The organism is Roseomonas aeriglobus (assembly GCA_016937575.1).
GTDB classification, from domain to species: domain Bacteria; phylum Pseudomonadota; class Alphaproteobacteria; order Sphingomonadales; family Sphingomonadaceae; genus Sphingomonas; species Sphingomonas aerigloba.
In genome coordinates, this window is the sequence record JAFHKN010000002.1 from 1,700,439 (window position 1) to 1,757,266 (window position 56,828).

Genomic DNA, 56,828 nt, shown 5'->3' on the forward strand with positions numbered 1-56,828 from the left:
ACAGCGGCGAGATCAGCGAGAAGACCGCCGGCGCCAGCTTCAAGGACGAGGAAGAGCCCGAAGAGGCGTCCGCGGACGAAGACGACGACATGACCGAGCGCCGCGCGCCGCGCCCCAGCGACGACGAGGACGAGGACAATACGCTCAGCCTCGCGCAGATGGAGGAGACGCTCAAGCCGCAGGCGCTGGAGAAGTTCGCCAACATCACCGCGATCTACAAGAAGTTCGCGAAGGTCCAGGAACAGCGCCTGGAAGCGATGGGCGCGGGCGGCGAACTGTCGTCGGCGGACGAGCGCAAGTATCACAAGCTGCGCGAAGACCTGACCGCGGAGGTCGAGAGCGTCCAGTTCCACCAGGCGAAGATCGAATATCTCGTCGACCAGCTCTACAGCTTCAATCGCCGGCTGACGGCGCTGGGCGGCCAGATGCTGCGGCTCGCCGAGCGCCACAAGGTGCCGCGCAAGGCGTTCCTCGACGCCTATGTCGACCATGAACTCGACGAGAATTTCCTGGCGGCAAACGCCAAGAACGACAAGAAATGGGCGGCGTTCGCGGCCAACGAAGCCGGCGCGGTCGATCGCATTCGCACCGAAATCGCGGAAATCGCACAGCAGACCGGCATGGCGCTGAGCGAATTCCGCCGCATCGTGAACATGGTGCAGAAGGGCGAGCGCGAGGCGCGGATCGCGAAGAAGGAGATGGTCGAGGCCAACCTGCGCCTCGTGATCTCGATCGCCAAGAAGTACACCAATCGCGGGCTGCAGTTCCTGGACCTGATCCAGGAAGGCAACATCGGCCTGATGAAGGCGGTGGACAAGTTCGAGTACCGCCGCGGCTACAAGTTCTCGACCTATGCGACGTGGTGGATCCGCCAGGCGATCACCCGCTCGATCGCCGACCAGGCGCGCACGATCCGCATCCCGGTCCATATGATCGAGACGATCAACAAACTGGTCCGTACCAGCCGCCAGTTCCTCCACGAGCAGGGTCGCGAGCCGACGCCCGAGGAGATGGCCGAGCGCCTGAGCATGCCGCTCGAGAAGGTGCGCAAGGTGATGAAGATCGCCAAGGAGCCGATCAGCCTCGAAACGCCGATCGGCGACGAGGAAGACAGCCACCTGGGCGACTTCATCGAAGACAAGAATGCGGTCATTCCGGTCGATGCGGCGATCCAGGCGAATCTGAAGGAAACGGTGACCCGGGTGCTTGCCAGCCTGACGCCGCGCGAAGAGCGCGTGCTGCGCATGCGCTTCGGCATCGGCATGAACACCGACCACACGCTGGAGGAGGTCGGCCAGCAGTTCAGCGTGACGCGCGAACGTATCCGTCAGATCGAGGCGAAGGCGCTGCGCAAGCTGAAACACCCCAGCCGAAGCCGCAAGATGCGGTCTTTCCTCGACCAATAAGACAAGGCCCGGGCAACCCCCGGGCCTTTTTTATCGAGAACGGACCCGTAAAGACGCGGCCGGCCGAAATCACGCTCGCTGACGCAATCAGTCAACGTCGATCGTTCCCGCGATCGATTTTAACATTAGTTAATCAAAGATTGGTCGCTAAATGGATCATTCTTTTGGGGAAATCCTTTGCGATTAAAGTAACGTGGCCCTCATCGGATCGTCCCACAGGCAGGCGTCGGAGATTATGGAAGCTGTCACTGCGTCCGACCTCGTCCGCCACTTCGGCGCCTGGCGCGATCGGGCAATGAACCAGCCCGTCTATATCCATCACCATGGTCGCCCGAAGCTGGTGCTGACCTCTGTCGATTTCCTCGAACGCCTCGTTTCGTCACGCGATCAGGACAAACCGGATCGTGACGGCCTGGCGACCCTGCTCGACATGATGGATTCGATCGTTCTGGTCACCGATCCTGACCTGTGCCTGATCGGCGTCAGTCCGCCGGCGCGCCACCTGCTGGGTCGGGTCGACTGGCGCGGCAAGACGCTGAACGATATCCTGCCCGACGAAGTGCGCCCGTTCCTGCTCAGCGCAGTCGAAGCGGCACGGGCCGGCGGCGTCCCCGAACGCCTGCAACTCCGCCTGGGACGCGATGGCAGCCGTCGGGTCGATGTTTCGATCGAACCGTACGACGGCGGTGTCTGCATCGTCGGTCACGACCGCACGGCCCAGGAAATTCAGTCGTTGGCACGGGCGCGGATGCAGGCGATCGACGATATGGTCGGTCTGCTCGGTAATGTCGCGTGGCTGCAGATCAATCTGCGTGGATACATCGTCGACGCGTCCACGTCGTTCGAGCGCATGTCGGGGCTGGTCGCGGCCGCTTACCGCAGCGTACGATTGCCGACCTTGTTCGACCTGCCGACCCGCGTCGGCGTCGGCGATACGCTGGAACGCGCGATCGACACCATGTCGGCCCATGCGGTTCGCGCGCGTCTCGTCGCGCAAGGGGGCACCATGATTCCGGTACGGATCGCCTTTTCAGGGGAGCTCCTGCGCGTGTCGGGCGATGCCGTTCTTGCCACGCTATCGATCGATCCCGTGTCGACGCACGCGGAATAATCGTCGATTACCGTAGTTAAGTCGTCATCAACCGCATCTTTACGCGGTTCGGTATAGGCTTTGCCCGAAGACAGAACCGACCGGCGCCGGCCGGGAATTTCTGACGGAGTGGTAACGGTCGATGGTTTTCGCGACGACGCAAGGCGACAGGTCGAGTGACGCATGGAATGCGCTTGCGGGCTTGGTCGAAAACGACGGCAGCGCCCGCGAAGGCTTTGCCGCGTCGCTGCGGCGCCCCGATGCCCCCGCGCGCGATCTCGCCGATGCGGTCCATTGCCTGTGCTTGCTCCATGGCCGCCAGCCCGGCGTGATCGATTCGACGGCCGCGCGCCCCGTTTCCGATGCCGCGGTTGAATGGCTCGACGGGGCGACGGCCGCCTTTGCCGAAGAGCGGGCAAGCCTGGTCCGCCTCGTCGCAGCGGTTGGCCCGCTGCCAAGCACACCCGGCCAAGCCGAAACCGAAGCCGCCATCACCGCGCAGCGCCACGCCCTCGACATGCTGGCTACGTCCGACCGCAAGGGCTGCCCGATCGGCGCGTCTTTGGCGCTGGTGCTCGATTGGGCGGCGATCCGCGGCGTGCTCGACACCACAGCGGCACGGGTCGGCATCGACATCGCGCCGTCTGCCCTGCCCTCGCGGACTGAAACGGCCGCGCTGATCGGCGCGATCGCCGGCACTGCCCCCTTCGACCGTGCGCTGCTGTTCGGGGCGCAGCAACTGCTCGCCCAGCATCATGCGCTATGGCAATTGCTCGAGGCGCGCGCGGAGGCTCGCAACGCAGGCTAGGGTCGGTATTCGATCAGGACGGGGATCGTGAACGCCCGCAGGTAGACGCTGGCAAGGAGTGCAGCGCAGCAGGTAGCAGTGCCACCTGCAAGAAAGCGACGCCGTCCAGCACCCTCCTGCAGGCGACCGCGAAGCGGCGGGCCGATCTTGACCCAGGGACGGCGTCGCGAGCCACAATCCCCTGGGGTCACGATGCATCAGCATCGCTCCCCTCCTCGCGTCTTGCCCTGAACCAAAATCGGCTCCGTCACGACCCCGTCCTGATCGAGTACAGACCCTAAGCACTGGCCCTTGGCGCGTCGCGGACGACCCGCTACGCATGCGCCATGCGTTTCGAAGGCACTCAAAATTATGTGGCGACCGACGACCTGAAGGTCGCGGTCAATGCCGCCGTCACCCTCCGCCGTCCGCTTCTGGTCAAGGGCGAGCCCGGCACCGGCAAAACGGTGCTGGCGCAGGAGATCGCAAAGGCCGTCGGCGCTCCGCTGATCGAATGGAACGTCAAATCGACGACCAAGGCGCAACAGGGCCTGTACGAATATGACGCGGTCGCCCGCCTTCGCGACGGCCAACTGGGTGACCCACGGGTCCATGACATCGGCAATTACATCCGTCGCGGCAAATTGTGGGAAGCCTTCACCAGCCCCACCCTGCCCGTCCTGCTGATCGACGAGATTGACAAGGCCGACATCGAATTTCCGAACGATCTGCTCCAGGAACTCGATCGGATGGAGTTCCACGTCTACGAGACCAAGGAAACGGTGCGCGCCGTCGACCGCCCGATCGTCGTGATCACGTCGAACAATGAAAAGGAGTTGCCCGACGCTTTCCTGCGGCGGTGCTTCTTCCACTATATCAAATTCCCCGATCGCGAGACGATGCAGGCGATCGTCGATGTCCATTTTCCCGGCATCCAGAAGCTGCTCGTGACCCGCGCGATGGACGTCTTCTACGAACTGCGCGAGGTGCCCGGTCTGAAGAAAAAGCCCAGCACGTCCGAACTGCTTGATTGGCTGAAGTTGCTGCTGCACGAGGACATGCCCCTGGAGGTGCTGCAGAACCGCGATCCGACGAAGGCGATCCCGCCGCTGCATGGCGCGCTGTTGAAGAACGAGCAGGACGTAATGCTGTTCGAACGGTTGGCCTTCATGGCCCGGCGTCAGGGGCGATGACCTTTCGACACGATACGGTAAGCCACGGTAACTGAATGGAAACCGCGACGCGGACATATCATCCGCGATGTTCGACGGTGCGTTCAAGCGAATCGGGATCGGTCTGGCGCTGCTGACAGCGCCGGTTCCCGCGACAGCCTCCATCCTCGATTATGTCGGCCAGTGCGTGCCCTTCGCCCGTGCCGCGTCGGGTATCCAGATCTTCGGTGATGCCTGGACGTGGTGGGATCAGGCCAAGGGCCGCTATCCCCGCGGACACGAGCCGCGTGTCGGGGCTGTCGTGGCTTTTGCCCGCTCCGACAAGCTGCGCCTCGGCCATGTCGCGGTCGTCAGCCGTGTGGTCGAGCCACGCGTGCTGATGTTGACCCACGCCAACTGGTCTCGTCAGGACGGGCGGCGCGGCTTCGTCGAACAGGATGTGACGTTGTTCGACGTCTCGCCGGGTAACGACTGGTCGCAGGTGCGCGTCTGGTACAAGGGCGTGACCGGCCTCGGCGGCTCCACCTACGCAGTCCACGGCTTCATCTACGGCCCGAAGGGGGCAACCACGCCGGAGTTGAGCGGCAGTCGCCCGGACTATGTCGGATCGCTGATCGACGCCTACGGCGGCTGATGCGCGGATTGACGCGGCGTTAACCACGCAGGCCATAGCGTCGACCACGATGGAGACAGTGCCCGCCCCCAGTCTTACGCGCCGGGAATGGACGATCGTCCTGGCCCTGGCCGCCGGCGCACTCGTGCTGCGGATCGCGATGGGACAAGGGGCCCTATGGCTGGACGAGGCCTGGTCGGCGATGCACGCACAGGCGGCGCACACCCCGCTCGGCGTGTTCCTCGGCATCAATCACGACAATAATCATCATCTGAACAGCCTGTGGATGCAATGGGTCGGGATCGACGCCCCGCCCGTGCTCCAGCGTGCGCTTGCTATCGTCACGAGCACGGCGACGGTCGTTGTCGCCGCGATGCTCGCGCGTCGGGACAGTTGGCCGGCGGCGCTGGTCGCCGCGACGATCTTCGCGGTGTCGCCGTTCTTTGCACATTATGGGTCGGAGGCGCGCGGCTATGCCCCGATGATGCTCGCGCTGCTGATGGTCCTCCTGCGAACCCAGCATTGGTTGGACGGCGGGATGCGGCCAACGGCGGCGCTCGTCCTCTGGAGCGTGATCGGCGTCTTGTCGCAGCTGACGATGGTCGTCGGTCTGGTCGCAGTCACGGGGTGGGCGCTTATGACGCTGGCGCGGCGCATGCCGTTCCGGACAGCAGTTGCCGAGACCGCGCGGACATTTGCCCCCGCGGCGATCGCCGGCGCGCTCGTGCTGGGCGGCATCCTGCTGGCAGCCAAGCTGAATTCCGGCGGGATGCGCTTCGGCGCCTATCTCGCCTATACCGGCCATGACCAGTTGCGCGCGCTGTTCTCGATCACCGGATACACGATCGCTAATCCCGTGATTGCTGCCTGGCCCGCCCTCGCCCTGCTCGTGGTCCTCATGCTTGCGACCCGCCAACGCAGTCCGCGCGTTGCCTTTTACTGGCTGGCGCTGGTCGCGTTTCCCGCGGCCGTGGCGGTGCTCCAGCCGGGCAATCCGGGTCATGCCCGCTATTATGCGCTGATGGCGGTCGCGATCGCGCTGATGCTGAGTGATGTCGCGGGCACCTGGATTCGCACGGGCGGTCGGCGGCGCGTGGCAGCGCTTACCGCCGTGGCGCTGCTGGTCGGGGCTAGTCTGATCGAGGACGCGCGGCTGATCCGCAACCAGCGCGGCGATCCCGGACGGGCCATTGTCGCGATGCGACAGGTCGCGCCGCGCGGAACCGGCATTCTCGTCGATCGGCAAAGCGCCGTGCCGGTCGTCACCGCCGCCGCTCTGGTCCACCAATATCCTCTGCGAATTACCCGGCAGGACTGTTCGGGCGCGCCTTTCCTCTTCATCGATCGCTACGACGACGAGGCGTTTCCCGAGATCGAGCGGCGCTGCGGGCGCGTCTATGTCCCCTTCGCCACCCTGCGGGCAGTCGGCATGACCAATTTTCACTGGCGGCTGTTCCGCCTGCGCTAGACCGTCGCGCAGGCTTGCGTCGGCGGCGACCCACGGCCACAACGCCCACCATGTTCCTCGCCTTTCTGGACGAACTGCGTGCCGCCGGTATTCCGGCGAGCCTGAAGGAGCATCTGCTGCTGCTCGAAGCGCTCGACCGTGACGTGATCGAGCAGACACCAGAGGCGTTCTACTATCTCGCCCGCGCGACCTTCGTGAAGGACGAAGGCCTTCTCGACCGGTTCGACCAGGTCTTCGCCAAGGTATTCCGCGGTATCGCCACCAGCTCCGGCGTGCAGGGTGCCGACATTCCCGAAGACTGGCTGAAGGCCGTCGCCGAGAAATTCCTGAGCCCCGAGGAGATGGCGAAGATCGAATCGCTCGGCTCGTGGGACGAGATCATGGAGACTCTGAAGAAGCGGCTCGAGGAACAACAGGGGCGCCACCAGGGCGGCAACAAGTGGATCGGCACGGGCGGGACGTCGCCCTACGGCAACTCGGGCTACAACCCGGAGGGCGTCCGCATCGGCGGGGAGAGCCGGCACAAGCGCGCGATCAAGGTCTGGGACCAGCGCGAGTTCCGGAATCTCGACAGCACGCGCGAGCTGGGAACGCGCAACATCAAGGTGGCGCTACGCCGCCTGCGCCGCTTCGCGCGCGAAGGCGCGGCCGATGAGCTGGATATCGACGGCACGATCGAGGGGACCGCGAAACAGGGTTGGCTCGACGTCCGCATGCGGCCGGAACGCCACAATGCGGTGAAGCTGTTGCTGTTTCTCGACGTCGGCGGATCGATGGATCCATTCATCAAGCTCTGCGAAGAGCTATTCTCCGCCGCGACGTCGGAGTTCAAGAACCTCGAATTCTTCTACTTCCACAATTGCCTGTACGAAGGCGTGTGGAAGGATAATCGTCGCCGCTTCACCGAACGCACGCCGACCTGGGACGTGCTCCACAAATTCGGGCATGACTACAAGGTCGTGCTGGTCGGTGACGCGGCAATGAGCCCGTATGAGATCACCCACCCCGGGGGGTCGGTGGAACATATGAACGAGGAAGCCGGCGCCGTCTGGCTGAAGCGGCTGACGAACACCTATCCCGCGACGATCTGGCTAAATCCGTCGCCGGAGGATCATTGGGGCTATTCGCAATCGACCCGAATCATCCGGGAGCTGCTGAACGACCGCATGTACCCCCTGACGCTTGCGGGGCTCGACGCGGCGATGCGCGAGCTGGTCCGCAAGAACTAAAGGCGCTCGACGGCCCGGCGCAGCTTGCGCAGCGTTTCGGCGTCGCCCGCCGGCGCGTTCGCGGCGTCGCCGGCCAATGCCATCAGCCGCACGGCGCCGAAGCTGGCGGCCAGCCCCTTCAGGCGCAGGGCTTGATCGATCCACTGCGCGCTGCCGTCGGCGCGCGTCATCGCGGTCACGCCCGCCTTTGCGCTGTCGAGAAAGACTTCGCGCAGCTCCGCGATCAGCGCGGGGTCGTCGCCGACTGCGGCGGCCAGCGTCGCGTCGATTGCTCCGGGGTCATATGCCATGGCCGGAAAGCTACGGGCGGCATGTTTAAGGCGAGGTTGCCGCAGCCCCCTGTCACGCGGCGCATTTCGTGATAGGTGTCCCATTTATGAACGGGGGTTCGCGCATCATCGGTCTGCGTCCGGCGACGGACGAGGAACTGGCTCAGGATTTTCCGGCCTTGGCGACACAGGAGACGGGGCTGGACGAGGATCCCTATATCGCGCTGTACGAACCCGACACGCCGCGCTTCACCTGGGCGCTGCCGGTGCTGGGCGGACTGGTATCGGTCGGCTGGGTCGGCGCAATGCTGTGGTTCGCGCGTGACGCCTTTCCGCTACCGCCGGTCGCGTTCGTCCAGTTCGCCGCAGCTCTGTGCGTCGTGCCGACACTGGTCGCCGTGCTGTGCCTGCTCGCGTTGCGGACGAGCCGCGCAGAGGCGCATCGCTTCGGCGCCACGGCACGCGCGATGCGGGCGGAAGCCGCCAACCTCGAGCGTACCGTAGCCAGTCTTGGGGATCGCATAGCCGCAAACCGCGAATCGCTCGTCGAACAGGCGACGATCCTGTCGCAGATCGGCGATGTCGCGTCCGATCGGCTCCGCTCGCTGGGCGGTCAGATCACCGCCGAGGCGCAGCTCCTCGAAAATCTGTGCGGCACCATCACCCAGGCGTCGTCCAACGCCGAACGCGCCCTGGCCAATGTCTTCGACGCGCTGCCCAAGGCGCATGCCGAATGGACCGGCATGGCGCAGTCGATCGAGGCGGTCGGGCTGAACGCCTCCACCCACGCTGCCGCGCTCGACACGCAATTGTCGGCCCTCGCCGAGCGCGGTCGCAGCGCGGAAGAGATCGCGTCCGGCGCAGCCGCCCGACTGGCGGCGCATGTGCAACGCACCGAAAGCGCGACCGAGGCGGCGGCCCAGCGGCTCGATACCGCAGCCGCACAGATGGGCGATTCGGTCGACGCCGTGCTCGAACGGGCGGCCGAAGCGATCGACGAAGCCCGCAAGGGCATCGCGGCGCAGGGCGAGGCAATGCTGGCGATGATCGCCGCCAGCCAGGCCGCGCTGGAAAAGACGGGTCGCGACGGGGCCGACGCGCTGCAATCGCGGCTGCAGGACGTCGAGGGAGTCGTCGTCCGCATCTCCGAGAAGCTGGGTGCCGAGCGTCACGAGAGCGACGCCCTGTTCGAAACGCTGGTACTGAACGTCGACGGCGCGACCGAGCAGCTCGATCGGATGCATAGCGAGGGGATGGCCAAGAGCCAGGCTCTGGCCGCGTCGATCAGCGCGCTGACCGTGTCGACCGAGGCAATGCGCGAGACGATGCGCGTCGGCGATGCGACCGCGCGGACGCTGATCGGCACGACCGAAGAGCTGCTGACCGCACTCGATGCTTCGTCGCGCGAGCTCGACGAAACCCTGCCCGACGCGATCGCGCGGCTCGACCAGCGCATTGTCGAGACGCGGCGCCTGGTCGGCGCGGCAAAGCCCGAACTGCTGGCGCTGGTGACCGCGGCCGAGAGCACGCATGTCGCGGTGGAGGCCGTCAATGCGCTGGTCACGACCGAACGCGAGAAGCTGGCGGAGATCACCGCGACGCTGACCGAAGCTCTCGACATCGGGCAGGACAAGGCGCTGACGATGGACAGCGTCGTCGGCGACGCCATCGCCAAGACCCGCCGCTTTGCCGAAGACGCCGCGCCGCAACTGGTCGAAGCGCTCGGCCGGATTCGCGAAACCGCCGATCGCGCCGCCGACAGCGCGCGTGCGGTATTGACCGGGGTCATTCCGGAAGCCGCGACCGCGATCGAACGCGCCAGCGCCGATGCGGTCCGCCAGGCCTTTGCACGCGCCCTGCCCCAACCGCTTGCCGAACTGCGCGACGCGTCGGAAGGCGCGGTCGAGGCGGCAACCCGCGCGTCGGAACGCCTGTCGCAGCAGTTGATGACGATCGCCGAATCGACCGCGACGATCGAGGCGCGGATCGATGCCGAGCGAGCCGAGCGCGAGGCGAGCAATCAGGACAATTTCGCGCGCCGGGTGTCGTTGCTGATCGAGGCACTCAATTCCTCGTCGATCGACATCACGAAGACCTTCTCTCACGAAGTCTCCGACAGCGCCTGGTCGGCCTATCTGAAGGGTGACCGCGGCGTCTTCACCCGCCGCGCGGTGCGCCTTCTCGATGCCGGCGAGGCCCGGGAGATTGCGCGACTGCATCAGGAAGACCCCGAGTTTCGCGAGCACGTCAATCGCTACATCCACGATTTCGAGGCGATGTTGCGCCAGATTCTGACCCAGCGCGACGGATCGCCGCTGGGCGTGACGTTGCTGTCGTCCGACATGGGCAAATTGTACGTCGCGCTGGCCCAGGCGATCGAGCGGTTGCGGGCTTAAGGGTTCCCGCCAGCGCCCCATAGCTGGTTATCGCGAGGGAAGTCGCGGGATGTGGCATCGCCGGCCAGTCCCGCATCCACATGCGGAAAGAGCCGGACTGAGGTAGAAGCGCAGTCGAGCGCAGACCGCGAAACGATAATCGACGCCGGTCTGCGAGACGCGTTTACAGCGCCGCCAGCGCCTTTTCGATACCGTCCATCGTGAACGGCTTGGCCAACACCGGCCTGCCCTTATGCGCGTCCGCGATCGCGCCGTCGCCGCCGCCGGTCGCCAGCACGAACGGAACACCCGCTTCGGCCAGGGCATCGGCCACCGGCCAGCTCTGCTCACCGCCGCGCAGGTTCACGTCGAGGATCGCGGCATCGATGCCGCCGGCCTGTACCAGCTCCAATGCCGCCGGCACGCTTTCGGCGGTGCCGGCAACGTCCTTGTCCAGGGCATCGAGGAAATCCTCGAGCATCATGGCAATCAGGGGCTCGTCTTCGACGATCAGGATACGCGAACGGTCTGACATTCCTCGCCCATATGCGAAGCTTTCGCTTTCGGCCAAGCGCTATTTGCTAGCCAGGGCGTCACGGACCGCTTCACCAAGCTGCTGCACCGAGAACGGCTTGGGGAGGAAGGCGACATTGTCGAGGTCGATCGACTTGCGCAGTTGCTCCTCCGCATAACCCGACATGAACAGGATCGGCACGTCAGGGAAGCGTGCCCGCACCCGCCGCGCCATCGTCGGGCCGTCCATCGACGGCATGACGACGTCGGACACGAGAAGGTCGGGGGCGGGCCCGTCGCCCAGCACGTCCAACGCGACTTCGCCGTTTTCGGCCGTCCGCACGGTATAGCCCTGGCGGGTCAGCGCGCGTTCGGCAACCGCGCGGACCATGTCCTCGTCCTCGACCAGCAGGATGGAACCCGACCCCCAGGTCTCGCCTGTCTTGGGCTTGCTCGCGACTTTCTGCGGGACCACACCGTTCGCTGCCGAATGGACCGGCAGGTAGATGATGAACGAGGCTCCGCCCTTCGGAACATTCTCGGCAAAAATATATCCGCCCGACTGTTTGACGATGCCGTAGACGGTCGAAAGACCGAGCCCGGTGCCTTTGCCCACTTCCTTCGTGGTGAAGAACGGCTCGAAAATCTTGGGCAGCACGTCCGCGGGAATGCCGGTGCCGGTGTCGGTAATGCGAAGCGCGGTATAGTCGCCGACCGGCAGCACGTCATGGTTGAGCCGGCGCGTCTCCGCTGCACTCACCGATAGCGTCTCGATCGTCAGCACGCCGCCGCCATTGGGATGGCTCGCCAGCATCGCATCGCGCGCGTTGACCGCAAGGTTTACGACGACCTGTTCGAGTTGCCCCGGATCGGCGCGCACCGGGCCCAGGTTGCGACCGTGCTGCACGACCAGCTCCAGCGTCTCGCCGAGGAGCCGCTTGAGCAGGTTCGACACTTCCGAAATCACGTCGGGCAGCTGCAATACCTGCGGCCGCAACGTCTGTTGCCGCGAAAAGGCGAGCAATTGGCGGGTCAGGCCGGCGGCGCGGTTCGAATTGGTCTTGATCTGCTGGATATCGTCATAGTCGCTGTCGCCGGGGGTATGGCGCATCAGCATAAGGTCACAGTGGCCGATGATCGCGGTCAGGATGTTGTTGAAATCATGCGCGACACCGCCCGCCAGCTGGCCGACCGCCTGCATCTTCGTCGCCTGCGCAACCTGATGCTTCAGCCGGCCTTCCTCGCTATTGTCCTTGATCGCCATCAGCACTGCGGCGTCGCCCAAGCCCCGCGCACCGGTCAGTGAAATCTGGACCGGTTCGTCGGGTCGCTCGGCAAAGCGGACCGGCAATTGGGTCGCATAGCCCCCGCCCCCGCCGAACCGGCGGATCGCATCGGCCAGCGCCCCCTTGTCTTCACGTACGACCAGGTCGCCGGGATAGAGCGGCGGCGCGGCGGCATCGACCGCCGCGGCGCGCTGGAACGCGTCGTTCATGTGCACGAACCGCCCGTCGCGGTCGACCAGCGCGAGCGGCACCGGCAGCAGCGCGACCAGGCTGCGGACGTGGCTTGCCGCACTCGAACCGATCGCCGGCACCGGGATTGGCGCCTCCTCGTCGAGCAACGCCACGAGCATCGGCGCATCGTCGGTGTCGAGCAGCGGCAGCTGAAGCACGCGCAGCGGGTTGCCCGACAGCCCTTCCCGCTCGAACCGCACGAGGCCGGCGGCGTCGGTGATCAGGAAACGCGCGAAATCCCGGCCCTCGATCGCCCCCTCGTCATGCCCCATCGCACGCGTGCGCAGCACACGATTGGCGATGCGGACACGGCCGTCCGGGGACAGCAATGCCGCCATGATTCCTGCCTCGCCGAGCCGATCGCCCTCCGGCCCCGCCAGCAGCGCGCTGGTCGTGGCGAGGACGTCGGCGCTGTCGCGCGCGGCAAAGCGCCAAAGCAGCATCGTGTCGCCGATCCGGCGGATCGTCACGTCGACCCGGATACCGTTGACCAGAAGCGTGGTAACGGCGTCACCATCGCGCCAGGCGGCGCGTCCGGCACTGCCCAGCCGCTCGGTCTCGGCAGCATCCACCGGCAGATTCGGCGGCGTGGGATAGCCGCGAAACAGCTGATCGTAGCGATCGTTAGCGCACGCCAGGCGCCCGGCGCGGTCGGTCAGCGCGACCGCATCGGCGGCGATAGATGCGATGGCATTGGCGACGGTCCAATCGGGCTCTGCCGCCTGTGCCGGCTTCGGCGGGAACAGCAGCCGGATCGCGATCGCGCCGGCGCCGATCACCAGCGCCGCTGCGCCGAAGCCTGCCGCGACGACGGGCAGGCCGACCAGCCAGAGGATCAGCAGCGCAGCCGCAAGGCCGCACGTCGCCGCAATGGCGATGATCCGCCAATGGGACGGGACGGCGGGGACGGAAACATCGGCGATGGAGGCCATCCCTCTCCCATGTCCGTCCCCTGCCCCGAGCGTCAAGGGCCGCGCACGCCGCACGGCCCTCAACGCGTTCGAATCACCAGATTCGCACGCGCTGCTCGGGCGTCAGATACAGTTTCTGGCCCGGCTTCGGATCGAACGCCGCATACCAGGGATCGAGATTGCGCACGACCCAGGTGCGCTGTTCCGACGGCGAATGCGGATCGGTCAGCAGCTGGTTGCGCAGCGCCGCCTCACGGTAATTGCGCCGCCAGACCTGCGCCCAGCCGAGATAGAAGCGCTGGTCGCCGGTGAAGCCATCGATGACCGGCGCCGGCTTTCCGCCAAGCGACATCTTGTAGGCGTCATAGGCGGCACTCAGCCCCGCCAGGTCGGCGGTGTTCTCGCCCAGCGTCAGCCCGCCCTTTACGTGGAAGCCCGGCAGCGGCTCGTACGCGTCATACTGTGCAACCAGCGCGTCGGTGCGCTGCTTGAACGCGGCGACGTCGGCGGGGGTCCACCACTGGGTCAGCTTGCCGGTGATGTCGAACTTCGACCCCTGATCGTCGAAGTGATGGCTGATCTCGTGGCCGATGACGGCACCGATGCCGCCATAGTTGACCGCCGGATCCGCCTTAGGATCGAAGAACGGCGGCTGCAGGATCGCAGCCGGGAAGGTGATTGCGACCAGGGTCGGGTTCGCCTGCGCGTTCACCGTCATCGGGGTCATCCCCCATTCCCAACGGTAGACCGGCTTGCCGAGCTTGCCGATGTTGTAGTCGTGCGACCACTGCGCGGCGCGCAGCGAGTTGCCGAAGGCGTCGCCCGGGACGATCCGCAGGCTCGCATAATCGCGCCACTTGTCGGGATAGCCGATGCGCGGGGTAAAGGCGTCGAGCTTCGCCACCGCCTTCGTCCGCGTCTCGGGCGTCATCCAGTCGAGCTTGGCGACGCGCGCCTTCATCGCGGTGATGACGTTCCTGACCAGCGCGTCGGCCGCGGCCTTCGTTTCCGGCGGGAAGTACCGTGCCACATACAGCTTTGCGATGTCGTCGGTCAGCGCCCCCTGCGTAAAGGCAACCGCGCGTTTCCACCGCTCCTGCTGCTGCGGCACGCCCGTCAGCGTCGTGCCGAAGAACGCGAACCGCTCCTGGTCGAACGCCGCCGGCAGCACCGAGGCATAGCCATCGAGCGAGCGGATCAGCAGTTGGTCCTTCAAGACCGCAATCGGCGCCGCGCCGATGATCGCCGCCATGCCGGTGAAGGCGCTCGGTTGACGAACGATGACCGTCTGCGTCTTCAGCCCCGCGGCGTTCAGATAGGTCGCGAAGTCGAAGCCGGGGGCGAGAGCGGTCAACTCGGCGACCGTCATCTTGTTATAGCCCTTGTCGGCGTCGCGGCTCTGGATGCGGGTCCAGTGCTTGTCGGCGATCTGCGTTTCGAAATCGACGATCGCCTTCGCTCGCGCGTCGGCATTCGGCTCGCCGGCCAGCGTGAACATCTTGGCGATGTGTGCCTGATACGCCGTCTTCACTGCCGCCAGTTTCGGATCCGCGCTCAGATAATAGTCGCGGTCCGGCATGCCGAGCCCGCCCTGGCTCATGCTGACGGTGTAGGTGTTCGGGTCCTTGGCGTCGGCGCCGACGCCCGCGTTGAAGGGCACCGACACCCCATTGCGGTCAGCCTCGGCCAGCAGGCGAACGTAGCCTGCCTTGTCCGACACACCCTTGATCCGGTCGAGCCACGGCTTGACCGGGGTCAGGCCCTTCTTCTCGATCGTCGCGGTGTCGAGGTAAGCGTTATACGCTGCGCCAATCTTGGAATTCGGTGCCTTGGCCTGTTCCTCGATCAGTCCGCGGGTACGCAGTTCGGACTGGTCGGACAGCACGTTGAACATGCCATAGCTCGACTTGTCCGCCGGGATCGCGCTGCGCTTCAGCCACTCGCCGTTGGCAAAGGCGTTGAAGTCGTCGCCGGGCTGGACCGACCGATCCATGCCGGCCTCGTCGAAACCGAAGGTGCCATAGGTCGGACCCTCGGCCTTCGCCGCGGACGCCGGCGATGGCGACGACGACTCTTGCTGGGCGTGGAGCGCCGTCGCGCCGAGCACGGCCGCGGACGCGAGGATGAGAATGCGGGTGCGCATGGTTATGCCTCTCCTGCTGTGTCGATTACCAGATGCGGACGCGATCGGCAGGGCTGAGGAACAGCGCATCGCCATCCTTCACGCCAAAGGCCGCGTACCAGGGATCGAGATTGCGAACCATCGCGACCCGCTGCGCGCCCGGCGAATGCGGGTCGGTCAGCAGCGCCTGCCGCAGCGCCTGCTCGCGCTCCTTGCTGCGCCAGACCTGTGCCCAGCCAAGGTAGAAGCGCTGATCGCCGGTCATCCCGTCGATCACCGGCGCCGGCTTGCCGTTCAGCGACTTCTTATACGCTTCATAGGCGACCGTCAGGCCGGCGAGGTCGGCGATGTTCTCGCCCAGGGTCAGCGATCCGTTGACCTTCTGCCCCGGCAGCGGCTCGTACAGATTATACTGCGCGACAAGCTTGTCGGTGAAGGTCTTGAACCGCGCGACATCCTCCGGCGTCCACCACTCGGCCAGCTTTCCGCTCGGGTCGTATTTGCGGCCCTGATCGTCGAAATGGTGGCTCAGTTCGTGACCGATGACCGCGCCGATGCCACCATAGTTGATCGCCGGATCAGCCTTTGCATCGAAGAACGGCGCCTGCAGGATCGCCGCGGGGAACACGATCTCGTTCATCGGCGGGTTGGCATAGGCGTTGATCGTCATCGGCGTCATGAACCATTCGGTCCGATCGATCGGCTTACCCAGCTTGGCGAGGCCGCGACGGAATTCGAACTCGCTCGCGCGCGCCGCATTGCCGACCAGATCGTCGCGCTTCACCGCCAGCGTCGAATAGTCGCGCCACTTGGTCGGATAGCCGATCTTGGGGGTGAAGGCGGCGAGCTTGGCGAGTGCCTTCTGCTTGGTTTCCGGTGCCATCCAGGTCAGCCCAGCCAGGCGGTCATGCATCGCTGCACGGACGTTGACGACCAGCTTGTCCATTTCCGCCTTCGATGCCGGCGGGAAGTAGCGGGCGACGTAGATCTTGCCGACTTCCTCGCCCAACGCACCGCTGGTTGCCGACACCGCGCGCTTCCAGCGCGGCTGTTGCTGCGGCACGCCCGACAGGACCGTCCCTGTGAACGCGAAATCAGCCTGTTCGAACGGCTTCGGCAGGATGCTGGCATAGCTCTTCAGCACACGCAGCATGTAATAGTCCTTCAGCACCGGCAGCGACGCGTCGGCGAACGCCTTGGCCTCGCCGGTCAGCGCGCTCGGCTGGCGGACGATGTAGGCTGACTGGCGGGGTACGCCCATCGCCGCCTGCCACTGCGCCCAGGGGTAGCCCGGCGCCTTCGCCTCGAAATCGGCAAAGGTCCACTTGTTGTAGGTCTTGTCGGCATCGCGGTTCTCGACGCGGGTCCAATGCGCCGTGGCCAGCGCCTTTTCGAACTCGAACACGGCCGCGGCACGGGTCTGTGCGTTCGGCTCGCCGGCCAGCGTCAACAACTGCGTGAGATACGCCTGATAGGCCGTGCGGACAGCCGCCAGCTTGGCGTCGTCCTTCAGATAATAGTCGCGGTCGGGCAGCGAGGTACCCGCCTGCCCCGCACTGACGATGTAGGTGTCGGGCGCTTTGCTGTCCTGTGTCACGCCCATGCCGAACAAACCGCCGACGCCCTTCGTCTGAAGCTTGCCCGCCTCGACGACCAGTGCGGTCTTGTCCTTGGCGTTCGCGATCGCGGTCAGCCACGGCTTGACCGGGGCAATGCCCTTCTTCGCAATCGTCGCCTCATCCATATAGGCGGCATAGAAGTCGCCGATCTTGGTGCCGGGCCGCTTGGCCGAGTCCTGCAGGATCGCGTGGGTTTGCGTCAGCGACTGGTCCTGCAGGACGTGAAACATGCCCCACGAGGCGCGATCGGCCGGGATTTCGGTCGTCTTTTCCCAATTGCCGCTGGCAAAGCCATCGAAGTCGTCGCCGGGCTTGACCGAGGTGTCCATGCCCTTGGTATCGAAGCCGTAGGTGCCGATCCGCGGCCCGTCCTGCGCAGCGAGGGCAGTGACCGCGATGGTGGTTGCAAGGAAAGTGGAAACGAGACGCGAGACCCGCATGGGCGTCCTTTCAGCCGGAGGGGAGAGCGTGACAATCGACACGCAATGGCCTCTCGTAACCGACTGATGACAATCGTCAATTCCGCGTAAGCGTCACTCGTTTCGATTGTGACGTTTCCGCCACTTTGCGGCAATCCACCAACGACAGCCGAGCGCCGTCACGGCATAACCCAGGACGGCGAAGACGATCGTCAACGCCAGCAGGCCAACGATGATGGCCGGACCCGCTTCCGCATAGATCCACTGCAGCCAATCCATGTTTTCGCGGACCTTCTCCGCGATCGGCGAGCCAGGAACCGTTGCATCGAGCCGCAGGACTTTACGCCCGACCCAGTAGGCCGCACCCCATAGGACAGGGGTCGTGAACGGGTTGGTGAAGAAAGTCGTCAGTGCGGCCGCGGGAATATTCGCGCGCAACGGAAGGGCAAGGACCGCAGACGCCGGAATCTGACCCATCGGGATCAGAATGCCCGTGACCATCCCCAAGGCAACGCCGCGCGGTACGCTGCGCCGCGTGAAGCGCCACAGCGCCGGTGCCAGCACACGGTGCGCTATCGGACGCAGGATGCGGCTCTGCTCCATGCTTTCGCGCGTCGGCAGATTGCGGTGCGCCCAGGCGATGAAGCGACCCCAGACACGCATATCAGCCCCGGTCGCGGAGGATGCGGCCCTGTTCGCGCTTCCAGTCACGTTCGCGGATCGTGTCGCGCTTGTCATGCGCCTTCTTGCCCTTCGCGAGCGCCAGCTCGACCTTCGCGCGTCCCCGCGAGTTGAAATACACGGTCAGGGGAACGAGGGTCATACCCTCGCGCGCCACCGCGCCGTGCAGCTTGTTTATCTCGCGTTCGTGAAGGAGCAATTTACGGGGCCGCTTCGGTTCGTGATTGAAGCGGTTGCCATGGCTGAATTCCGGAATGTTCGCGTTCACCAGCCATGCCTGCTCGTCGCGAACCTCCGCATAGGCTTCCGCGATCGACCCCTCGCCGAAGCGGAGCGACTTCACTTCGGTCCCGGTCAGCGCGATCCCGGCCTCGAACACCGTCTCGATGAAATACTCGAAACGCGCGCGCCGATTCTCGGCGACGATGTTGGTCTTTTCGAACTGCGGGGGTTTGGGACGGGACATTGTTTGCGCGATGTAGGCGCGGCTCACGCGGAAGGAAAGCGCGGCGACCAAATCATCCGTCGCGACCGACGATCCGCTAAACGCAAACCGCCGGCGGTCGATGGAGCGACCGCCGGCGGCGTATTCTTTCGCTGTGCAGGTCGAAGCTTAGTTGCTGTCCGAACCCGACGTCGCAACGGCAACGACGCCCACTGCAGCAGCGACGATGAGCAGGATCAGGCCCGCGCCGATCGCCTTCTGCTTGCCCGCCGGCGCGCTGACACGCGCACCAGCCGGAACCGAATTCTTGAGCGACAGCTTCTGTGCCGCTTCCGCCGGACGCGCTGCAACAGCCGCAACCGGCTGAGCAACGACCATGGCAACCGCCAGGGTCGCAAGTGCCTTTGAAATCCGCATGGTCATTCTCCCTTTGTCGCCACAGTCATCGCGACGTTGCTGCAATTGCACAAAGTGCATCATTTCGCAACTGCGAGATGGGCGGGATTGAGACGAATGGGTTCAAATCGGCGTCAAATGAGTCCGGCGTGTTCGAGGGCTGCATCGACCGCGCGCCGGCTCGCCTCGGACGCCGGAGTCATCGGCAGGCGAAGTTCTGTGGAAATCTCGGGCCGTACGCGGTTCAGTGCATATTTTACCGGTCCCGGCGACGCATCGCTGAACAGGGCGGCGTGCAGCGGATACAATTGGTCATTGATGGCCAGCGCTCGCCCGTAGTCGCCCGCCAGCGTGGCCGCCTGAAAGGCTGCGCATAGCTTCGGAGCGACGTTCGCAGTCACGGAAATACAGCCCCTGCCGCCCATCGCGTTGAAAGCGAGCGCCATGTCGTCGTTCCCGGAGAGCTGAACAAACGTGGCTCCCGCCCCATCCCGATGCGCCGACACGCGCGGCAGGTCGCCGCTCGCGTCCTTGATCGCCACGATCTGGTCGAAGGCGGTCGCCAGGCGCACGACCGTTTCGGGTCTGATGTCGGTCACCGTCCGCCCCGGGACGTTGTACAGAACGATCGGCAGGTCGCACGCGGCCACGATCGCCTCGAAATGCGCGAAGATCCCGTCCTGATTCGGTCGGTTGTAATAGGGCGGCACCATCAGTGCGGCATCGGCACCGGCGTCCTTCGCCGCTCGAATATTCTGGATCGCGACCTGCGTGTCGTTCGATCCGGCGCCAGCGATGACCGGCACGCGCCCCTTCACCTGGTCGACGCAGGTGCGGACGACACGGAAATGCTCCTCGAAGGTCAGCGTCGCGGACTCCCCGGTCGTACCGCAGGGGACGAGCGCTGCGGAGCCGTCGGTCAGCTGCCATTCAACGAAGGCGCGGTAAGCATCCTCATCAAAGCTGCCGTTGCGGAATGGCGTGACGAGCGCCGGAATGGAACCGGAGAACATATTGCGACGAACAGCCTTATCTGAGCGATTTTCGGTGATGGCCGATACGGCCGGACCCGGTATCATGTCCAGCATGCAGGGGTTGTTGCGTAAATCGGGCCTGTTGGCCGCGTTGGTGGGTGTGTCGGGTGTCGCAATGGCGGCAACGATCGGACAGGCGCCGATCGCCTGGGTCGGGGCGCGGGTGCAGCAGGCGTGGCCGCCGCGCCTGCCGAGCACTGCCATCGTTCAGCCGTTGCCCGAAACGTCGCAGACGGTGCAGTCGGTCGCGGTCGATCCGTTCAGCTATACGATCGATCAGTGGCGGCGCCTGCAGCAGTCGGACAACCTGCCTTTTGCCACCTATGCCGATTTCCTTCTCGCCCATCCCGGTTGGCCGGGTGAGACCAGCCGGCGCGCCGCGGCCGAGACGGTTGCCGATGCCTCCGTATCGCCGGCGCAGGCACTGCGGTTCTTCGACAAGTTTCCGCCGATCACCGCCGCCGGCCGTGTCCGCTATGCCGAAGCGCTGGCGATGAGCGGCCAGCCCGACCGCGCCGCCGATCAGGCGCGCCGGGCGTGGCGAATGGGCGTGCTGCGCCCGACTGACGAAAGTAAGGTCTTGGCCTTGTTCCCCGCGGCGTTGGCGCCGGCCGATCACGACGCCCGGATCGATATGCTGCTGTGGCAGGGAAACACGAGCGCCGCGCAGCGCTGGCTGTCGTTTGCCAGCGTTGAGCGGCGGCCGATCTTCGACGCGCGGATCGCGTACCGGACGAAAGCTGCCGACGCCGCCACCCGCGGCGCGACGGTGGAGGCGATCGGGCAGAACGACGCCGGCTTCCTGGCCGACCGAGCGAATTGGTACCGCGACAACGGCGCGAGTCCGACCGCGCGGGCGCAGCTCGCCCGCACGCACGCGATTGCGACGCCGCCGGGCTCCGCGGAAAAATGGTTCGAGGTATTGCTGACCGCCGCGCGTGGCGCCGCCGCCGATGGTCAGCACGCGACGGCCTATGACATCGCGCGTCAGGTCGACGACGCCTATCTGCCCGGCACGGACGTCTCGACGCGGCCGTTGGGCGAGCGCGACGACTATACCAGTCTCGTCTGGCTGGCCGGCACGACGGCGATGAAGCAACTCGGCCGCCCCCGCGACGCGGTCGGCATGTTCGACCGTTATTCGCGTGGATCGAAGACTCCGACGACTCAGTCGAAGGGGCTCTACTGGGCGGGCCGCGCAGCAGAGGCAGCGGGCGACCGGGCGGCGGCGCAAAACTATTTTGCGCGCGCGGCCGGCTTCGGGGATCTCTTTTACGGCCAGCTCGCCAGCGAACGGCTGGGCCAACCGCTCCGCCGCCCCACGCCGGTGAACACCGCCACCGTCGATCCGGCTGCGCGCGCCGCCTTTGCCAATCGCGACGTCGTCCGCGCCGCGCGCCTGCTTGGGGCGCAGCGGAATGCGCGCGAGCAGAGCATGTTCATCCGCCAGATCGCGGCGGACGCGACGACCGATGTCGATCATGCGCTGGCGAGCGAGCTTGCCGCCCAGATCAATCGCCCCGACCTGGGCGTCCTCGTCGGCAAGAGCGCGCTGCAGAACGGGCTGAGCGATTTCACGGCCGCCGGCTATCCCAGCGTGCGCGTGCCGGCTGCGGCGAACGACAGCTGGACGATGGTCCACGCCATTGCCCGGCAAGAAAGCCAGTTCGATCGCAACGCCGTCAGCCATGCAGGTGCACGCGGTCTGATGCAGCTCATGCCGGGCACCGCCCGCGACGTCGCGGGCAAGCTCGGCCTGGGCTATGATGCGTCGCAGCTGAACGCGAATACCGACTACAACATTCAACTCGGTTCGCATTATTTCGAGAAGATGTACGCGCTCTACGGCAGCTATCCGCTCGCCGTCGCCGCCTACAATGCTGGTCCCGGCAACGTGAACAAATGGCTTCGCGCCAACGGCGACCCGCGCACCGGCAGCGTCGACGTAATCGACTGGGTCGAGGCGATCCCGTTCTTCGAGACCAAAAACTACGTCCAGCGCGTGCTGGAAAACGCGGTTGTCTATGATCTGATGAACCCGGACCGCGCGCGATCGAAGGGCCCGAACAACCTCAGCTGGTATCTCGGCAAGCGTACTCCCGGCTGATAGGGCGGCCAGCATGGATCGCCCCAATTACATCACCCCGGCCGGCTATGCCGCGCTGCGCCAGGAATATGAGGCGCTGTTCGCGGTCGAGCGGCCGAAGCTGGTGGACACCATTGCCTGGGCGGCGGGGAATGGCGACCGTTCGGAAAACGGCGACTATATTTACGGTCGCAAGCGGCTGCGCGAGATCGACCGACGGCTGGGTTTCCTGTCGAAGCGGATGAAAGCGGCGAAGGTCGTCGATCCGCGCGCGCAGGAAGATCGCAGCCGCGTCTGGTTCGGCGCGACCATCACGATTGCCGACGAGGACGATCAGCACCGAACGCTGACGCTGGTTGGGGACGATGAGGCGGAAGCGGGCGACGGCCGGGTCGGCTGGAACGCGCCGATCGCGCGCGCGCTGCGCGGCGCTGCCATCGGCGACGTGCGCCGCGTGATGCTGCCGTCGGGCGAGCGCGAATATGAAGTGATGGAGATCAGCTATCCGTCGAAATGACGGAACGGCCGCCCCGCCCGCTCATTTCTCCTGGAAGAGGAGAGAGTGATGAGCGACACGCGTACCGATACCGCCCGCGCGCACGACGATCGCGACCTGATCGAAGGCGTCGACAGCGAACCTGACGCCGTCGGTGGGACCAGCAGCAACGCGGTCGGTCGCGCCGTCGGGGCGCGCGACGAAATGAACATTGTCGACGATCCCGAAGGCACCGAACGCGCGACCAAGAGCGATGCGATCGACGCCGGCGTTGCCGAACCGTCCAACCGAGCCGGCGGCGACACCGGCGGAATGTGACCGGATCGACCTGAATTTCGCAGAAATCCGCGGGTCGCGCCGGAGCCAAAGCCCCGTCGGGACGTTGTCACATTACCGGGGTAGCCGCCGTGGCGGCTGACAACAAAGGGCCAATATCTTGGAGGGCGGCGCGAGTGATGACGCGCTCGCCGAGTGGAGTGTATCGTGACTAACGTGTCCGTTGATTTCGACTATTATCAGCGTCGCGCCGAGGCGCAGCTTGAATTGGCCCAGAAGAGCGTGGAACCGGCCGCCGTCGCGGCGCATGTCGCGATCGCCGAGCGTTATCTCGAAATCTGCGAACCTGCCCGACTGGCCGAACTTGCCGAACACGACGGGCCACGGCTGGCACCGATTGCCGCGTAACGCGCTGGATCTGCAGCCCATCCTCGTCCTGCCGCGCGATGGTAACGCGTTGCGCCGAACAGACTCCCTGGCGCGGTGAGTTCCCGGCGCCGGCCGTCGTGTTCCCCCCGCCACTGCCGCTAAGGTCGATGTCTGGGTGGACGGCACAGGGTCGTTCCATCAGGGCGGGGACATATCATGGGTGAAATGCAGCGCGTGCTGGTGAGTGGTCGCGTGCAGCAAGTCGGGTATCGCGATTATGTCGTGCGCCAGGCGCAGAAGCTCGGCGTGAAAGGCTGGGTACGAAATTTGAGCGATGGCCGGGTCGAATTGCTGGCCGATGCCGACGCCGCCGTTCTCGACGAGTTTCTGGCAAAGTGCCGAGAGGGGCCACAGCTTGCCCGAGTCGACGACATCTCGGCGTTTCCGGTGGAGGAACGTCCCGTGAAGGGCTTCACCAAAAGGTTTACGCCATAGGCAAGTCGCGGGCCGCCCCGGCGATGGGCGGCCCGCGATAGCAACTCAGCGCGTCAGCTTCTTGTAGGCAAGCGCGGTCGGGCGATCCGCCGCGTCGCCCAGACGGCGTCGCTTGTCTTCCTCATACGCCTCGAAATTGCCTTCGAACCATTCGACGTGGCTGTTGCCCTCGAACGCCAAAATGTGCGTCGCCAGGCGATCCAGGAAGAAGCGATCGTGGCTGATGACCACGGCGCAGCCCGCGAAATTCTCGATCGCCTCTTCAAGCGCACCCAGCGTTTCGACGTCGAGGTCGTTGGTCGGCTCGTCGAGCAGCAGCACGTTGCCGCCGCGCTTCAGCATCTTGGCGATGTTCACGCGGTTGCGCTCCCCGCCTGACAGCTTGCCGACGTTCTTCTGCTGGTCCTGGCCCTTGAAGTTGAACGCCCCGACATAGGCGCGGGTCGACATGTCGTGGCCGTTGACCTTCATGTAATCCAGGCCGTCGGAGATTTCCTGCCAGACGTTGTTCTTGTCATCCAGGTGATCGCGGCTCTGGTCGACATAGCCCAGCCGCACGGTCGACCCCATATCGATCTTACCGGTATCGGGCTGTTCCTGGCCGGTGATGAGCTTGAACAGCGTCGACTTGCCCGCGCCGTTCGGCCCGATGACGCCGACGATGCCGCCGGCCGGCAGCGTGAACGACAGGTTCTCGAACAGCAGCTTGTCGCCATACGCCTTGCTGACGTCAGTCACCTCGATCACCTTGCCGCCCAGGCGCTCGGGCACCTGGATGACGATCTGGGCCTTGCCGGGTGTGCGGTTCTGCTGCGCTTCGACCAGCTGATCGAACTTGGCGATACGCGCCTTCGACTTGGTCTGGCGGCCCTTCGGCCCCTGACGGATCCACTCCAGCTCGTCGCGAATCGCCTTCTGGCGGCCCGATTCCTCGCGGTCCTCCTGCTCCAGCCGCTTGGCCTTCTTTTCCAGATAGGTCGAGTAATTGCCCTCGTACGGGAAATACTTGCCACGGTCGATTTCGAGGATCCAGCCGACGACATTGTCCAGGAAGTAGCGATCGTGGGTGATCATCAGGACCGCCCCCGGATACTCCTTCAAATGGTGCTCCAGCCAGTTCACCGATTCGGCGTCCAGGTGGTTGGTCGGCTCGTCGAGCAGCAGGATCGACGGCTTCTGGATCAGCAGGCGGGTCAGCGCGACGCGGCGGCGCTCACCGCCCGACAGATTTTCGACCGACCAGTCCGACGGCGGACAGCGCAACGCCTCCATCGCGACTTCGAGCTGGTTGTCGAGCGTCCAGCCGTCGACCGCGTCGATCTTGCCCTGAAGCTCGCCCATCTCCTCCATCAAGGCGTCGAAGTCGGTGTCGTCCTTCGGGTCGCCCATTTCGGCCGAGATCGCGTTGAAGCGATCGACCATGTCGGCCACCTCGCGGGCACCGTCCTTCACGTTCTCCAGCACGGTTTTGGCCGGATCGAGCTGCGGCTCCTGCTCCAGATAGCCGACGGTGATGTTCTCGCCCGGCCAGGCTTCGCCGGTGAAGTCCTTGTCGACCCCCGCCATGATCTTCATCAGCGTCGACTTGCCGGCGCCGTTAGGGCCGACGATGCCGATCTTCGCGCCCTGATAGAATTGCAGGTTGATATTGCTGAGCACCGGCTTTTGGGCGCCGGGGAAGGTCTTCGTCATGTCCTTCATGACAAACGCATATTGGGCGGCCAACTGGGGTCTCCGTTCGAGCGATCTGAATGCGGGAAATTGCCCGCGCGATGTAATGGCTGGACGCGCGATTGGCAACGCGCCTACCACCCGTTCCCATGACCAAGCGCCTCCTGCTCGCGGCCGTCGCCGCCTTCGCCCTTCCCCTCCCCGCCGCGGCCCAGCAGATGGACGCCGCCCAGATGCGCGACGCTGCGCTGACGGACGACATCGCCTGGGACATCACCGAAGGGCTGACGACCGAAGTCGGCCCGCGGCTGGCTGGTACCGAGGCGGAGGCGCGGGCGCGCGACTGGGCGGTGAAGAAGCTCACGGCGCTGGGCTTCAAGAACGTCCGCATCGAGCCCTTCAAGATGCCCGTCTGGGTCCGCGGCGAGGAAACGGCGGAGATCGTCGCCCCCTTCCCCCAGAAACTTTATCTGACCGCTCTCGGCAACTCGGGCGCGACGCCCGTCACGGGAATGACGGCCCAGGTCGTCTATTTCCCGACGCTTGCCGACCTCAATGCCGCGCCCGACGGCAGCCTGAAGGGCAAGATCGCCTTCGTCAGCCACGCCATGATGCCCACGCAGGACGGGTCGTCCTATGGCTATTTCGGCGGCGTCCGGCGATCCGGCCCAGCGCTGGCGGCGAAGAAGGGGGCGGCAGCGATGCTGATCCGCTCGATCGGCACCGACTACCACCGCAATCCGCATGCCGGCGGCACGAACTTCCCCGAAGGCACCAAGGCGATTCCGGCCGCCGCCCTGTCGATCCCCGACGCCGAGCAACTGGAGCGCGTGCTGAAGCGCGGGGCGCCGGTGCGCATCAAACTGACACTGACGCCGCGCCAGACCGGCATCAAGGAATCGGGCAACGTCATTGCCGAAGTGCCGGGCAGCGATCCATCGGCGGGGATCGTCCTCGTCGGCGGGCACCTCGACAGCTGGGATCTCGGCACCGGAGCGATCGATGACGCGACGGGCGTCGCCATCACCGCCGCCGCCGCCAAGCGGATCATGGATGCCGGCACGCCGCGTCGCACGATCCGCGTCGTCTGGTTCGGCGCGGAGGAAGTCGGCGTGTTCGGCGGCCGCGCCTATGCCGAAGCGCATGGCAGCGACAATCATGTCGCCGCGGCCGAAAGCGATTTCGGCGCGGATCGCATCTGGCGATTCGAGACGAATTTGCCCGATAGCGCGAAGGCCGTGGGCGACCGGCTGGCAACCGCCCTCGCCCCGCTCGGTATAGCCAGGGGGCCGGGCAAGGCGAGCGACGGCGCCGACGTCGGGCCGATCATGGCGAAGGGCGTAGCCGCGATCGACCTCAACCAGTCGGGCCTCGATTACTTCAACTTGCACCACACGCCCGACGACACTCTGGACAAGGTCGACCCGGCAAAATTGCGTCAGAACGTAGCGGCATGGACGGCAATGCTCGCAATTGTCGCAAACGCCCCCGAAACGATCGGTCGCGTTACGCCCGCCCGATAATCGCCCTATTTGATGCGTCCTACGCTGGCACTCTGCGACGAGCCGACCAATTTGAGCGTTGACGTGGGGTGCGGCGTCGGTAATGCGGCGAATTCGCGTCGGCAATCGGGCCGGTCCGCGACCGAAATTTTTGCTTGGGAGCAATTAATGAAGAAGGTTCTCATTGTCGCCGCTGCTGCCGGCCTGATGTCGCTCGCGGCGTGCAATTCGCAGCAGGCTGAGTCGAACGAAGCCAACGCGGAAGCGGTTGCCGACAACATCGAAGCACAGGCCGACAATCTCGAAGCGATGGCCGACAACGCCACCAACGAGTCGACCGAAGCGATGCTCGAGAACGCTGCCGACAACATGCACGCAAAGGCCGATGCGGCCGAAGCGAACGCCGACAACGAGACCGACGTCAAGTAATCGGCTTCCAGGCCGCCTACGGTCTGGACGAGATTCGAGGGCGCTTCCCGATCGCGGGAGGCGCCCTTTCTTTTGTCCGTTGCCTGTGAAGGAACACCCTTGACCATTCGACTTCGACGATCGCGCGCCGATGACGCCGACCATGTCATCGCCGTCTGGATCGCAGCGGTCGACGCGACGCACCATTTCCTCACGGCCGAGGATCGGATCGCCATCGAAGCCGAGGTGCGCGATTTTCTGCCGAGCGCGTCGCTATGGCTCGCCGTCGATCAGGACGACCGCCCCCGCGCCTTCATGCTACTCCGCGACGCGCACATGGACGCGCTGTTCGTCGATCCCGCGTCAGCCGGTCGGGGTGTCGGTCGACTGCTGGTTGAACACGCTCTCACCGAACATCCGACGTTGACCGCCGACGTCAACGCACAGAACGAGGGCGCGATCGGCTTCTATCGGCGAATGGGGTTCGTCGAAATCGGTCGCTCCGCTCTGGACGACAGCGGCCGCCCCTACCCGCTGATTCACCTCGCCCGGCGTCAATAATCGTCGCCGCCCCCGAACTGTGCTTCGCCGGCATAGTCGCTGAAGCGCGTGATATTCGCCTCGAATCGCATCGTTACCTTGCCCGTCGCACCATGGCGCTGCTTGGCGACGATCAGCTCGGCCAGACCGTGTACGCGGTCCATCTGCATCGCCCAGGCGGCGTGGTCGTCGAAGACACGGGTGTCGTCGCCGTCGGTCGGGATCTTGGGCTCGCGTGCGGCGAGATAATAATCCTCGCGGTACACGAACCACACCATGTCGGCGTCCTGCTCGATCGAGCCCGATTCACGCAGGTCCGACAGCATCGGGCGCTTGTCCTCCCGCTGCTCGACCGCACGGCTGAGCTGGGACAGCGCGATGACCGGCACGTTCAGATCCTTCGCCAGCGTCTTCAGGCCGCGGCTGATTTCCGAAATTTCCTGCACACGCCCGTCGCCAGACGATTTCGCCGAGCCCGACAACAGCTGCAGATAATCGACCACGACCAGGCCGAGCTGGTTGTTCTGCCGCCGCTGGAGGCGGCGGACGCGGGTGTGCAGGCCGCTGATCGACAGGCCCGCGGTATCGTCGATGAACAGCGGCAGGTTTTCGAGGTCGGCGGCGGCGGCGGCGAGTTGCGCGAACTCTGCCTTGCTGATCTTGCCCATGCGCAACGATTCGGAACTGATCCGCGCCGCTTCGGCGAGCACGCGCGTCGCCAACTGGTCGGCCGACATTTCCAGGCTGAAGAACGCGACCTTCGCGCCCACCGACTTCTCGGGCGGGATGCCAAGGCGCATGTCGTCCATCCACCGCTTGGCGGCGTTGAACGCGATGTTGGTGGCAAGCGAGGTCTTGCCCATGCCGGGACGGCCGGCGAGGATGATGAGGTCGCTGTGGTGAAGGCCACCGATCTTCTGGTTGATCGAATCGAGACCCGTCGTGACGCCCGACAGGCCACCGCCGGCGTTCAGCGCCTTTTCCGCCAGGCGCACCGCTTCGGTCGTCGCCTGAGCGAAGGTCTTGACCGTGTTCGCACTGCCGCCGTCCGCGGCGACATTGAACAACAGCTCTTCCGCCGCCTCGATCTGCGCGCGCGGATTGACCTCCTCCGAGGTATCCATGGCCCGGTCGACCAGCGTACGGCCGACCGTCACCAGCGCGCGGAGCATCGCCAGGTCGTAGATCTGCTGCGCAAACTGCTTGGCACCGATCAGGCCGGCGCCGCTGCCCGTCAATTGCGCGAGATAGCCGGGACCGCCCAGCGCCTTCATCCCCTCGTCGCCATCGAACATCGGACGCAGCGTCACCGGGGTTGCCAGCATGTCATTCTGCCGCAGCGAGCGGATCGCGGCAAAGATGCGGCCATGAAGCGGCTCGAAGAAATGCTCGGGCTCGATCCGGTCGAGAATGTCGTCCGCCAGACGATTGTCGATCATCATCGCGCCGAGCAGCGCGGCTTCTGCCTCGACATTCTGGGGCAGTTGCGGGGCGGGTGCGTCGAGGGCACGAATCTGGGTAGCCATGCCGCCCCTCTCCCACCCCACGCCGATCACATCAACCGCCGTGCGACGGGCGCCCTGTGGATCACGGGGAGCGTTGCCGTTTGGCGAGGGGGCCCGTAAGCCGGTCGGATGGCCGATCCGCGGATCATCGATGTCGAACTGGACGAACGCACGATCCTGTGGCGCTCGGCCGACGTCGAACAGGAACGCCGCATCGCGATCTTCGACCTGCTGGAGGACAACAGCTTTGCGCCCCAGCGTCAGCATCCCGACGGCTATGCCGGACCGTACCGGATCAAGCTGAGCGTCGAGGACGGACGACTGGTGCTCGCCATCCATCGTGAGGACGGCAGGCATCTGGAAACGCTGATCCTCGCACTCGGGCGGTTCCGCCGCCCGATCCGCGATTATTTCGCGATCTGCGACAGCTATTATCAGGCGATCCGTGCCTCGACCCCGCAGCAGATCGAAACGATCGACATGGCGCGGCGCGGCATTCACAATCAAGCGGCGGAATTGCTGATCGAGCGGCTGGAGGGCAAGGTGACGGTCGATTTCGACACCGCGCGCCGGCTCTTCACGCTGATCTGCGTGCTGCACATCAAAGGATAAGCAATGGACGATACCGCTCTGATCGCCGCGGCGCGTGCGGCCGCGATGAACGCCCATGCCCCCTATTCGCGCTTCGCGGTCGGGGCGGCGGTGCTGATGACCGACGGGTCAGTCGTCACCGGCGCCAATTTCGAAAACGCCAGCTACGGCCTGTCGCTCTGCGCCGAGACGGTCGCATTGGCGACGATCAGTGCCCAGGGTCGCCTGCGCGAGGTCGCGGCAGTGGCGGTGATCGGCGGCGCGATGGATGCCGGTGGCCGTCCGACCGGCACCGGTCCGGTCAGCCCCTGCGGCCGTTGTCGCCAGGTAATCAACGAAGCGGCGCAGATGAGCCGCCGCGACCTGCCCGTGATCTGCGGCGCTGCCGAGGGCGATGCCGTGCGCCGCTATCGCCTGTCGGAGCTTCTTCCCGACGCTTTCGGTCCGGCCGACCTGGGGCTTGCCTGAGTTCGGGACTTGCCGACCGCGCGGGGACCCGCGACAAGCTGCCGCAGATCAGGGGGAAGACATGGCGATTCTATCCGACAAATGGATCCGCGAACGCGCGTTGGCCGACGGAATGATCGAGCCGTTCGTCGAGGCGCAGCGTCGCGAAGGCTGCATCAGCTATGGCCTGTCCTCCTATGGCTATGACGCCCGCGTTGCCGACGAATTCAAGATTTTCACCAACGTCGACAGCGCCGTCGTCGACCCCAAGAATTTCGCCGCGAACAGCTTCGTCGACCGCAAGACCGACGTCTGCGTCATCCCGCCCAACAGCTTCGCACTGGCGCGGACGGTCGAATATTTCCGGGTGCCGCGCGATGTGCTCGTCATCTGCCTCGGCAAATCGACCTATGCCCGCTGCGGCATCATCGTGAACGTCACCCCGCTGGAACCGGAGTGGGAGGGTCACGTAACGCTCGAATTCTCGAACACGACACCGCTGCCGGCAAAGATCTACGCCAATGAAGGCGCGTGCCAGTTTCTGTTCCTGAAGGGTGATCAGCCCTGCGAGACGAGCTACGCAGACCGCGCGGGCAAATATATGGGCCAGCGTGGCGTTACGCTGCCGCGACTCTAGCCCGTATCCACCGGTCCCGCCGGCCGAGGTCGGAAGAGGAATAGCAGTCCCGGCAGTTCGCTCGAGACGAATAGCGGCGCCCGGGACCACCACCATAAAAAAGGCGGCAGCTCGCGCTGCCGCCCAATGTCACCGTATCCGCGGTCCGCCTTCAACGAGCCGCGGTCTGATACGCACTGATCCGGCCAAGACCGGCTTGCGCAATCTGATGCGACGAGACGACGCTCTTGTCGCCGCGGTCGAGCAACACCGGATCGCGGTCCAGAACCTGACGATAGAGTGTCGCAGCCTGCATCTGGCGGCCAGTCGCCGCATAGACCGCGGCAAGGTTGACCAGCACTTCGGCGCTGCCTGGATAAATCTGTCGCTCGGCCGACAGCAAACGCTCTGCCTTCACATAATTACCACCGACGATCGCGTCGTGCGCCAACCGCACCGCACCGTCCTGTGCCAACGCAGGGGTCGCGGCGATCACCGCCGTTGCAACCGCTACAGCAAGCTTCTTGACCATCCCATCCTCCGTCCGTTTGTTACTGTTTTATGACGTATGGGTGTCACTTTTGTTTCGCATCGGCAAGTGCGTATATTGCATTTCCATGACAGTGACGGTTTCGTAACGAATTAGCCTTAGGAACCTGCAATGATCTGAAAGGTTTGGCTTCCGTCTGCGCGTCTGGAGCCAAGCCATGTCCGATATCGACAAAAGCCGCCGCACCTTCGTCGCTTCGGCCGGACTTGCTGCGGCCGCGGTGGGTGCCGCTCCGGCTCTGGCGCAGGATACACCGCCCCCACCGCAGGCGCCCACCACGCCGCAGGCGGGTCGCTATCCCAAGCCGCCGTTCCAGAACCAACGCCAACCCTGGCCGGGCCTCGCGAGCCGCATGTCGCCACGGCCGGATCATGGCGAGACGAGCTACAAGGGTTCGGGGCGACTGGCCGGCAAACGCGCGCTCATCACCGGTGGCGACAGCGGGATCGGCCGGGCCGCAGCGATCGCCTATGCGCGCGAGGGCGCCGATGTCGCGATAAACTATCTGCCGGCAGAGGAACCCGACGCGCGCGAAGTCGTGCAACTGATCGAGGCGGCGGGACGCAAGGCGGTCGCCATTCCCGGCGATCTGCGCGACGAAGCGTTCTGCCGGCGTCTGATCATCGATGCGACCCGCCAGCTCGGCGGGCTGGACATCCTCGTCAATAATGCCGCGCGCCAGCAGACCCGACCTGACATCGGCAGCATCTCGTCGGAGGATTTCGACGCGACGATGAAGACCAACGTCTATGCGCCGTTCTGGCTATCGAAGGCGGCCGTCGCGCGGATGGGCCCGGGGTCGGTGATCGTCTTCACCTCCTCCGAACAGGCCGGCGATCCGTCTCCGGACATCCTGGAGTATGCGATGAGCCGCGCGGCCGTGCTGAACCTTGCCAAGGGACTGGCGAAGCAGCTCGCGCCGAAGGGCATTCGTGTGAATGCGGTGACGCCCGGGCCGTTCTGGACGCCGCTGCAGGTGTCAGGCGGCGCAACGCCCGAAAAGCTGCGCACCTTCGGACAGTCGAGCCCCCTCGGCCGGCCGGGCCAGCCCGCGGAGATCGCCGGGCTGTACGTCGCAGCCGTCGACCCGGCGAACAGCTTTTCGACCGGACAGATCTTCGGCGCGACCGGCGGTGGCGGGCAGCCGGGCTGAGCCCGGCGCCTTTCCCTCAGGCCTCGATCACCAGGACGTCCACGACGGGCTTCTTGCCCGTCCATCGCGTCGCGACGCGGCGCACAGCCAGGCGGATCGCCTCGCGGAGGGAGTCGCGGTTCTTGCCGCCCTTCCCGCCCTTGCGCACCGCTTCCTCGGCGGCGTCGATCGCCTCGTCGATGAAGGGATCGCGGTCCTCCTCGACCGGAATGCCCTGCAACTTCACCTCGGGCTCGCCGATCAACTGGCCGTTCTTCCCGATCGCAACGGCGACCGACATGTGGCCGTACATCGCGACCTTGCGGCGCTCGTTGATCGTGCCGCCGTCAGCCGGCAGGATGACGTCGCCATCGACCGCCAGGCGACCGACCGGTGCGACGCCGATCTTCTCGGGCGTCCCCGGGGCCAGGCGGATGATGTCGCCATCCTTCTGGATCACCGCGCCGGGTACGCCGCTCTCGATCGCGAAGCGGGCATGTTCGGCCAGATGGCGCATCTCGCCATGTACCGGCATGACCAGCTTGGGCCGGATCCACTTGTACATCTGCGCCAGCTCCGGGCGACCCGGATGGCCCGATACGTGGACGAACGCCTGACGATCGGTGATGATGTTGACGCCCATTGCCGCCAGGCGGTTCTGGATGTCGCCGATCGCCTTCTCGTTGCCCGGGATCTGCTTCGACGAGAAAACGACGGTGTCGCCACGGTCGAGCTTGATCGGGTGATTGTTCTCCGACACGCGGTTGAGCGCCGCGCGCGCCTCGCCCTGGCCACCGGTCGCGACGATCAGCACTTCGTTGCGCGGCAGCTTCATCGCCGTTTCCCAATCGATGATCGGGGGCAGGTCCTTCAGATAGCCGGTCGCCTTGGCCACGCGCGTGATGCGGTCGAGCGAGCGGCCGGCCAGGCATAGCTGGCGCCCGGTATCCTTCGCCACCTCGCCCAACGTTGCCAGGCGGGCGGCGTTCGACGCGAAGGTCGTCACCAGCACGCGGCCTTTTGCAGCGGCGATCACCTGATCGAGCCCATCGCGGACGTCCGCCTCGCTGCCCGAGGCCTCGGGATTGAAGACGTTGGTCGAATCGCAGACGAGCGCGAAGATGCCCTTGTCGCCGACCGCCGTCAGTTCGTCGGCGGTCGACGCGCCGCTGGCTTCGTCGATCTTCCAGTCACCGGTGTGCAGGATGTTGCCGTACTTGGTCTCGATCAGGATGGCGTTGCCTTCCGGGATCGAGTGGGCAAGCGGGACGTAGCTGATGCCGAACGGTCCCAGCTTGAACAACTGGTCCTCCTGCACCACCCGCAGCTTCACCTGCTTGGTGATGCCTTCCTCGTCGAACTTCTCGCGAATCAGGCCCGCGGTGAAGGGCGAGGCGTAGACGGGGACGCCCAGGTCGGCGGCCAAATAGGGCAGCGCGCCGATATGATCCTCATGCCCATGGGTAATGACGATGCCGAGCAGATCGTCGAGCCGATCCTCGATGAAGCTCAAGTCCGGCAGGATGATGTCGATGCCCGGGTAGTTCGGGTCGGCAAAGGTCACGCCGCAATCGACCATCAGCCATTTGCCGTCGCATCCGTACAGGTTGACGTTCATGCCGATCTCGCCCGACCCGCCGAGTGCGACGAAGAGCAGTTCTTTGTTGGGAGTAGTCATTCTTATCCTATTGCGTGCTCCCGCGCGGGCGGGAGCCTGGGGCCGCGCGCCACGCAGCCTGGAAACTCTGGGCTCCCGCCTTCGCCCCCCCTCAAAGTCCTACTTTGATGGGAAGCCCTGCGCAGGAGCGCTACGATGTCGGATATGGGCTCTTTCCCACTCCATTGCGAGGCCGATGAGCGTCAGATCATGCTCGACGAGATCGAAAAACTGCGTGTGCTGTTCGAACAGCACTGCCAAGCCGCCGGTGGCGATGACGGTAACCGGCCGACCGACCTCCGCCTTCATGCGCGCGATCAGCCCTTCGAGCATCGCCACATAGCCCCAGAAGATGCCGATATGCATCTGGTCGACCGTATTGCGCCCGATCACCGTCGGTGACCGCGGGGCCTCGATGGCGATGCGCGGCAGCTTGGCCGCCGCGGTCACCAGCGCGTCGAGGCTGAGGTTGATCCCCGGTGCGATGATGCCGCCCTTATAGGCGCCCGAATAATCGACCAGGTCGAATGTCGTCGCCGTGCCGAAATCGACCACGATGAGATCACCGGGATGCGCAGCATGGGCCGCGATGACGTTCAGCGCGCGGTCGGCACCCAGGTTGGACGGCTCATCGACGTCGAGCTGAAACGGCCAACCGCCCTCGCCGGCGATGGTCGGCTCTCCGCCGAAATATTTGGTCGCCAGCATCCGAAGGTTATGCATCGCACGCGGGACGACGGTGCCGATGACGACCCCCGTCACCGCCGAACGGTCAAGCCCCTCGAGCGCCAGCAGCTGGCTGAGCCAGACGACATATTCGTCTGCCGTCCGTCGCGGATCGGTCGCGATCCGCCAGCGCGCGCGAACCTCGCGGCCCTCCAGCAGCGCGAAGACGACATTGGTGTTTCCGGCATCGATCGCGAGTAGCATGACGTTGAGGATACCCGTTCGTGTCGAGCGAAGTCGAGCCTGTCGTGCGAAGCCAGGACGCAGGGGCGCCCCCCCCGGCACCCGTTCCTCGACTTCGCTCGGAACGAACGGGCGCTTTTGCTCTTACAGCAGGAATACGTCGGCGGCGTGAATGACGCGCACGCCGCCGTCCGCCAGGCGCAGTCGCAACGCACCGCTGTCGTCGAGACCATCGAACAAACCCTCCACGGCATCGTCGCCGACCCGCGCCGCGAGCGCCGTCCCTCGCGGATGCGCCCGCTCCAGCCAGCGCGCCCGGATCGCCGCGATCCCCTCGGCCCGCCAGCGCGCCAGCCAGGACGCAAACGCCGTCGCCAGCACTTCGACCAGCACGCCCGGGTCCACCAGGCATCCGCAATCGACAAGGCTTGTCGTCGCGCGCCCCAGCGAGGTGGGGCGATTCGCGCAGTTTACGCCGATGCCAATGACGACGCTGTCATCGGCGCGCTCGAGGAGGATGCCGACCAGCTTTGCGCCGTCGATCAGGATGTCGTTGGGCCATTTGATCGTCAGGCGGCCGGACGCGGCGATATCGCCACACAGCAACTGGATCGCCTCATCAACCGCCACCGCGGCGACGAGCGCGAGCGTCGCTGCGGGCGGATCGGACGGCCGCAGCCGGACGAGCGTGCTCGCGTAGAGATTGCCCGTACGCGATTCCCACGCCCGCCCCTGCCGGCCGCGGCCCGCCGTCTGGCATTCCGCCCGCAGCCACCGCCCCTCGGGCGCACCCGACGCGGCGGCGGCAAGCAGGTCGGCGTTGGTCGAACCCGTCGCGCTGACGGTGACGATGTCGATCAGAACAGCGCGCCTGCCGCTGCGTTGGTGAACGGTGCCAGCGGCTGGATCAGCAGCCAGCCCAGCGGCGACACCAGCAGCGCCATGACCGCGATCAGGACGTATTCGACGGTCGAACGCGTGCCCGTATCCACGATCTCGTTCGCCGGCGCATCGAAGTACATCGTCTTGATGATCTTCAGATAATAGAACGCCCCGACGACAGAACCGATGGCGCCGAACACGGCAAAGGCAAGCAGACCGGCATCGGTCGCGGCCCAGAACACCGCCAGCTTCGGCCAGAAGCCGAGCAGCGGCGGAATTCCTGCGAGCGAGAACATGAAGATCGCCATGGCCGCCGCGAGACCCGGCCGCGTCCGCGACAGGCCCGACAGGCTGGCGATGCTCTCGATCGGCTGACCATCCGCACCGCGCATCTGGAGCACGACCAGGAAGCTGCCGAGCGTCATTACGACGTAAACGGTGACATAGCTGAGCACCGCCGCCGTGCCCTCGGGCGTCGCTGCGGCAAGGCCGATGAGGGCGAAGCCGACGTTGTTGATCGAGGAATAGGCCAGCAGGCGCTTGATGTTCTTCTGCCCGATGGCGCCGATCGCGCCGAAGTAGACCGAAGCGAGGCTGGCGAAGATGACGATCTGGCGCCACTCGACGGCAGCCGGGCCCATCGCTTCCAACGCGACGCGCAACGCCATGCCGATCGCGGCAACCTTGGAGGCGGAGGCAAAGAACGTCGTGACCGGCGTCGGCGCGCCTTCGTACACGTCCGGCGTCCACATGTGGAACGGCACGGCCGCGATCTTGAAGGCGATGCCGGCGAAGACGAACACCAGCCCGACGATCAGGCCGGTCGATTTCGCCCCCCCGAACGCGGCGGCGATCGTGTCGAACCCGGTCGACCCGGCAAAGCCGTACACCAGGCTGATGCCATAGAGCAGGATGCCCGACGCGAGTGCGCCCAGCACGAAATACTTCAGGCCCGCTTCGGCCGAGCGCGTGTCGCGCCGCATGAAGCTGGCGAGAACGTAGCTGGCAAGGCTCTGCAGTTCGAGGCCGACGTAGAGCGCGAGCATGTCGCCTGCCGATACCATGACGCCCGAACCGATCGCGGCAAGCAGCATAAGCACCGGATATTCCGGACGCAGGTCATCGCCGCTGGTGCGGGCGAAGAAGCCCGGCGCGATGATGATCGAAACCGCAGTGGCGGCATAGATCAGCACCTTGGCATAGGCCGAGAACGCGTCGGTGCGCAGCAGGCCGTCGAACGGCTGCCCGCCTGCCGAGGCGGGTCCGGCCAGCGCGATTCCCGCGCCGATCAGCACGGCAACTGCCGTCCAGCTGACCAGCCGGGTCACGGCCTGGCCGCCCCAGGCCGCCACCAGCATCAGGACGAGTGCGCCTACCGTGAGCACCAGCTCCGGCAGGATCATCAGAAGATCGTTGCCCATCAGTGCGCCCCCTCGTGCGCGGCAGGGGTAGCATGATGCGCGGCCGCAGCCGCCGCTGCCGGATTACCCGGCGTCGGCTGCGAATCGCCTGCTGGCTTGGCGCGGTCGATCCGCTCCAACAGCAGGCCGACGTCGGCGCGCATCGGTTTCAAGAAGCTTTCCGGATACACGCCCATCCACAGTACGACGGCCGCGATCGGCGCCAGCAGTGCGATCTCGCGCTTGCTGATGTCCGGCATCGCCCGCACGTCGTCATGGACGATATCGCCATAGGCCACGCGGCGGTAAAGATAGAGCATATATGCCGCGCCCAGGATGATGCCGGTCGTGCAGACCAGCGCGATCCAGGTCGAGACCTGATAGGTGCCGGCCAGACTCAGGAATTCGCCGACGAAACCGCTCGTGCCCGGCAGGCCGATCGACGCCATGGTGAACAGCAGGAACAGCACGGCATAGCGTGGCATGTTGATGCTGAGGCCACCGTAGCGGCTGATCTCACGCGTATGCAGCCGGTCGTAGATGACACCGACGCACAGGAACAGCGCGCCCGATACCAGGCCGTGGCTCAGCATGACGATAATCGCGCCTTCGATGCCCTGCCGGTTGAAGGCGAACAGGCCGATCGTCACGATCGCCATGTGCGCGACCGACGAATAGGCGATCAGCTTCTTCATGTCCGACTGCACCAGCGCCACGAGGCTGGTGTAGACCACGCCGATCGCCGACAGACTGAAGATCAGCCAGACGAGCGCCGCCGACGCCTCCGGGAACATCGGTAGCGAGAAGCGCAGGAAGCCATAGCCGCCCAGCTTCAGCAGCACGCCTGCCAGAATGACCGACCCCGCGGTGGGTGCCTGAACGTGCGCGTCGGGCAGCCAGGTGTGAACCGGCCACATCGGCATCTTCACCGCAAACGACGCGAAGAAGGCGAGCCACAGCCAATATTGCGCACCGACCGGGAAATCATATTGCATCAGCGCCGGGATGTAGGTCGTCCCCGCCGTGGTCGACATCCACAGCATCGCAATCAGCATCACGATCGAGCCGAGCAGCGTGTAGAGGAAGAACTTGTAGCTGGCGTAAATGCGGTTCGCTCCGCCCCAGATACCGATGATCAGATACATCGGGATCAGGCCGGCTTCGAAGAACATATAGAACAGCAACAGGTCCTGCGCCGCGAACGTGCCGATCATCAGCACTTCGGTCAGCAGGAACGCCGCCATATATTCGGGCACCCGCTCCTGCACCGCTTCCCACGACGCGCCGATGCAGATCGGCATCAGGAAGACGCTGAGCATGATCAGCATCAGCGCGAAGCCGTCGATGCCCAGCGCATAGCTGAAGAAGCCGAAGATCGGCGCATTCTCGGTGAACTGCCACTGGGGCGCCGCACCGCCCATGTCGAAGTTCGCCCACAGCAGCACGCCGAGCGCGAAGTCGATCAGCGTCGCACCCAGCGCGATCCAGCGCGCGGTCTGGGCGTTGACGAACAGGCAGGCGATGGCCGCGACCAGCGGCACCGCGAGCATCAGCGATAGGATCGGGAAGTCAGCCACGGATCGCCCCCAATCCGATTACAGGAAACAAGCGGCTCATCGTGTGATCGCCCAGGTAACGACGGCGGTCAGGCCAAGCAGCATGACGAACGCATAGGTGTAGACGTACCCCGTCTGGATGCGGGCAGCGACGCCGCTGCCGAACTTGACGAGTGCCGCCGAGCCATTGGGCCCGAACCGGTCGATCGTGCCCTCATCACCCTTCTTCCAGAAGAGGCGGCCGAACCAGAAGGCCGGCTTCACGAACACGACGTTGTACAGCTCGTCGAAGTACCATTTGTTGAGCAGGAAGGCGTAGAGCACGCGGAACATGTCCGCGAACTTCGCCGGGAATTCCGGATGACGGATGTAGGTCAGCCAGGCGGTCAGCAGGCCGAGCAGCATGACGACCGTCGCCGACAGTTTCACCCATAGCGGCACGCCGTGCATCGCGTGCATCAGATGTTCGTCGAAGGCGATGGCGTTATTCCAGAAGGCTTCGTTCGATTCGGGCTGGATGAACCAGTGGTTGAACACGAAGCCTGCCAGCACTGCGCCGACCGAAAGGATGATCAGCGGCAGGCGCATCGACCACGGGCTCTCGTGCGGGTGATAGCCCGCCGTGCCGTCGTGGAGCTCGTGTGCACCCGGCGCATGAACGTCCGGCGTCGAGCCTGCGCCTTCTTCCGCCGCTTCGCCGTGATGGGCGTGCGCCGCTTCGGTGCCGTGCGCATGATCATGATCGTGACCATGGCCGTGCGCGTCATGCACCGCATGTTGGATGTGCTCGCTGTTGGCCCACCGCGGCTTGCCCCAGAAGGTCAGGAACATCAGGCGCCACGAATAAAAGCTGGTCAGCAGCGCGGCGAACACGCCGACATAGAACGCGAGCTGGCTCGTACCACCCCGCGCGAACGCCGCCTCCAGGATCGCGTCCTTCGAATGGAAACCCGCGAAGCCCGCATGCGCCCAGTAGATGCCGACGCCCGTGATCGCCAGCGTGCCCATCATCATCGCCCAGAAGGTGACGGGGATGTGCTTACGCAGGCCACCATAGAAGCGCATGTCCTGCTCATTGTGCATCGCGTGGATGACCGAACCGGCGCCCAGGAACAGCAGCGCCTTGAAGAAGGCGTGCGTGAACAGGTGGAACATCGCCGCGCCATAGGCGCCGACGCCGGCGGCAAAGAACATGTAGCCGAGCTGCGAACAGGTCGAATAGGCGATGACGCGCTTGATGTCGTTCTGGACGGTTCCGACGGTCGCCGCGAACAAGCAGGTCGCCGCCCCGATGAAGGTGATGAAGCCGAGCGCGGTCGGGCTGGTCGCAAACATCGGCGACAAACGACACACCATGAACACGCCCGCGGTCACCATGGTCGCTGCGTGGATCAGCGCCGACACCGGGGTCGGGCCCTCCATCGCATCCGGCAGCCAGGTGTGAAGGCCGAGCTGCGCCGACTTGCCCATCGCACCGACGAACAACAGCAGGCAGAGCACCGTCATGGTATCGAAGCGATAGCCGAGGAAGCCGATCGTCGAGCCCGCCATACCCGGCGCCGCCGCCAGGATCTCGGGGATCGAGACGGTCTGGAACACCAGATAGGTGCCGAAGATGCCGAGCATGAAGCCGAGATCACCGACGCGGTTGACGACGAACGCCTTGATCGCCGCGGCGTTGGCACTCGGTTTGCGGAACCAGAAACCGATCAGCAGGTAGGACGCGAGACCCACGCCTTCCCAACCGAAGAACATCTGGACCAGATTGTCCGCCGTCACGAGCATCAGCATCGCGAAGGTGAAGAGCGACAGATAGGCGAAGAACCGCGGCTGATCCGGGTCTTCGCTCATATACCCCCACGAATAGAGGTGCACGAGTGCGGAGACACTGGTGATGACCACCAGCATGACCGCCGTCAGGCTGTCGACGCGTAGCGCCCAGTCGAACGACATCGTGCCGGACGTCACCCAGTTGAATACCGGGGCGACATGCGCCTCCTGCGTACCCGCCAGGAAGCCGAGGAAGATCGGCCAGGACAGTGCCGCCGACACGAACAAAGCGCCGGTGGTGATGATCTTGGGCAGGGCGATACCGAACGCGCGGTTCGACAGGCCTGCGACGATGGCCGCGAGAAGCGGCAGGAAGACGATCAGCTGGATCATTCCCTTACCCCTTCATGCGGTTGACGTCGTCGACCGAGATGGTCGCACGGCCGCGGAAATAGATGACGAGGATGGCAAGGCCGATCGCGGCCTCGCCGGCAGCGACGGTCAGCACGAACATCGCGAACACCTGACCCACCAGATCGCCGAGGTACGACGAGAAGGCGACGAGGTTGATGTTCACCGCGAGCAGGATCAGCTCGATCGCCATCAGGATCAGGATCAGGTTCTTGCGGTTGGCGACGATGCCGAACACGCCCAGACCGAACAGGATCGCCGCGACGACCAGATAATGGGTCAAACCAATCACAGCTCGACCCCCTGGCCCACCGGCACATCCTTCACGTTGCGCACCGCATCCTTCGAGCGGCGGTTGATCTGACTGAAGATCGACTGCTTCCGGACGCCGCCGCGCTCGCGGTGGGTCAGCACGATCGCCCCGATCATCGCAACCAGCAGCACCAGGCCGGCCAGTTCGAAGATGAACAGGTAGCGCGAATAGAGCAGCCGCCCGATCGCCTCGATGTTCGGAACGTCTGCCGCGACCGGCGCCGCCTTGGCCGCAAGCGCGATCCCGCCGGCGCTCCAGGCGCCCGCCCCGATCACGATCTCCGCCGCCAGCGCCAGCGCCAGCGCGACGCCGACCGGCATGTAGCGTACGAAGCCTGCGCGCAGCTCTGCGAAGTCGATGTCGAGCATCATGACGACGAACAGAAAGAGCACCGCGACCGCGCCGACATAGACGATGACCAGCAGCATCGCGATGAATTCGGCGCCTGCGAGCACCATCAGGCCGGCGGCGTTGAAGAACGCCAGGATCAGCCACAGCACCGAATGCACCGGGTTGCGTGACGAAATCGTCATCGCGCCCGACAGCAGTACGATGCCTGCGAACAGGTAGAAGGCAATGGCCTGGATCATGACGCGGGATGGCCCCCTGCCATCGGTGAATCGAAAGTCATGGCGCGCTTACCGGTACGGCGCATCGGCGGCAAGGTTGGCCGCAAGCGTGCGTTCCCAGCGGTCGCCGTTCGCCAGCAGCTTGGCCTTGTCGTAGATCAGCTCTTCGCGCGTCTCGGTCGAGAATTCGAAGTTCGGACCCTCGACGATGGCGTCGACCGGGCAGGCCTCCTGGCACAGGCCGCAGTAGATGCACTTCGTCATGTCGATGTCGTAGCGCGTCGTCCGGCGGCTGCCGTCGTCGCGCGGTTCGGCCTCGATCGTGATCGCCAGCGCCGGGCACACCGCTTCGCACAGCTTGCACGCGATGCAGCGTTCCTCGCCGTTCGGGTAGCGACGCAGCGCGTGCTCGCCCCGGAAGCGCGGCGAAATCGGGTTCTTCTCGAACGGATAGTTGATCGTCGCCTTCGGCTTGAAGAAGTACTTCAGCGTCTTGGCGTGGGCGCCGATGAACTCCCACAAAGTGAACGATCGGACGACTTGGGCGAGGCTCACAGCGGCGCTCCCACACGAGCAAACATCAGATACCCCGAGACGAGGAACACGAAGAACAGGCTGAGCGGCAGGAACACCTTCCAGCCCAGGCGCATCAGCTGGTCGTAGCGATAGCGCGGGACCGTCGCCTTCACCCAGCTGAATACGAAGAAGAAGAACAGGATCTTGGCGAACAGCCAGATGATGCCCGGGACATAGTAAAGCGGTGCCCAGTCGACCGGCGGCAGCCAGCCACCCCAGAACAGGATGGCGTTCAGCGCGCACATCAGGATGACGTTGGCATATTCTCCCAACCAGAAGAGCGCGAAGCTCATCGACGAATATTCGGTCTGATACCCCGCGACGAGCTCCGACTCCGCCTCGGTCAGGTCGAACGGCGCGCGCTGCGTTTCCGCCATCGACGAGATCAGGAAGGTCACCGCCATCGGGAACAGCAGCGGGTTGAACCCGAAGCCGTTCAGCAGGCCGAAGATATGCCCGGTCTGTTCGGTCACGATCGTCGACAGGTTGAAGCTGCCCGCCCACATCACGACCGAGATCAGGATGAAGCCGATCGCGACTTCGTAACTGACCATCTGTGCCGCGGCGCGCAGTGCCGAGAAGAACGGATATTTCGAGTTCGACGCCCAGCCCGCGATGATGATGCCGTACACGCCGATCGACGAGGCCGCGAGTACGTAGAGCAACCCGACGTTGATGTTCGCAACGACGACGCCGGGCGAGAACGGCACCACCGCCCACACAATCAGCGCGACCGTGAAGGTGATGATCGGCGCCAGCAGGAACAGCCCGCGGTTGGCCGACGACGGGATGATGGTTTCCTGCAGGAAGACCTTCAGACCGTCGGCGAACGACTGGAGCAGGCCGAACGGCCCGACGACGTTCGGCCCCCGGCGCAGCGCCATCGCCGCCCAGATCTTGCGATCGGCATAGATGATCATCGCAACCGCCAGCATCAGCGGCAGCGCGATCACGAGGATGCCGATCAGCGTCGCGAGCGTCCAGGCGCCGGCGTAGGGCAGCCCGAGGTCTTGGAAGAAAGCGGTCATCGGGCCTTTTCCGTCACCCCCGCGGAGGCGGGGGTAAATTGGCGCAGGTCATGGAAGGAACCGACGCAGTAGCCAGAATTGATCCCCGCCTTCGCGGGGATGACGGTGGAGGGGTTCGAGCGCATCACTCCGCCGCCTCCGCAAACTCTTCCCCGTGCAGGATTTCGGCCGAACACCGCTGCATCGTCGGGCTCGCCCGGCAGATGCTGTTGGTCAGGTAGAAATCCTTCACCGTATAGGCGACTTCGCCCGAGGAGGCGGTCGGCAGCGACGGCACGCTCCAGTCGAAGCGGGCGAGCCCCTCCTCCGCCAGCGCCGGAACCGCGGCGTACATCTTCGCGCGCAGTTCCTCGAACGTGTCGAACGGCAGCGGCGTGCCCAGACGTTCGCTCAGCGCGCGCAGTATCGTCCAGTCCTCGCGGGCATCGCCCGGCGGGAACACGGCACGGTCGCCACGCTGCACACGGCCCTCGATGTTGACGTAAGTGCCGGGCTTTTCGGCATAGGTCGCCGCCGGCAGGATGACGTCGGCATGATGCGCACCCGCGTCGCCGTGATGGCCGACGAACACCTTGAACGCACCCTCGAACGCCGCGTGGTTCACTTCGTCCGCACCCATGAAGAACACGAGCTTGGGCTTTGCATCGATCAGATCGGCGACACCGCCTGCGCGGCCGACGCCGAGCATCAGGCTGCCCATCCGCGAGGCCGAGAAGTGGAGAACGTTGTAGCCGTTCCAGCCATCCTTCACGAGACCGAGCGTGTCGACCAGCGCCAGCGTCGCGCCCTGCGCGGTGTTCAGCGGCGCCCCGCCGACGATCACCATAGGGAACTTGGCGTCCGCGAACGCCTTGGTCACCGCCTCGGGCAGCTTGCCGAGCAGCGACAGGTCGTTACCGAGCCATTCGACCGAGTAGGTCAGGTCCGTCTCCGGCCCGATCGCGAAGACCTTCGCGCCCTTCTTGATCGCCTTGCGGATGCGGGTGTTGACCAGCGCCGCTTCCCAACGGACGTTGGTGCCGACCAGCAGGATCGCATCGGCCTGTTCGACACCGGCGATCGTCGAGTTGAAGTTGACTGCGGCCAGGCTCGACGTGTCGTATTTGGCGCCCGTCTGCCGGCCCTCGATCAGGTCCGAGCCCAGCGACGACAGCAATGTCTTGGTCGCAAAGATCGTCTCGCAATCCAGCATGTCGCCGTGCACGGCCGCCACGCTGCTCCCGGCCACCTTGGCAGCCGCAGCGATCGCCTCGAACGCCTCGTCCCAGCTCGCAGCGACGAGCTTGCCGTCACGGCGGACATAGGGCTTGTCGAGGCGACGGCGGATCAGGCCGTCGACGTGGTGGCGCGTCTTGTCATGCGCCCATTCCTCGTTGACGTCCTCGTTGATCCGCGGAAGCGCGCGCAGCACTTGGCGGCCGCGGCTGTCGAGCCGGATGTTGGTGCCGACCGCATCCATCACGTCGATCGCCAGCGTCTTGCGCAGCTCCCATGGCCGCGCCTCGAACGCATAGGGCTTCGACGTGAGCGCGCCCACCGGGCACAGATCGACGACGTTGCCCGACAGCTCCGACTGGACGGCGCCCTCGAGGTAAGACGTGATCTGCATGTTCTCGCCGCGATACAGCGCGCCGATATCCTCGACGCCCGCCACTTCCTCGGCGAAGCGCACGCAGCGAGTGCACTGGATGCAGCGGGTCATGACCGTCTTCACGATCGGACCCATATACTTCTCGGTCACCGCCCGCTTGTTCTCGGTGTAGCGGGAATGGCCGCGGCCATAGGCGACCGACTGGTCCTGCAGGTCGCACTCGCCGCCCTGGTCGCAGATCGGGCAATCGAGCGGGTGGTTGATGAGCAGAAACTCCATCACCCCCTCGCGCGCCGCCTTCACCATGGGTGAATCGGTGCGGATTTCCTGATTGTCGGCGGCCGGCAGCGCGCACGACGCCTGCGGTTTCGGCGGTCCGGGCTTCACCTCGACCAGGCACATGCGGCAGTTGCCGGCGATGCTGAGGCGCTCGTGATAGCAGAAGCGCGGAATTTCCTTCCCAGCAGCCTCACAGGCCTGGAGCACCGTGGCACCGGCGGGGACCTCGACTTCGATCCCGTCGACTTTAACCTTGGGCATTATTCGGCAGCCTCTTGCATGGGCGAGAAACCCCCACCCTGCCGTTCGATGATCCGGCGTTCGATTTCCGGACGGAAGTGACGGATCAGGCCCTGGATCGGCCAGGCCGCCGCGTCGCCCAGCGCGCAGATGGTGTGGCCTTCGACCTGCTTCGTGACCTGGTGCAGCGTGTCGATCTCGCTGATGTCGGCGTCGCCGGTGCGCAGCCGTTCCATCACGCGCCACATCCAGCCAGTGCCTTCGCGACATGGCGTGCACTGGCCGCAGCTCTCGTGCTTGTAGAAGTAGGACAGGCGGCTGATCGCGCGGACGATGTCGGTCGACTTGTCCATGACGATGACCGCCGCGGTGCCGAGGCCCGAGCCCAGCGCCTTCAGCCCGTCGAAATCCATCGGGCAGTCCATGATCTGCGCCGCCGGCACCAGCGGAACCGACGAGCCGCCGGGGATGACGGCGAGCAGATTGTCCCATCCGCCGCGGATGCCGCCGCAATGCTTCTCGATCAGTTCGCGGAACGGGATGCTCATCGCTTCCTCGACCACGCAGGGCTTTTCCACATGGCCGCTGATCTGGAAAAGCTTGGTGCCCTTGTTGTTCTCTGCGCCGAAACTCGCGAACCATTCGGGGCCGCGGCGCAGGATGGTCGGGGCGACCGCAATCGATTCGACGTTGTTGACCGTCGTCGGGCAGCCATAGAGGCCTGCGCCGGCCGGGAACGGCGGCTTCAGGCGCGGCTGGCCCTTCTTGCCCTCCAGGCTCTCGATCATCGCGGTCTCTTCGCCGCAGATGTAGGCGCCCGCACCGCGGTGGACGAACACGTCGAAATCGTAGCCCGACTTGCACGCGTTCTTGCCCAGGAAGCCGCGGTCATAGGCCTCCGCGACGGCGGCGAACAGCGTTTCCGCCTCGCGGATATATTCGCCGCGGATGTAGATATAGGCCGCGCGCGCGCGCATCGCGAAGCCCGCGACCAGCGCGCCTTCGATCAGCAGGTGCGGATCGTGGCGGATGATCTCGCGATCCTTGCACGACCCGGGTTCGGATTCGTCGGCGTTGATGACCAGGAAGCTCGGACGATCGGGCCGCGGCTCCTTGGGCATGAACGACCATTTCATGCCGGTCGGGAACCCCGCACCGCCACGACCGCGCAGGCCCGACGCCTTGATCCGATCGATGATCGTATCCTGGCCGAGCTCCAGCAGCGCCTTGGTATTGTCCCACGCGCCGCGGGCCATTGCCGCGTCGATGTTCCACGGCTGATAGCCGTAGAGGTTGGTGAAGATGCGGTCCTTGTCGGCGAGCATCAGCCTTCGCCCTTCTTCTTCTTGGCCTGGGTAGCGGCGTAGATCGCAATGAAGCTCATGAACACGGCGATGAAAGACGCGAAGATCGCGATATAGGCGGGGTTCACTTGCGGCCTCCGAGCAGCTTCTGGCCGCCGGCGAGGATTGCGACGACGATCGCCGCGCCGATCAGCACGCCGAGCAGCTTGAAGCTGAGCTTCAGGACCCAGCCCAGGACGACGATGGCGCCGATGACCGCCAGGATGGTGACGAGCGTGTTCTTGCTCATGCCGACCACTCCGGGCGGTAGTCGTGGTTCTCGGTGACCATCGCGGTCAGCGTGGTCGGCCCGCCCAGCGGCTCCACCGTGTGGCGCCCTGGCTCCTGCGTACCGGTCTTCGGCGTTTCGCCGGCGGCCAGCGCCTGGAGCAGCGCGGTGGTGCGGTCGTAATCGAGATCTTCGTAATTGTCGTCGTTGATCTGGACCATCGGCGCCGACGCGCAATTGCCCATGCACTCGACCTCGGTCAGCGTGAACAGGCCGTCGGGTGTCGTCTTGCCCTTGTTCAGCCCCATGTTCTTGCACGCCGCCATCACGTCGTCCGACCCGCGCAGCATGCACGGCGTCGTGCCGCACACCTGGACGTGGAATTTGCCGACAGGGGCGAGGTTGAACATCGTATAGAAGGTCGCGACCTCCAGCACGCGGATGTAGGCGACGCCGATCTGGCGCGCGACGAACTCGATCACCGGGATCGGCAGCCACCCTTGCGTGCTCGTCTCCGCCCCAACCTGGCGCTGGGCGAGGTCGAGCAGCGGGATCGACGCGGATTGCTGGCGGCCGGCCGGATAGCGACCGATGATCTCGTTCGCCTTTTTCTGATTCTCGTCCGTCCAGGCAAAGCCGCCCCAGCGGGCGCGGACTTCCGCTTCGTCGGGGATCTGGGGTGCGTCAGCCACGGCTGTCAGCCTTCTGAAGTTCACGCAGCGACGGCATCAACCGGCCGCTAATAACAAGCAGACCCGTCAGGCCGCCCCAGAGGGCGAACGGAACCTGAAAGAGCCCAAACACATCGGCGAGCAACGTAGCCGCCAAGACGGCTACGCCCGACAGCCATACAAGCTGAGTCGCGGCAAGCGTCACCGGTCGCACTCCCCAAACACGACGTCGATCGCACCAAGGATGGCGGTCGTGTCCGCGAGCATGTGGCCCTTCGACATGAAGTCCATCGCCTGGAGGTGGCTGAACGCGGTCGGGCGGATCTTGCAGCGATACGGCTTGTTGGTGCCGTCGCTGACCAGATAGACGCCGAATTCACCCTTGGGGCTTTCGGTCGCGACATAGACTTCGCCGGCGGGCACGTGAAAGCCCTCGGTATACAGCTTGAAGTGATGGATCAGCGCTTCCATCGACCGCTTCATCTCGCCGCGCTTGGGCGGGCCGACCTTGCGATCGGTGGTCATGATCGGGCCTTCGGGCATCTGCGCCAGGCACTGCTTCATGATGCGGGCCGACTGGCGGACCTCTTCGACGCGGACCATGAACCGATCGTAGCAGTCGCCGCGGGTTCCGACGGGCACGTCGAATTCCATCCGGTCGTACACGTCATAGGGCTGCGACTTGCGCAGGTCCCACGGGATGCCGGCGGCGCGGATCATGGGGCCCGAGAAGCCCCACTTGATCGCGTCGTCGCGGCTGACGACGGCGATGTCGACGTTGCGTTGCTTGAAGATGCGGTTCTCCGCGACCAGGCTAATCGCATCTTCGAACAGCTTGGGCAGGCGATCGTCGAGCCAGTCGGCCAGGTCGGCGAGCAGCTTGAGCGGCACGTCCTGATGGACGCCGCCGACGCGGAAGTAGTTCGCGTGCATGCGAGCGCCCGAGAAGCGCTCGTAGAAGTTCATGCAGTCTTCGCGGATTTCGAACAGCCACAGGTTCGGCGTCATCGCGCCGACGTCCATGACGTGCGACCCGAGGTTGAGCATGTGGTTCTTGATGCGCGTCAGTTCGGCGCACAGCACGCGGATATACTGGGCACGCAGCGGCACTTCGAGGTCGAGCAGCTTCTCGACCGCCAGCACATAGCTGTGCTCCATGCACATCGGCGAGCAGTAATCGAGCCGGTCGAAATACGGCAGCGCCTGCTGGTACGTCTTGTATTCGATCAGTTTTTCGGTGCCGCGATGCAGCAGGCCGACGTGCGGATCGATGCGTTCGATGATCTCGCCATCGAGTTCCATGACCAGCCGCAGCACGCCGTGCGCAGCCGGGTGCTGGGGACCGAAGTTGATCGTATAATTCTGGATTTCGACGTCGCCCGGCGTCGGATCACCCGCGTCGGTACGACCTTCGATCTCGTCGATATACTCGTTCATTGGTTCTGCCCCTTGCCCTTGCCGGGCACGACATCGGGGTCGGCCGGCGTCGGGCCGGAATGCGGGTGCGGCTTGCCGGCGCCGGTCTGTTCCGGAGCATCGGTCGTCTTTGGCTCGGCGGTCTTCGCCTTCTCCACCTCCGACGCTGCGGCATCGGCCTTCTGCAGCTGGTCGGCGGTCACCGGCGACGGCGCGCCCTTGGCCTGAGGCTGAACCCCCTTCTCATCGCCCGGCAAGACGTATTCCGCGCCTTCCCATGGGCTCATGAAGTCGAAATTCCGGAAGTCCTGCGCAAGCGCAACCGGCTGGTAGACGACGCGCTTCGCTTCTTCCGAATAGCGCAGCTCGACGAAGCCCGAGAGCGGGAAGTCCTTGCGCTGCGGGTGGCCGCGGAAGCCGTAATCGGTCAGGATTCGGCGCAGGTCCGGGTTGCCGGAGAACAGCACGCCGTACATGTCGTAGACTTCGCGTTCGAGCCAGCCCGCGACCGGCCAGATGCCCGTGACCGACGGCACCGGCTGCACCTCATCGGTCGTCACGCGGACGCGAATGCGGTGGTTGCGGGTGAGCGACAGCAGGCAATAGACGACGTCGAACCGCTCGGGCCGCGACGGATAGTCGACGCCGGCGATCTCCATCAGCTGCTGATACTCGAGACCCGGCGTGTCGCGTAACAGAGTCATCGCAGGCACGATTTGCGCGCGATCGATCGTCAGCGAAACCTCGCCGACCAGATCGGTTGCCTCGACCAGCATGTCGCCCAGCGTCGACGTCGCAAGCTCGATCACGCCCGGGTTCAGGCCCGGGGTGTAGAGGGGGGCCGGCGCCCTCACCGTTCCACCGTCCCGACCCGGCGGATCTTTCGCTGGAGCTGCATGATGCCGTAGAGCAGGGCCTCCGCCGTCGGCGGGCAGCCGGGCACATAGACGTCGACCGGTACCACGCGGTCGCAACCACGCACGACGCTGTACGAATAATGGTAATAGCCGCCGCCATTGGCGCAGCTGCCCATCGAGATCACGTACTTCGGCTCCGACATCTGGTCGTAGACGCGACGCAGCGCCGGGGCCATTTTGTTGCACAACGTGCCCGCGACGATCATCACGTCCGACTGGCGCGGGGACGCGCGCGGCGCGGCGCCGAAGCGTTCGAGGTCGTAACGGGGCATGTTGACGTGGATCATCTCGACCGCGCAGCACGCGAGGCCGAAGGTCATCCACCACAGCGAGCCGGTGCGCGCCCACTGAAACAGCTCTTCGGTCGAGGTGACCAAAAAGCCCTTGTCGTTGAGCTCGCCGTTCAGGTCGTTGAAGAACGACTGATCGGGCATCGTGCCCGGCGCCGGCGCCTGATCCAGCGAAATGCTGCCCTGCTGCGACGCGCCCATGATATTCTGAGGTGTCTGGCTCATTCCCAGTCCAACGCCCCCTTCTTCCACGCATAGACAAGGCCGAGCGCCAGTTCGGCGATGAAGACCATCATCGACGTCCAGGCGACCCACCCCAGATCGAACACCGTGACCGCCCAGGGGTAGATGAAGGCAGCTTCGAGGTCGAAGATGATGAACAGGATCGCGACGAGATAGAAGCGCACGTCGAACTGACTGCGCGAATCCTCGAACGCGGGGAAGCCGCATTCATATTCGGTCAGCTTTTCCGGCGTCGGTTTATGCGCGCCCGTGAAGCGCGCCGCGATCATCGGCAGGACGACGAACGCCCCCGACAGGACGAGCGCGATCCCAAGGAACATCAGGATCGGCAGATATTGCGACAGATCGACCAAAATGCGCTCTCGCAGATGCGAACAAAAGGATGCCGCGGGCTCTAGACCCCGGGGGTCCGGGGGGCAAGGGTTTGCGCGGTGAGAATGAATCGCAAAAGGCCCTGCAATCCTCCCCATTCATGGGGAGGGGGACCACGCGCAGCGTGGTGGAGGGGGTGCGCCGCAAGCTGGTCGCCCGCGGATAGCCCCCTCCACCCCGCCGCTGGCGCGGCGCGGTCCCCCTCCCCGTTCCGGGGAGGATTTTCGCGTTACCTGAGCGCCCCCGCCACCAGTTTGTGCAGGCGGGAATGAAGCTGGTCGTTCGCCGCCAGCACTTCGCCTTTTTCCACGGCCCGGTCCGTGCCACGGAAGTCGGTGACGAAGCCGCCCGCTTCCTTGACCAGCAACCAGCCTGCCGCAACGTCCCACGGCTTCAGTCCGCTTTCCCAAAACGCGTCGTACCGTCCCGCCGCGACCCAGGCGAGATCGAGTGCAGCCGACCCGAAGCGGCGGATGCCCGCGACTTCCGGAGCGACCGCACCGAAAATCCGGCTCCACTGGACGAAGTCGCCGTGGCCGAGGAACGGGATGCCCGTTGCAACCAGCGAGTCGGCGAGTTCCCGGCGCGACGACACGCGCAGGCGGTTGCCCTGGACCCAGGCCCCGCGGCCCTTCTCGGCCCAGAAGCCTTCATCGGTCAGCGGCTGATAGACCATGCCATGGGTGATGCCGCCGACCGGATCGTCGACCGCGATCGAGATGGCGAAATGCGGAATGCCGTGCAGGAAGTTGCTGGTGCCATCCAGCGGATCGACGATCCACCGCGGCTTCGACGGATCACCCGGGATCTCGCCGCCCTCTTCCAGCAACATGCCCCAGTCCGGCCGCGCCTTGCGCAGTTCCTCGACGATCGTCTCTTCGGCGCGCTTGTCGGCCATCGACACGAAATCGGCCGGCCCCTTGCGACTGACCTGGAGGTTCTGGACCTCGCCGAAGTCGCGACGCAGGCGCGGCGCTGCCTTGCGGACGGCGCGCTCCATGACGGTGATGAGGCCGGAATGCGAAACCATATATCTTCCTTTGCCCCTCTCCCTAGGGGAGAGGGAGGGGCCCGCCGCCGACAGGCGGTGGGAGGGTGAGGTCAGGGCAGATCGATAACTGCCCTCCCCCGACCCTCTCCCAAAGGGAGAGGGCTATCGATCAATCAGCACGACAGGTGAAACCTGCGCCGTCGGCCGGGCCAGGCCCGCCTGCCGGTCGGCGGATCGTGCGAGATAGCGTCGCTATTTCGTCTCAATCCGCGCGACGGACGTACGCCTGCTCGTACACGTCGACCACGATCTTCGTGCCGCTCGTGATATGCGGCGGCACCATCACGCGCACGCCATTGTCGAGTACCGCCGGCTTGTAGCTCGACGAGGCCGTCTGGCCCTTCACCACCGCGTCGGCCTCGACGATCGTCGCTTCGATCGTGTCGGGCAGCTGCACCGAGATGGCTTCCTCGTCATAGAGTTCCATGACCACGTCCATCCCGTCCTGCAGGAAGGCCGCCGCGTCACCGAGCAGGTCGCGCGGCAGGGTCGTCTGGTCGTAGGTTTCCTTGTCCATGAAGACCAGATTGTCCCCTTCCGCGAACAGGAACTGGAAATCCTTGGTGTCCAGGCGGACGCGCTCGACCGTTTCGGCCGACCGGAAGCGGACGTTGTTCTTGCGGCCGTCACGCAGGTTCTTCAGCTCGACCTGCATATACGCCCCGCCCTTGCCGGGCTGGGTGTGCTGGATCTTGACCGCGCGCCAGATGCCGCCTTCGTATTCGATGATGTTGCCGGGACGGATGTCCACGCCGCTGATCTTCATGGGTTCTCGACCTGTTGGAAAGAGCCGGGAGCGCGGGGTTTGCCGCGTCCGAGGGCGCCGCCCTTACCGCGTGGGCGCCGATCCGGCAAGCAGCGGGTAGGGATTGACCGGAGTGCCGCCATACCAGCGCTCACCCGGCGCCATCCGCGACAGGCCGAAATGCAGGTGATAGTTGCCGGCCCCGGCATTGCCCGTATCGCCGACGAAGCCGATGTGCTGCCCCGCCCGCACCGCCAGCCCCTCACGCATCTCGGCGGCATAGGCCGCGAGATGGGCGTAATAATAGCTCCATCGGCCGTCGCGCGAGCGGATGTAGAGGGTATGCCCCCCTGCCCCGCTGTCGAAAATCTTCTCCACCGTCCCCGCCGCTGCCGCCAGCACCGGCGTGCCCCCCGGCGCCATGATGTCGGTCCCCAGATGGGGTCGCGCGCCGCCATCGCGCGCTTGACCCCAGGTGTCGACGATCTGCCGTGCGGTCACACCCTGAACCGGGACGACCAAGCCGGACGGGGCGACGACCGGCGGCGTGTCCGTGCGCCCGGCCGCGGGGACCGGCGCGGGTGGCGCCGCCACCCGCTCGATCCGGCCGGTGAAGCGGACCATCGATGCGATCGCGGCCAGGCCCATCGCCAGAAAGGCTGCAAGATACAGTCCGAACCGCCGCGCCCGTCGTCCGCGCGACGCGGGTGCGGTCATCGGGGCCGGAGCCGTCGTCATGCGCGGAAGATCGCCTTCGTACCCGGCTTCACCATCAGTGCAACGCGTGCGGCATCCCAATTGGTGAGACGAATGCAGCCGTTGCTTTCGGTACGACCGATATTCTGCGGCTCGGGTGTGCCATGGATGCCATAATGTGGTTTCGACAGGTCCATCCAGACGACGCCGACCGGGTTATTCGGTCCGGGCTGGAGGACCGCTTCCTTGGCGCCGGGCTTGGTGCCCGCGATCAGATCGGGATCGAACTTCCAGTCGGGGTTGAACGCCGTCCCCTTGATCGTCCACGTCCCGATCGGTAACGGGAATTCGGCAGAGCCCATGGTGGCGCTGAACTGGGCAAGCAACTTGTCGTCCTTGTCCATCACGCGCAGCACGCCGTCGGACTTGTCGACGACGATATGATCGGCCTGTGGCTGCTTGGCGTCGACATTCAGCATCGTCGCCGTCGCGCGCCATTTGGGGTCGTCGATCGTATAATCGCGCGACGTCGGCAACGCATTGGGCACGACGATCCGCGTTCCCGCACGCATCATCGTCTCCGGGCTGTTCAGCGCGACCAGCGTCTGCGGCGTCGTATGGAACATCTCGGCCAGCTTCTCGAGCGGCGAATGATATCCGAGCGCAGGAAGCTTTGCCTGTTCGTTGTAATCCTTGGAGATTCTGCCGATATACGGACCGGCCAGCATCTCATTCGTCAGTATGACGGCCTTGACCGGCCGCCAGGCGCGATGGGGATAGAGCGCGCGCAGCGTCGCCTGGTCCGCCTCCCCCGTCTGCTTCAGGCCGCGGCTTTCCTGAAAACCCTTCAGCGCCGCCTTCAGCGATTGGCCACCCTTGCCGTCGAGCACGCCGGGGCCGAAGCCGAGCTCGTCGAGAATCACCTGGACGTGGAGCACGCCGGGATCGACGGCGACCGGCTTGACGGCTGCGGCCGATGGAGCCTGGGCGTCCGCCGCCGGTGCGTGCGATCCGACCGCCAGTGTCGTCAATCCCAGGCCGGCCACTGCCAGCAACACCCGATCCCGCATCCTCAAACCCTTTCGTTACGCACACTTACCAATGGCGTAACGAGAAAAGCGGTCGGAGGTTTCCGGCGGGGGCGATCAGCCGAGCAGGTCGGCAAAGGCGCGCACCGCCGCGGCCTCGTCCCCGCCCCACACCGCATGCGACACCGCCAGGAAGTCGGCGCCGGCGGCAATCAGCGGTCCGGCGTTCGCCGGCGTAATCCCGCCGATCGCAACGCAGGGTATCTCGAACAGCGCGCCCCACCACGACAGGATCGACGGATCGGGCACGTGCTGGGTCTGCTTGGTCGTCGTCGGGTAGAAGGCGCCGAACGCGACATAATCCGCCCCCGCCTCCCCGGCCTCCATCGCGAGATGCCGGCTGTCGTGGCAGGTCACGCCGATCTGCGCGTTCGGGCCGAGCACGTCGCGCGCCTCCCGCGCATCGCCGTCCGACTGGCCGAGATGCACGCCGTCCGCGCCCAGGCGCTTGGCCAGACTGACGCTGTCGTTGACGATGAAGGCCACCTCGCGGTCGGCGCAGATCCTCTGGAGCGGTTCGGCCAGCTTTGCGGCGGTGTGTTGATCGACGTCCTTCACCCGAAACTGGAAGGCCGCGACCGAGCCGGCATCGAGCGCGCGAGCGAGCCGATCGGCGAATCCGCCGCCCACGTCGAGCGGCGAGATGAGATACAATTGACACGGACCCCGCCGCTCGTCCCGCACGAAACGTTGCGCGAAACCGGGGTCGAGGGGGCCGAGCGGGTCGTCGTTCGGGTCGGTCATGCGGGGGTGCGTAGCGCGTCGAACGCTCTGACGAAAGCGCTCGGATCGTCGAGCCGATGCGCTATGGCTCGGATTGCCGGTCGACCGGGCAATGGCCCGATCAAATCGACGACACCGTTGGGATGCGTCAACAGCGCCAAGTCGAGAACCGCCTTGTCGCGCCAGATACGTATCGGGACCTCCATATGCCCGCGAGCGATGGATTCGGTGGGGAGATCGACATGTCGCAATGTGCCGACACGCATGACCAAATGGCGCCGATCAAGCAGCACGGGGCGCTTCGGCATCACGATTAGCAGTCGGATCAGCCAGATCACGCCTACGACCGTCGCCATGGACAGCACAAGCGCTACCATCCCGCTCCAAGCCAACGCGACAAGCAGATGGACGACGCTCAATTCTCTGACAGACTAGCTGACGAGCGCCCAAAGCATCGGCGCGATGCCGCGATGGTAGAAGAAGCGCTGTACCTCTTCTCCTTCATCGGACATCGCGCCAGGCGCCATTATGCCTCGACCGGCACCTTCTTCGTCGACGCCGCGTGGATCTCGTCGATCGCACCGCCCAACGACGCGTCGAAGTCCTCGTCCGACATCGGCGCGCGGAGGTCTTCGAGCAGCGCACGGCTGAAGCTCGCGATCATCCCGCGGTTCTTTGCCAGTTCGGCGCATGCCTCGGGTCGCGCATAGCCGCCCGATAGCGCGACGACGCGCAGGACGCGCGGGTGGTCGACCAGCGGGTCGAACAGACCGGCCTGCGCCGGAATCGACAGCTTCAGCATGACCTTTTCGTCACCCGGCATCGCGTCGAGCGCCTTGAGGAGTTCATCGCGCAGGATCGCATCGGCTTGCGACCGCTCCGGGCTCTTGATGTTGACCTCCGGCTCGATGATCGGGACCAGGCCGTGGCCGAGCACCTGCTGCGCGACCTCGAACTGCTGCTTCACGACCGAAGCGATGCCTTCTGCGTTGGCGAGGTTGATGACCGAGCGCTCCTTGGTGCCGAACACGCCCAGCCCCTTGGCGCGGGAAAGCAGCGCGTCGAGCTCGGGCATCGGCTTCATCAGCTGCACCCCGTTCTCCTCGGCCTCCA

Annotated in this window: 58 protein-coding genes (2 of these 58 cut by a window edge); 20 read left to right on the forward strand and 38 right to left on the reverse strand. The window is 65.3% G+C overall.

Annotation, left to right across the window (positions count from 1 at the left end):
* The 7 genes from rpoD to JW805_08585 form a co-directional block, all read left to right on the forward strand.
* Window positions 1–1,406 carry the 3' portion of an RNA polymerase sigma factor RpoD gene (gene rpoD / locus JW805_08555; protein MBN2972066.1) on the forward strand. It extends 595 nt beyond the left edge of the window, so the window shows 1,406 of its 2,001 coding nt (coding positions 596–2,001); its start codon lies off the left edge, out of view; the stop codon is at window positions 1,404–1,406.
* Between the two features lie 235 nt (window positions 1,407–1,641).
* Window positions 1,642–2,517 carry a PAS domain-containing protein gene (locus JW805_08560; protein ID MBN2972067.1) on the forward strand — a complete coding sequence of 292 codons (876 nt, stop codon included), beginning with the start codon at window positions 1,642–1,644 and terminating at the stop codon, window positions 2,515–2,517.
* A 121-nt stretch (window positions 2,518–2,638) separates the two neighbouring features.
* A complete protein-coding gene (locus JW805_08565) occupies window positions 2,639–3,304 on the forward strand; it encodes a hypothetical protein (GenBank protein MBN2972068.1) in 666 nt (221 codons plus the stop codon).
* Between the two features lie 326 nt (window positions 3,305–3,630).
* Entirely contained in the window at window positions 3,631–4,476 is an 846-nt protein-coding gene (locus tag JW805_08570) for a MoxR family ATPase (protein MBN2972069.1), read from the forward strand.
* Between the two features lie 67 nt (window positions 4,477–4,543).
* The gene (locus JW805_08575) at window positions 4,544–5,089 is read left to right on the forward strand and encodes a CHAP domain-containing protein (GenBank protein MBN2972070.1); all 546 of its coding nucleotides are present in this window, start codon (window positions 4,544–4,546) and stop codon (window positions 5,087–5,089) included.
* Between the two features lie 58 nt (window positions 5,090–5,147).
* Window positions 5,148–6,536 (forward strand): hypothetical protein, encoded by a 1,389-nt coding sequence (locus tag JW805_08580; protein MBN2972071.1) that lies wholly within the window; start codon window positions 5,148–5,150, stop codon window positions 6,534–6,536.
* Window positions 6,537–6,586: 50 nt separating this feature from the next.
* On the forward strand, window positions 6,587–7,765 hold the full coding sequence (locus JW805_08585) for a VWA domain-containing protein (GenBank protein ID MBN2972072.1): 1,179 nt from the start codon (window positions 6,587–6,589) through the stop codon (window positions 7,763–7,765).
* On the opposite strand, the gene JW805_08590 is transcribed toward JW805_08585, so the two are convergent.
* Window positions 7,762–8,055 carry a hypothetical protein gene (locus JW805_08590; protein MBN2972073.1) on the reverse strand — a complete coding sequence of 98 codons (294 nt, stop codon included), beginning with the start codon at window positions 8,053–8,055 and terminating at the stop codon, window positions 7,762–7,764. The genes JW805_08585 and JW805_08590 overlap by 4 nt on opposite strands.
* Before the next feature lie 86 nt (window positions 8,056–8,141).
* On the opposite strand from JW805_08590, the gene JW805_08595 reads away from it, so the two are divergent.
* Window positions 8,142–10,430 (forward strand): hypothetical protein, encoded by a 2,289-nt coding sequence (locus JW805_08595; protein MBN2972074.1) that lies wholly within the window; start codon window positions 8,142–8,144, stop codon window positions 10,428–10,430.
* Between the two features lie 163 nt (window positions 10,431–10,593).
* On the opposite strand, the gene JW805_08600 is transcribed toward JW805_08595, so the two are convergent.
* From JW805_08600 to JW805_08635, 8 genes are all read right to left on the reverse strand, one after another.
* A complete protein-coding gene (locus JW805_08600; GenBank protein ID MBN2972075.1) occupies window positions 10,594–10,944 on the reverse strand; it encodes a response regulator in 351 nt (116 codons plus the stop codon).
* A gap of 39 nt (window positions 10,945–10,983) precedes the next feature.
* Window positions 10,984–13,371: a response regulator gene (locus JW805_08605; GenBank protein MBN2972076.1), complete on the reverse strand. Its 2,388-nt coding sequence runs from the start codon at window positions 13,369–13,371 to the stop codon at window positions 10,984–10,986.
* Between the two features lie 73 nt (window positions 13,372–13,444).
* Window positions 13,445–15,493: a peptidase M13 gene (locus JW805_08610; protein MBN2972077.1), complete on the reverse strand. Its 2,049-nt coding sequence runs from the start codon at window positions 15,491–15,493 to the stop codon at window positions 13,445–13,447.
* 25 nt (window positions 15,494–15,518) lie between these two features.
* Window positions 15,519–17,531, reverse strand: a complete 2,013-nt coding sequence (locus JW805_08615; protein MBN2972078.1) for a peptidase M13 — start codon at window positions 17,529–17,531, stop codon at window positions 15,519–15,521.
* A gap of 93 nt (window positions 17,532–17,624) precedes the next feature.
* Window positions 17,625–18,173 carry a DUF2062 domain-containing protein gene (locus tag JW805_08620; protein MBN2972079.1) on the reverse strand — a complete coding sequence of 183 codons (549 nt, stop codon included), beginning with the start codon at window positions 18,171–18,173 and terminating at the stop codon, window positions 17,625–17,627.
* Window position 18,174: 1 nt separating this feature from the next.
* Window positions 18,175–18,657 (reverse strand): SsrA-binding protein SmpB, encoded by a 483-nt coding sequence (smpB, locus tag JW805_08625; protein ID MBN2972080.1) that lies wholly within the window; start codon window positions 18,655–18,657, stop codon window positions 18,175–18,177.
* Between the two features lie 147 nt (window positions 18,658–18,804).
* Window positions 18,805–19,053, reverse strand: coding sequence for a hypothetical protein (locus tag JW805_08630; GenBank protein MBN2972081.1), 249 nt, complete (start codon window positions 19,051–19,053; stop codon window positions 18,805–18,807).
* Between the two features lie 113 nt (window positions 19,054–19,166).
* Window positions 19,167–20,045 (reverse strand): 4-hydroxy-tetrahydrodipicolinate synthase, encoded by an 879-nt coding sequence (locus tag JW805_08635; protein MBN2972082.1) that lies wholly within the window; start codon window positions 20,043–20,045, stop codon window positions 19,167–19,169.
* Window positions 20,046–20,082: 37 nt separating this feature from the next.
* On the opposite strand from JW805_08635, the gene JW805_08640 reads away from it, so the two are divergent.
* The 5 genes from JW805_08640 to JW805_08660 all read left to right on the forward strand — a co-directional run bounded on the left by JW805_08640 (window position 20,083) and on the right by JW805_08660 (window position 23,788).
* Window positions 20,083–22,173: a lytic transglycosylase domain-containing protein gene (locus JW805_08640; GenBank protein MBN2972083.1), complete on the forward strand. Its 2,091-nt coding sequence runs from the start codon at window positions 20,083–20,085 to the stop codon at window positions 22,171–22,173.
* Between the two features lie 13 nt (window positions 22,174–22,186).
* Window positions 22,187–22,669: a transcription elongation factor GreB gene (greB, locus tag JW805_08645; protein ID MBN2972084.1), complete on the forward strand. Its 483-nt coding sequence runs from the start codon at window positions 22,187–22,189 to the stop codon at window positions 22,667–22,669.
* Window positions 22,670–22,717: 48 nt separating this feature from the next.
* Window positions 22,718–22,966, forward strand: a complete 249-nt coding sequence (locus JW805_08650) for a hypothetical protein (GenBank protein MBN2972085.1) — start codon at window positions 22,718–22,720, stop codon at window positions 22,964–22,966.
* Between the two features lie 165 nt (window positions 22,967–23,131).
* A complete protein-coding gene (locus tag JW805_08655) occupies window positions 23,132–23,332 on the forward strand; it encodes a hypothetical protein (protein ID MBN2972086.1) in 201 nt (66 codons plus the stop codon).
* A gap of 177 nt (window positions 23,333–23,509) precedes the next feature.
* The gene (locus JW805_08660) at window positions 23,510–23,788 is read left to right on the forward strand and encodes an acylphosphatase (protein ID MBN2972087.1); all 279 of its coding nucleotides are present in this window, start codon (window positions 23,510–23,512) and stop codon (window positions 23,786–23,788) included.
* A gap of 45 nt (window positions 23,789–23,833) precedes the next feature.
* Here the strand turns inward: JW805_08660 and ettA are convergent, their stop codons facing one another.
* The gene (gene ettA / locus JW805_08665; GenBank protein MBN2972088.1) at window positions 23,834–25,489 is read right to left on the reverse strand and encodes an energy-dependent translational throttle protein EttA; all 1,656 of its coding nucleotides are present in this window, start codon (window positions 25,487–25,489) and stop codon (window positions 23,834–23,836) included.
* Between the two features lie 119 nt (window positions 25,490–25,608).
* Between ettA and JW805_08670 the strand changes: the two genes are divergently transcribed.
* The 3 genes from JW805_08670 (at window position 25,609) to JW805_08680 (ending at window position 27,930) form a co-directional block, all read left to right on the forward strand.
* Complete coding sequence (locus JW805_08670) at window positions 25,609–26,982, forward strand: M20/M25/M40 family metallo-hydrolase (protein ID MBN2972089.1); 1,374 nt, start codon at window positions 25,609–25,611, stop codon at window positions 26,980–26,982.
* A gap of 12 nt (window positions 26,983–26,994) precedes the next feature.
* Window positions 26,995–27,390 carry a hypothetical protein gene (locus JW805_08675; protein ID MBN2972090.1) on the forward strand — a complete coding sequence of 132 codons (396 nt, stop codon included), beginning with the start codon at window positions 26,995–26,997 and terminating at the stop codon, window positions 27,388–27,390.
* Window positions 27,391–27,489: 99 nt separating this feature from the next.
* Entirely contained in the window at window positions 27,490–27,930 is a 441-nt protein-coding gene (locus JW805_08680; protein ID MBN2972091.1) for an acetyltransferase, read from the forward strand.
* On the opposite strand, the gene JW805_08685 is transcribed toward JW805_08680, so the two are convergent.
* Window positions 27,924–29,435: a replicative DNA helicase gene (locus tag JW805_08685; protein MBN2972092.1), complete on the reverse strand. Its 1,512-nt coding sequence runs from the start codon at window positions 29,433–29,435 to the stop codon at window positions 27,924–27,926. The genes JW805_08680 and JW805_08685 overlap by 7 nt on opposite strands.
* Window positions 29,436–29,543: 108 nt before the next feature.
* On the opposite strand from JW805_08685, the gene JW805_08690 reads away from it, so the two are divergent.
* The 3 genes from JW805_08690 (at window position 29,544) to JW805_08700 (ending at window position 31,089) form a co-directional block, all read left to right on the forward strand.
* A complete protein-coding gene (locus tag JW805_08690; GenBank protein ID MBN2972093.1) occupies window positions 29,544–30,026 on the forward strand; it encodes a UPF0262 family protein in 483 nt (160 codons plus the stop codon).
* 3 nt (window positions 30,027–30,029) lie between these two features.
* Window positions 30,030–30,473, forward strand: a complete 444-nt coding sequence (locus JW805_08695; protein MBN2972094.1) for a cytidine deaminase — start codon at window positions 30,030–30,032, stop codon at window positions 30,471–30,473.
* A 61-nt stretch (window positions 30,474–30,534) separates the two neighbouring features.
* Entirely contained in the window at window positions 30,535–31,089 is a 555-nt protein-coding gene (locus JW805_08700; GenBank protein MBN2972095.1) for a dCTP deaminase, read from the forward strand.
* 151 nt (window positions 31,090–31,240) lie between these two features.
* Here the strand turns inward: JW805_08700 and JW805_08705 are convergent, their stop codons facing one another.
* Complete coding sequence (locus JW805_08705) at window positions 31,241–31,600, reverse strand: hypothetical protein (GenBank protein ID MBN2972096.1); 360 nt, start codon at window positions 31,598–31,600, stop codon at window positions 31,241–31,243.
* Between the two features lie 175 nt (window positions 31,601–31,775).
* Between JW805_08705 and JW805_08710 the strand changes: the two genes are divergently transcribed.
* A complete protein-coding gene (locus JW805_08710) occupies window positions 31,776–32,771 on the forward strand; it encodes an SDR family oxidoreductase (GenBank protein MBN2972097.1) in 996 nt (331 codons plus the stop codon).
* 16 nt (window positions 32,772–32,787) lie between these two features.
* Here the strand turns inward: JW805_08710 and JW805_08715 are convergent, their stop codons facing one another.
* The 26 genes from JW805_08715 to JW805_08840 form a co-directional block, all read right to left on the reverse strand.
* On the reverse strand, window positions 32,788–34,428 hold the full coding sequence (locus JW805_08715; GenBank protein MBN2972098.1) for a ribonuclease J: 1,641 nt from the start codon (window positions 34,426–34,428) through the stop codon (window positions 32,788–32,790).
* A gap of 99 nt (window positions 34,429–34,527) precedes the next feature.
* Window positions 34,528–35,337, reverse strand: coding sequence for a type III pantothenate kinase (locus JW805_08720; protein MBN2972099.1), 810 nt, complete (start codon window positions 35,335–35,337; stop codon window positions 34,528–34,530).
* A gap of 123 nt (window positions 35,338–35,460) precedes the next feature.
* Window positions 35,461–36,279, reverse strand: a complete 819-nt coding sequence (locus JW805_08725; GenBank protein ID MBN2972100.1) for a biotin--[acetyl-CoA-carboxylase] ligase — start codon at window positions 36,277–36,279, stop codon at window positions 35,461–35,463.
* Window positions 36,174–37,619 (reverse strand): NADH-quinone oxidoreductase subunit NuoN, encoded by a 1,446-nt coding sequence (gene nuoN, locus JW805_08730; GenBank protein ID MBN2972101.1) that lies wholly within the window; start codon window positions 37,617–37,619, stop codon window positions 36,174–36,176. The genes JW805_08725 and nuoN overlap by 106 nt, the downstream gene beginning before the upstream one ends.
* Entirely contained in the window at window positions 37,619–39,175 is a 1,557-nt protein-coding gene (locus JW805_08735; protein ID MBN2972102.1) for an NADH-quinone oxidoreductase subunit M, read from the reverse strand. Before JW805_08735 ends, nuoN begins: the two co-directional genes overlap by 1 nt.
* Before the next feature lie 36 nt (window positions 39,176–39,211).
* The gene (gene nuoL / locus JW805_08740) at window positions 39,212–41,317 is read right to left on the reverse strand and encodes an NADH-quinone oxidoreductase subunit L (GenBank protein MBN2972103.1); all 2,106 of its coding nucleotides are present in this window, start codon (window positions 41,315–41,317) and stop codon (window positions 39,212–39,214) included.
* A 4-nt stretch (window positions 41,318–41,321) separates the two neighbouring features.
* Window positions 41,322–41,624: an NADH-quinone oxidoreductase subunit NuoK gene (gene nuoK, locus JW805_08745; protein MBN2972104.1), complete on the reverse strand. Its 303-nt coding sequence runs from the start codon at window positions 41,622–41,624 to the stop codon at window positions 41,322–41,324.
* Window positions 41,624–42,238 (reverse strand): NADH-quinone oxidoreductase subunit J, encoded by a 615-nt coding sequence (locus tag JW805_08750; GenBank protein MBN2972105.1) that lies wholly within the window; start codon window positions 42,236–42,238, stop codon window positions 41,624–41,626. The genes nuoK and JW805_08750 overlap by 1 nt, the downstream gene beginning before the upstream one ends.
* Before the next feature lie 48 nt (window positions 42,239–42,286).
* Window positions 42,287–42,772 carry an NADH-quinone oxidoreductase subunit NuoI gene (gene nuoI, locus JW805_08755; protein MBN2972106.1) on the reverse strand — a complete coding sequence of 162 codons (486 nt, stop codon included), beginning with the start codon at window positions 42,770–42,772 and terminating at the stop codon, window positions 42,287–42,289.
* On the reverse strand, window positions 42,769–43,821 hold the full coding sequence (gene nuoH / locus JW805_08760) for an NADH-quinone oxidoreductase subunit NuoH (protein MBN2972107.1): 1,053 nt from the start codon (window positions 43,819–43,821) through the stop codon (window positions 42,769–42,771). Before nuoH ends, nuoI begins: the two co-directional genes overlap by 4 nt.
* Before the next feature lie 124 nt (window positions 43,822–43,945).
* Window positions 43,946–45,952, reverse strand: a complete 2,007-nt coding sequence (locus tag JW805_08765) for an NADH-quinone oxidoreductase subunit G (GenBank protein MBN2972108.1) — start codon at window positions 45,950–45,952, stop codon at window positions 43,946–43,948.
* Window positions 45,952–47,256, reverse strand: a complete 1,305-nt coding sequence (gene nuoF, locus JW805_08770) for an NADH-quinone oxidoreductase subunit NuoF (protein ID MBN2972109.1) — start codon at window positions 47,254–47,256, stop codon at window positions 45,952–45,954. Before nuoF ends, JW805_08765 begins: the two co-directional genes overlap by 1 nt.
* A gap of 103 nt (window positions 47,257–47,359) precedes the next feature.
* On the reverse strand, window positions 47,360–47,524 hold the full coding sequence (locus JW805_08775; GenBank protein MBN2972110.1) for a hypothetical protein: 165 nt from the start codon (window positions 47,522–47,524) through the stop codon (window positions 47,360–47,362).
* Window positions 47,521–48,177: an NAD(P)H-dependent oxidoreductase subunit E gene (locus tag JW805_08780; protein MBN2972111.1), complete on the reverse strand. Its 657-nt coding sequence runs from the start codon at window positions 48,175–48,177 to the stop codon at window positions 47,521–47,523. Before JW805_08780 ends, JW805_08775 begins: the two co-directional genes overlap by 4 nt.
* Window positions 48,178–48,187: 10 nt before the next feature.
* Complete coding sequence (locus JW805_08785; GenBank protein MBN2972112.1) at window positions 48,188–48,379, reverse strand: hypothetical protein; 192 nt, start codon at window positions 48,377–48,379, stop codon at window positions 48,188–48,190.
* Window positions 48,376–49,611, reverse strand: a complete 1,236-nt coding sequence (locus JW805_08790) for an NADH-quinone oxidoreductase subunit D (protein MBN2972113.1) — start codon at window positions 49,609–49,611, stop codon at window positions 48,376–48,378. The genes JW805_08785 and JW805_08790 overlap by 4 nt, the downstream gene beginning before the upstream one ends.
* Window positions 49,608–50,366, reverse strand: coding sequence for an NADH-quinone oxidoreductase subunit C (locus tag JW805_08795; protein MBN2972114.1), 759 nt, complete (start codon window positions 50,364–50,366; stop codon window positions 49,608–49,610). Before JW805_08795 ends, JW805_08790 begins: the two co-directional genes overlap by 4 nt.
* 74 nt (window positions 50,367–50,440) lie before the next feature.
* Window positions 50,441–50,998 carry an NADH-quinone oxidoreductase subunit B gene (locus tag JW805_08800; protein ID MBN2972115.1) on the reverse strand — a complete coding sequence of 186 codons (558 nt, stop codon included), beginning with the start codon at window positions 50,996–50,998 and terminating at the stop codon, window positions 50,441–50,443.
* A gap of 20 nt (window positions 50,999–51,018) precedes the next feature.
* Window positions 51,019–51,396, reverse strand: coding sequence for an NADH-quinone oxidoreductase subunit A (locus tag JW805_08805; GenBank protein ID MBN2972116.1), 378 nt, complete (start codon window positions 51,394–51,396; stop codon window positions 51,019–51,021).
* Window positions 51,397–51,641: 245 nt separating this feature from the next.
* A complete protein-coding gene (locus JW805_08810) occupies window positions 51,642–52,442 on the reverse strand; it encodes an inositol monophosphatase (protein ID MBN2972117.1) in 801 nt (266 codons plus the stop codon).
* Between the two features lie 223 nt (window positions 52,443–52,665).
* Complete coding sequence (efp, locus tag JW805_08815) at window positions 52,666–53,229, reverse strand: elongation factor P (protein ID MBN2972118.1); 564 nt, start codon at window positions 53,227–53,229, stop codon at window positions 52,666–52,668.
* A gap of 63 nt (window positions 53,230–53,292) precedes the next feature.
* Window positions 53,293–53,946 (reverse strand): M23 family metallopeptidase, encoded by a 654-nt coding sequence (locus JW805_08820; GenBank protein ID MBN2972119.1) that lies wholly within the window; start codon window positions 53,944–53,946, stop codon window positions 53,293–53,295.
* Window positions 53,943–54,974 (reverse strand): murein L,D-transpeptidase, encoded by a 1,032-nt coding sequence (locus JW805_08825; protein MBN2972120.1) that lies wholly within the window; start codon window positions 54,972–54,974, stop codon window positions 53,943–53,945. The genes JW805_08820 and JW805_08825 overlap by 4 nt, the downstream gene beginning before the upstream one ends.
* 75 nt (window positions 54,975–55,049) lie before the next feature.
* Window positions 55,050–55,736 (reverse strand): thiamine phosphate synthase, encoded by a 687-nt coding sequence (thiE, locus tag JW805_08830; GenBank protein ID MBN2972121.1) that lies wholly within the window; start codon window positions 55,734–55,736, stop codon window positions 55,050–55,052.
* Window positions 55,733–56,071 (reverse strand): hypothetical protein, encoded by a 339-nt coding sequence (locus tag JW805_08835; protein MBN2972122.1) that lies wholly within the window; start codon window positions 56,069–56,071, stop codon window positions 55,733–55,735. Before JW805_08835 ends, thiE begins: the two co-directional genes overlap by 4 nt.
* A 170-nt stretch (window positions 56,072–56,241) precedes the next feature.
* Window positions 56,242–56,828, reverse strand: the 3' portion of a protein-coding gene (locus JW805_08840) for a fructose bisphosphate aldolase (protein MBN2972123.1). The gene runs 319 nt beyond the window's last position; only the last 587 of its 906 coding nucleotides appear in the window; its start codon lies beyond the right edge, outside the window — the gene reads right to left on this strand; it ends in the stop codon at window positions 56,242–56,244.

Bases quoted from the DNA above. Each gene is read 5' to 3' on its own strand.
- JW805_08560 (MBN2972067.1), top strand. From the start codon at position 1,642: ATGGAAGCTGTCACTGCGTCCGACCTCGTCCGCCACTTCGGCGCCTGG.
- JW805_08565 (MBN2972068.1), top strand. From the start codon at position 2,639: ATGGTTTTCGCGACGACGCAAGGCGACAGGTCGAGTGACGCATGGAAT.
- JW805_08570 (MBN2972069.1), top strand. From the start codon at position 3,631: ATGCGTTTCGAAGGCACTCAAAATTATGTGGCGACCGACGACCTGAAG.
- JW805_08575 (MBN2972070.1), top strand. From the start codon at position 4,544: ATGTTCGACGGTGCGTTCAAGCGAATCGGGATCGGTCTGGCGCTGCTG.
- JW805_08585 (MBN2972072.1), top strand. From the start codon at position 6,587: ATGTTCCTCGCCTTTCTGGACGAACTGCGTGCCGCCGGTATTCCGGCG.
- JW805_08590 (MBN2972073.1), bottom strand. From the start codon at position 8,055: ATGGCATATGACCCCGGAGCAATCGACGCGACGCTGGCCGCCGCAGTC.
- JW805_08595 (MBN2972074.1), top strand. From the start codon at position 8,142: ATGAACGGGGGTTCGCGCATCATCGGTCTGCGTCCGGCGACGGACGAG.
- JW805_08600 (MBN2972075.1), bottom strand. From the start codon at position 10,944: ATGTCAGACCGTTCGCGTATCCTGATCGTCGAAGACGAGCCCCTGATT.
- JW805_08605 (MBN2972076.1), bottom strand. From the start codon at position 13,371: ATGGCCTCCATCGCCGATGTTTCCGTCCCCGCCGTCCCGTCCCATTGG.
- JW805_08610 (MBN2972077.1), bottom strand. From the start codon at position 15,493: ATGCGCACCCGCATTCTCATCCTCGCGTCCGCGGCCGTGCTCGGCGCG.
- JW805_08615 (MBN2972078.1), bottom strand. From the start codon at position 17,531: ATGCGGGTCTCGCGTCTCGTTTCCACTTTCCTTGCAACCACCATCGCG.
- JW805_08620 (MBN2972079.1), bottom strand. From the start codon at position 18,173: ATGCGTGTCTGGGGTCGCTTCATCGCCTGGGCGCACCGCAATCTGCCG.
- smpB (MBN2972080.1), bottom strand. From the start codon at position 18,657: ATGTCCCGTCCCAAACCCCCGCAGTTCGAAAAGACCAACATCGTCGCC.
- JW805_08630 (MBN2972081.1), bottom strand. From the start codon at position 19,053: ATGCGGATTTCAAAGGCACTTGCGACCCTGGCGGTTGCCATGGTCGTT.
- JW805_08635 (MBN2972082.1), bottom strand. From the start codon at position 20,045: ATGTTCTCCGGTTCCATTCCGGCGCTCGTCACGCCATTCCGCAACGGC.
- JW805_08640 (MBN2972083.1), top strand. From the start codon at position 20,083: ATGGCCGATACGGCCGGACCCGGTATCATGTCCAGCATGCAGGGGTTG.
- greB (MBN2972084.1), top strand. From the start codon at position 22,187: ATGGATCGCCCCAATTACATCACCCCGGCCGGCTATGCCGCGCTGCGC.
- JW805_08650 (MBN2972085.1), top strand. From the start codon at position 22,718: ATGAGCGACACGCGTACCGATACCGCCCGCGCGCACGACGATCGCGAC.
- JW805_08660 (MBN2972087.1), top strand. From the start codon at position 23,510: ATGGGTGAAATGCAGCGCGTGCTGGTGAGTGGTCGCGTGCAGCAAGTC.
- ettA (MBN2972088.1), bottom strand. From the start codon at position 25,489: ATGAAGGACATGACGAAGACCTTCCCCGGCGCCCAAAAGCCGGTGCTC.
- JW805_08670 (MBN2972089.1), top strand. From the start codon at position 25,609: ATGACCAAGCGCCTCCTGCTCGCGGCCGTCGCCGCCTTCGCCCTTCCC.
- JW805_08675 (MBN2972090.1), top strand. From the start codon at position 26,995: ATGCGTCCTACGCTGGCACTCTGCGACGAGCCGACCAATTTGAGCGTT.
- JW805_08685 (MBN2972092.1), bottom strand. From the start codon at position 29,435: ATGGCTACCCAGATTCGTGCCCTCGACGCACCCGCCCCGCAACTGCCC.
- JW805_08690 (MBN2972093.1), top strand. From the start codon at position 29,544: ATGGCCGATCCGCGGATCATCGATGTCGAACTGGACGAACGCACGATC.
- JW805_08695 (MBN2972094.1), top strand. From the start codon at position 30,030: ATGGACGATACCGCTCTGATCGCCGCGGCGCGTGCGGCCGCGATGAAC.
- JW805_08700 (MBN2972095.1), top strand. From the start codon at position 30,535: ATGGCGATTCTATCCGACAAATGGATCCGCGAACGCGCGTTGGCCGAC.
- JW805_08705 (MBN2972096.1), bottom strand. From the start codon at position 31,600: ATGGTCAAGAAGCTTGCTGTAGCGGTTGCAACGGCGGTGATCGCCGCG.
- JW805_08710 (MBN2972097.1), top strand. From the start codon at position 31,776: ATGTCCGATATCGACAAAAGCCGCCGCACCTTCGTCGCTTCGGCCGGA.
- JW805_08715 (MBN2972098.1), bottom strand. From the start codon at position 34,428: ATGACTACTCCCAACAAAGAACTGCTCTTCGTCGCACTCGGCGGGTCG.
- JW805_08720 (MBN2972099.1), bottom strand. From the start codon at position 35,337: ATGCTACTCGCGATCGATGCCGGAAACACCAATGTCGTCTTCGCGCTG.
- nuoN (MBN2972101.1), bottom strand. From the start codon at position 37,619: ATGGGCAACGATCTTCTGATGATCCTGCCGGAGCTGGTGCTCACGGTA.
- nuoL (MBN2972103.1), bottom strand. From the start codon at position 41,317: ATGATCCAGCTGATCGTCTTCCTGCCGCTTCTCGCGGCCATCGTCGCA.
- JW805_08750 (MBN2972105.1), bottom strand. From the start codon at position 42,238: ATGATCCAGGCCATTGCCTTCTACCTGTTCGCAGGCATCGTACTGCTG.
- nuoH (MBN2972107.1), bottom strand. From the start codon at position 43,821: ATGACCGCTTTCTTCCAAGACCTCGGGCTGCCCTACGCCGGCGCCTGG.
- JW805_08765 (MBN2972108.1), bottom strand. From the start codon at position 45,952: ATGCCCAAGGTTAAAGTCGACGGGATCGAAGTCGAGGTCCCCGCCGGT.
- nuoF (MBN2972109.1), bottom strand. From the start codon at position 47,256: ATGCTCGCCGACAAGGACCGCATCTTCACCAACCTCTACGGCTATCAG.
- JW805_08775 (MBN2972110.1), bottom strand. From the start codon at position 47,524: ATGAGCAAGAACACGCTCGTCACCATCCTGGCGGTCATCGGCGCCATC.
- JW805_08790 (MBN2972113.1), bottom strand. From the start codon at position 49,611: ATGAACGAGTATATCGACGAGATCGAAGGTCGTACCGACGCGGGTGAT.
- JW805_08795 (MBN2972114.1), bottom strand. From the start codon at position 50,366: ATGCTGGTCGAGGCAACCGATCTGGTCGGCGAGGTTTCGCTGACGATC.
- JW805_08800 (MBN2972115.1), bottom strand. From the start codon at position 50,998: ATGGGCGCGTCGCAGCAGGGCAGCATTTCGCTGGATCAGGCGCCGGCG.
- JW805_08810 (MBN2972117.1), bottom strand. From the start codon at position 52,442: ATGGTTTCGCATTCCGGCCTCATCACCGTCATGGAGCGCGCCGTCCGC.
- efp (MBN2972118.1), bottom strand. From the start codon at position 53,229: ATGAAGATCAGCGGCGTGGACATCCGTCCCGGCAACATCATCGAATAC.
- JW805_08820 (MBN2972119.1), bottom strand. From the start codon at position 53,946: ATGACGACGGCTCCGGCCCCGATGACCGCACCCGCGTCGCGCGGACGA.
- JW805_08825 (MBN2972120.1), bottom strand. From the start codon at position 54,974: ATGCGGGATCGGGTGTTGCTGGCAGTGGCCGGCCTGGGATTGACGACA.
- thiE (MBN2972121.1), bottom strand. From the start codon at position 55,736: ATGACCGACCCGAACGACGACCCGCTCGGCCCCCTCGACCCCGGTTTC.
- JW805_08835 (MBN2972122.1), bottom strand. From the start codon at position 56,071: ATGGCGACGGTCGTAGGCGTGATCTGGCTGATCCGACTGCTAATCGTG.